The sequence below is a fragment of the Micromonospora sp. MP36 genome, from assembly GCF_008119785.1.
GTDB lineage: Bacteria > Actinomycetota > Actinomycetes > Mycobacteriales > Micromonosporaceae > Micromonospora.
The window spans coordinates 224,122-279,295 of sequence record NZ_VSFA01000003.1 but is presented as its reverse complement, the minus strand read 5'-3'; the positions used below and the strand labels follow the sequence as shown (position 1 = coordinate 279,295).

At 73.6% G+C, this 55,174-nt stretch carries 56 protein-coding genes (1 of these 56 cut by a window edge); 21 read left to right on the top strand and 35 right to left on the bottom strand.

What is annotated here, in order from left to right:
- Positions 1 to 870 precede the first annotated feature (870 nt).
- Both FXF52_RS42410 and FXF52_RS06335 read left to right on the top strand, forming a co-directional pair.
- Entirely contained in the window at positions 871 to 1,395 is a 525-nt protein-coding gene (locus FXF52_RS42410) for a GDSL-type esterase/lipase family protein (protein WP_222870432.1), read from the top strand.
- A 274-nt stretch (positions 1,396 to 1,669) separates the two neighbouring features.
- Positions 1,670 to 3,310, top strand: a complete 1,641-nt coding sequence (locus FXF52_RS06335; protein ID WP_148794318.1) for a tetratricopeptide repeat protein — start codon at positions 1,670 to 1,672, stop codon at positions 3,308 to 3,310.
- 45 nt (positions 3,311 to 3,355) lie between these two features.
- Here the strand turns inward: FXF52_RS06335 and FXF52_RS43985 are convergent, their stop codons facing one another.
- A complete protein-coding gene (locus FXF52_RS43985) occupies positions 3,356 to 4,009 on the bottom strand; it encodes a carboxymuconolactone decarboxylase family protein (protein WP_319993783.1) in 654 nt (217 codons plus the stop codon).
- 147 nt (positions 4,010 to 4,156) lie between these two features.
- Positions 4,157 to 4,498, bottom strand: a complete 342-nt coding sequence (locus tag FXF52_RS06325) for a DoxX family protein (RefSeq protein WP_222870431.1) — start codon at positions 4,496 to 4,498, stop codon at positions 4,157 to 4,159.
- Between the two features lie 36 nt (positions 4,499 to 4,534).
- On the opposite strand from FXF52_RS06325, the gene FXF52_RS06320 reads away from it, so the two are divergent.
- Both FXF52_RS06320 and FXF52_RS06315 read left to right on the top strand, forming a co-directional pair.
- Positions 4,535 to 5,359 carry a LysR family transcriptional regulator gene (locus tag FXF52_RS06320; protein ID WP_148794316.1) on the top strand — a complete coding sequence of 275 codons (825 nt, stop codon included), beginning with the start codon at positions 4,535 to 4,537 and terminating at the stop codon, positions 5,357 to 5,359.
- Positions 5,360 to 5,476: 117 nt separating this feature from the next.
- Positions 5,477 to 7,312: an ABC transporter ATP-binding protein gene (locus tag FXF52_RS06315; RefSeq protein WP_148794314.1), complete on the top strand. Its 1,836-nt coding sequence runs from the start codon at positions 5,477 to 5,479 to the stop codon at positions 7,310 to 7,312.
- Here FXF52_RS06315 and FXF52_RS06310 read toward each other — a convergent pair.
- A complete protein-coding gene (locus FXF52_RS06310; RefSeq protein WP_148794312.1) occupies positions 7,276 to 10,272 on the bottom strand; it encodes a BTAD domain-containing putative transcriptional regulator in 2,997 nt (998 codons plus the stop codon). The two genes, FXF52_RS06315 and FXF52_RS06310, sit on opposite strands and share 37 nt — an antisense overlap.
- A 163-nt stretch (positions 10,273 to 10,435) precedes the next feature.
- Between FXF52_RS06310 and FXF52_RS06305 the strand changes: the two genes are divergently transcribed.
- Together FXF52_RS06305 and FXF52_RS06300 are read left to right on the top strand one after the other, a co-directional pair.
- Positions 10,436 to 10,621 (top strand): hypothetical protein, encoded by a 186-nt coding sequence (locus tag FXF52_RS06305; protein ID WP_148794309.1) that lies wholly within the window; start codon positions 10,436 to 10,438, stop codon positions 10,619 to 10,621.
- Between the two features lie 83 nt (positions 10,622 to 10,704).
- Positions 10,705 to 11,292, top strand: coding sequence for a peroxiredoxin (locus tag FXF52_RS06300; protein WP_148794307.1), 588 nt, complete (start codon positions 10,705 to 10,707; stop codon positions 11,290 to 11,292).
- Here FXF52_RS06300 and FXF52_RS06295 read toward each other — a convergent pair.
- Complete coding sequence (locus FXF52_RS06295) at positions 11,245 to 11,697, bottom strand: S26 family signal peptidase (protein WP_255471766.1); 453 nt, start codon at positions 11,695 to 11,697, stop codon at positions 11,245 to 11,247. The two genes, FXF52_RS06300 and FXF52_RS06295, sit on opposite strands and share 48 nt — an antisense overlap.
- A 123-nt stretch (positions 11,698 to 11,820) precedes the next feature.
- Here FXF52_RS06295 and FXF52_RS06290 point away from each other — a divergent pair, with 123 nt between their 5' ends.
- Complete coding sequence (locus tag FXF52_RS06290) at positions 11,821 to 12,477, top strand: MauE/DoxX family redox-associated membrane protein (RefSeq protein WP_148794305.1); 657 nt, start codon at positions 11,821 to 11,823, stop codon at positions 12,475 to 12,477.
- Here the strand turns inward: FXF52_RS06290 and FXF52_RS06285 are convergent.
- Entirely contained in the window at positions 12,445 to 13,785 is a 1,341-nt protein-coding gene (locus FXF52_RS06285) for an ROK family transcriptional regulator (protein ID WP_148794303.1), read from the bottom strand. The two genes, FXF52_RS06290 and FXF52_RS06285, sit on opposite strands and share 33 nt — an antisense overlap.
- Positions 13,786 to 13,943: 158 nt before the next feature.
- Here FXF52_RS06285 and FXF52_RS06280 point away from each other — a divergent pair, with 158 nt between their 5' ends.
- From FXF52_RS06280 to FXF52_RS06265, 4 genes are all read left to right on the top strand, one after another.
- A complete protein-coding gene (locus FXF52_RS06280; protein ID WP_187413347.1) occupies positions 13,944 to 14,552 on the top strand; it encodes a helix-turn-helix domain-containing protein in 609 nt (202 codons plus the stop codon).
- Between the two features lies 1 nt (position 14,553).
- Positions 14,554 to 15,012 (top strand): DUF6069 family protein, encoded by a 459-nt coding sequence (locus FXF52_RS06275; protein ID WP_148794301.1) that lies wholly within the window; start codon positions 14,554 to 14,556, stop codon positions 15,010 to 15,012.
- 100 nt (positions 15,013 to 15,112) lie between these two features.
- Positions 15,113 to 15,871, top strand: coding sequence for an SRPBCC domain-containing protein (locus FXF52_RS06270; protein WP_148794299.1), 759 nt, complete (start codon positions 15,113 to 15,115; stop codon positions 15,869 to 15,871).
- A 182-nt stretch (positions 15,872 to 16,053) separates the two neighbouring features.
- Positions 16,054 to 16,812: a peptidylprolyl isomerase gene (locus FXF52_RS06265; protein ID WP_148794297.1), complete on the top strand. Its 759-nt coding sequence runs from the start codon at positions 16,054 to 16,056 to the stop codon at positions 16,810 to 16,812.
- 76 nt (positions 16,813 to 16,888) lie between these two features.
- On the opposite strand, the gene FXF52_RS06260 is transcribed toward FXF52_RS06265, so the two are convergent.
- The 6 genes from FXF52_RS06260 to FXF52_RS06235 form a co-directional block, all read right to left on the bottom strand.
- Positions 16,889 to 18,202, bottom strand: a complete 1,314-nt coding sequence (locus FXF52_RS06260; RefSeq protein ID WP_148794295.1) for an MFS transporter — start codon at positions 18,200 to 18,202, stop codon at positions 16,889 to 16,891.
- A complete protein-coding gene (locus tag FXF52_RS06255) occupies positions 18,199 to 18,795 on the bottom strand; it encodes a helix-turn-helix transcriptional regulator (protein WP_148794293.1) in 597 nt (198 codons plus the stop codon). Before FXF52_RS06255 ends, FXF52_RS06260 begins: the two co-directional genes overlap by 4 nt.
- Before the next feature lie 70 nt (positions 18,796 to 18,865).
- Positions 18,866 to 19,756 carry a DMT family transporter gene (locus FXF52_RS06250; protein ID WP_148794291.1) on the bottom strand — a complete coding sequence of 297 codons (891 nt, stop codon included), beginning with the start codon at positions 19,754 to 19,756 and terminating at the stop codon, positions 18,866 to 18,868.
- 141 nt (positions 19,757 to 19,897) lie between these two features.
- Positions 19,898 to 20,209, bottom strand: a complete 312-nt coding sequence (locus FXF52_RS06245) for an STAS domain-containing protein (RefSeq protein ID WP_148794288.1) — start codon at positions 20,207 to 20,209, stop codon at positions 19,898 to 19,900.
- Between the two features lie 130 nt (positions 20,210 to 20,339).
- Positions 20,340 to 20,990, bottom strand: a complete 651-nt coding sequence (locus FXF52_RS06240) for a hypothetical protein (protein ID WP_148794286.1) — start codon at positions 20,988 to 20,990, stop codon at positions 20,340 to 20,342.
- 313 nt (positions 20,991 to 21,303) lie between these two features.
- The gene (locus FXF52_RS06235) at positions 21,304 to 22,275 is read right to left on the bottom strand and encodes a hypothetical protein (protein WP_148794284.1); all 972 of its coding nucleotides are present in this window, start codon (positions 22,273 to 22,275) and stop codon (positions 21,304 to 21,306) included.
- A gap of 213 nt (positions 22,276 to 22,488) precedes the next feature.
- Between FXF52_RS06235 and FXF52_RS06230 the strand changes: the two genes are divergently transcribed.
- Positions 22,489 to 22,926, top strand: a complete 438-nt coding sequence (locus tag FXF52_RS06230) for a phage holin family protein (protein WP_148794282.1) — start codon at positions 22,489 to 22,491, stop codon at positions 22,924 to 22,926.
- Positions 22,927 to 22,990: 64 nt separating this feature from the next.
- A complete protein-coding gene (locus FXF52_RS06225; RefSeq protein WP_255471765.1) occupies positions 22,991 to 23,425 on the top strand; it encodes a ChaB family protein in 435 nt (144 codons plus the stop codon).
- 25 nt (positions 23,426 to 23,450) lie between these two features.
- Here FXF52_RS06225 and FXF52_RS06220 read toward each other — a convergent pair whose 3' ends face one another.
- Positions 23,451 to 24,197, bottom strand: a complete 747-nt coding sequence (locus FXF52_RS06220; RefSeq protein WP_148794281.1) for an ABC transporter ATP-binding protein — start codon at positions 24,195 to 24,197, stop codon at positions 23,451 to 23,453.
- Positions 24,198 to 24,199: 2 nt separating this feature from the next.
- Entirely contained in the window at positions 24,200 to 27,025 is a 2,826-nt protein-coding gene (locus FXF52_RS06215; protein WP_148794280.1) for an FtsX-like permease family protein, read from the bottom strand.
- Positions 27,026 to 27,124: 99 nt separating this feature from the next.
- Between FXF52_RS06215 and FXF52_RS06210 the strand changes: the two genes are divergently transcribed.
- Positions 27,125 to 27,745, top strand: a complete 621-nt coding sequence (locus FXF52_RS06210) for a PadR family transcriptional regulator (RefSeq protein ID WP_187413346.1) — start codon at positions 27,125 to 27,127, stop codon at positions 27,743 to 27,745.
- A 130-nt stretch (positions 27,746 to 27,875) separates the two neighbouring features.
- Here the strand turns inward: FXF52_RS06210 and FXF52_RS06205 are convergent, their stop codons facing one another.
- From FXF52_RS06205 to FXF52_RS06170, 8 genes are all read right to left on the bottom strand, one after another.
- Complete coding sequence (locus FXF52_RS06205) at positions 27,876 to 28,562, bottom strand: hypothetical protein (protein ID WP_148794278.1); 687 nt, start codon at positions 28,560 to 28,562, stop codon at positions 27,876 to 27,878.
- 105 nt (positions 28,563 to 28,667) lie between these two features.
- A complete protein-coding gene (locus FXF52_RS06200; RefSeq protein WP_148794277.1) occupies positions 28,668 to 30,197 on the bottom strand; it encodes an FGGY-family carbohydrate kinase in 1,530 nt (509 codons plus the stop codon).
- Positions 30,194 to 31,855, bottom strand: a complete 1,662-nt coding sequence (locus tag FXF52_RS06195; protein ID WP_148794276.1) for a glycerol-3-phosphate dehydrogenase/oxidase — start codon at positions 31,853 to 31,855, stop codon at positions 30,194 to 30,196. The genes FXF52_RS06200 and FXF52_RS06195 overlap by 4 nt, the downstream gene beginning before the upstream one ends.
- A gap of 57 nt (positions 31,856 to 31,912) precedes the next feature.
- The gene (gene lsrF / locus FXF52_RS06190) at positions 31,913 to 32,797 is read right to left on the bottom strand and encodes a 3-hydroxy-5-phosphonooxypentane-2,4-dione thiolase (protein WP_148794275.1); all 885 of its coding nucleotides are present in this window, start codon (positions 32,795 to 32,797) and stop codon (positions 31,913 to 31,915) included.
- Positions 32,790 to 33,809 carry an ABC transporter permease gene (locus FXF52_RS06185; protein ID WP_148794274.1) on the bottom strand — a complete coding sequence of 340 codons (1,020 nt, stop codon included), beginning with the start codon at positions 33,807 to 33,809 and terminating at the stop codon, positions 32,790 to 32,792. Before FXF52_RS06185 ends, lsrF begins: the two co-directional genes overlap by 8 nt.
- Positions 33,806 to 34,765, bottom strand: a complete 960-nt coding sequence (locus FXF52_RS06180) for an ABC transporter permease (protein ID WP_148794273.1) — start codon at positions 34,763 to 34,765, stop codon at positions 33,806 to 33,808. Before FXF52_RS06180 ends, FXF52_RS06185 begins: the two co-directional genes overlap by 4 nt.
- A complete protein-coding gene (locus tag FXF52_RS06175) occupies positions 34,762 to 36,297 on the bottom strand; it encodes a sugar ABC transporter ATP-binding protein (protein WP_148794272.1) in 1,536 nt (511 codons plus the stop codon). Before FXF52_RS06175 ends, FXF52_RS06180 begins: the two co-directional genes overlap by 4 nt.
- Positions 36,298 to 36,322: 25 nt before the next feature.
- Positions 36,323 to 37,423: an ABC transporter substrate-binding protein gene (locus FXF52_RS06170; protein WP_148794271.1), complete on the bottom strand. Its 1,101-nt coding sequence runs from the start codon at positions 37,421 to 37,423 to the stop codon at positions 36,323 to 36,325.
- Positions 37,424 to 37,699: 276 nt separating this feature from the next.
- Between FXF52_RS06170 and FXF52_RS06165 the strand changes: the two genes are divergently transcribed.
- Entirely contained in the window at positions 37,700 to 38,443 is a 744-nt protein-coding gene (locus FXF52_RS06165; protein WP_148794270.1) for a GntR family transcriptional regulator, read from the top strand.
- A gap of 94 nt (positions 38,444 to 38,537) precedes the next feature.
- Here FXF52_RS06165 and FXF52_RS06160 read toward each other — a convergent pair whose 3' ends face one another.
- Positions 38,538 to 39,197: a 4'-phosphopantetheinyl transferase gene (locus FXF52_RS06160; protein WP_148794269.1), complete on the bottom strand. Its 660-nt coding sequence runs from the start codon at positions 39,195 to 39,197 to the stop codon at positions 38,538 to 38,540.
- The gene (locus FXF52_RS06155) at positions 39,194 to 40,027 is read right to left on the bottom strand and encodes a metallophosphoesterase (RefSeq protein ID WP_148794375.1); all 834 of its coding nucleotides are present in this window, start codon (positions 40,025 to 40,027) and stop codon (positions 39,194 to 39,196) included. Before FXF52_RS06155 ends, FXF52_RS06160 begins: the two co-directional genes overlap by 4 nt.
- 154 nt (positions 40,028 to 40,181) lie before the next feature.
- Between FXF52_RS06155 and FXF52_RS06150 the strand changes: the two genes are divergently transcribed.
- Entirely contained in the window at positions 40,182 to 40,955 is a 774-nt protein-coding gene (locus FXF52_RS06150) for a hypothetical protein (protein WP_148794268.1), read from the top strand.
- Between the two features lie 18 nt (positions 40,956 to 40,973).
- Here FXF52_RS06150 and pip read toward each other — a convergent pair whose 3' ends face one another.
- From pip to FXF52_RS06120, 6 genes are all read right to left on the bottom strand, one after another.
- Positions 40,974 to 41,939, bottom strand: coding sequence for a prolyl aminopeptidase (gene pip, locus FXF52_RS06145; protein ID WP_148794267.1), 966 nt, complete (start codon positions 41,937 to 41,939; stop codon positions 40,974 to 40,976).
- A gap of 49 nt (positions 41,940 to 41,988) precedes the next feature.
- Positions 41,989 to 42,363 (bottom strand): SH3 domain-containing protein, encoded by a 375-nt coding sequence (locus FXF52_RS06140; protein WP_148794266.1) that lies wholly within the window; start codon positions 42,361 to 42,363, stop codon positions 41,989 to 41,991.
- Positions 42,364 to 42,514: 151 nt separating this feature from the next.
- Positions 42,515 to 44,005 carry a DivIVA domain-containing protein gene (locus FXF52_RS06135; protein WP_148794265.1) on the bottom strand — a complete coding sequence of 497 codons (1,491 nt, stop codon included), beginning with the start codon at positions 44,003 to 44,005 and terminating at the stop codon, positions 42,515 to 42,517.
- A gap of 233 nt (positions 44,006 to 44,238) precedes the next feature.
- Positions 44,239 to 44,715, bottom strand: a complete 477-nt coding sequence (locus FXF52_RS06130) for an SRPBCC family protein (protein ID WP_148794264.1) — start codon at positions 44,713 to 44,715, stop codon at positions 44,239 to 44,241.
- Positions 44,712 to 45,032, bottom strand: a complete 321-nt coding sequence (locus FXF52_RS06125) for a helix-turn-helix transcriptional regulator (protein ID WP_187413344.1) — start codon at positions 45,030 to 45,032, stop codon at positions 44,712 to 44,714. Before FXF52_RS06125 ends, FXF52_RS06130 begins: the two co-directional genes overlap by 4 nt.
- A gap of 32 nt (positions 45,033 to 45,064) precedes the next feature.
- Entirely contained in the window at positions 45,065 to 46,165 is a 1,101-nt protein-coding gene (locus FXF52_RS06120; RefSeq protein ID WP_148794263.1) for a hypothetical protein, read from the bottom strand.
- 225 nt (positions 46,166 to 46,390) lie between these two features.
- Between FXF52_RS06120 and FXF52_RS06115 the strand changes: the two genes are divergently transcribed.
- Positions 46,391 to 46,849 (top strand): GNAT family N-acetyltransferase, encoded by a 459-nt coding sequence (locus tag FXF52_RS06115; RefSeq protein WP_255471764.1) that lies wholly within the window; start codon positions 46,391 to 46,393, stop codon positions 46,847 to 46,849.
- A 3-nt stretch (positions 46,850 to 46,852) separates the two neighbouring features.
- Here FXF52_RS06115 and FXF52_RS06110 read toward each other — a convergent pair whose 3' ends face one another.
- The gene (locus FXF52_RS06110; RefSeq protein ID WP_148794262.1) at positions 46,853 to 47,368 is read right to left on the bottom strand and encodes a 2'-5' RNA ligase family protein; all 516 of its coding nucleotides are present in this window, start codon (positions 47,366 to 47,368) and stop codon (positions 46,853 to 46,855) included.
- Between the two features lie 83 nt (positions 47,369 to 47,451).
- Here FXF52_RS06110 and FXF52_RS06105 point away from each other — a divergent pair, with 83 nt between their 5' ends.
- From FXF52_RS06105 to FXF52_RS06095, 3 genes are all read left to right on the top strand, one after another.
- Positions 47,452 to 47,961, top strand: a complete 510-nt coding sequence (locus FXF52_RS06105) for a DinB family protein (RefSeq protein WP_148794261.1) — start codon at positions 47,452 to 47,454, stop codon at positions 47,959 to 47,961.
- 142 nt (positions 47,962 to 48,103) lie between these two features.
- Positions 48,104 to 48,478, top strand: a complete 375-nt coding sequence (locus tag FXF52_RS06100; protein ID WP_148794260.1) for an SCP2 sterol-binding domain-containing protein — start codon at positions 48,104 to 48,106, stop codon at positions 48,476 to 48,478.
- Positions 48,475 to 50,577 (top strand): glycogen debranching N-terminal domain-containing protein, encoded by a 2,103-nt coding sequence (locus FXF52_RS06095; protein ID WP_148794259.1) that lies wholly within the window; start codon positions 48,475 to 48,477, stop codon positions 50,575 to 50,577. The genes FXF52_RS06100 and FXF52_RS06095 overlap by 4 nt, the downstream gene beginning before the upstream one ends.
- Positions 50,578 to 50,629: 52 nt before the next feature.
- On the opposite strand, the gene FXF52_RS06090 is transcribed toward FXF52_RS06095, so the two are convergent.
- From FXF52_RS06090 to FXF52_RS06080, 3 genes are all read right to left on the bottom strand, one after another.
- The gene (locus FXF52_RS06090; protein WP_148794258.1) at positions 50,630 to 51,325 is read right to left on the bottom strand and encodes a Pr6Pr family membrane protein; all 696 of its coding nucleotides are present in this window, start codon (positions 51,323 to 51,325) and stop codon (positions 50,630 to 50,632) included.
- Positions 51,326 to 51,462: 137 nt separating this feature from the next.
- Positions 51,463 to 52,266: a hypothetical protein gene (locus tag FXF52_RS06085; RefSeq protein ID WP_148794257.1), complete on the bottom strand. Its 804-nt coding sequence runs from the start codon at positions 52,264 to 52,266 to the stop codon at positions 51,463 to 51,465.
- Positions 52,267 to 52,362: 96 nt separating this feature from the next.
- Complete coding sequence (locus FXF52_RS06080; RefSeq protein ID WP_148794256.1) at positions 52,363 to 52,869, bottom strand: DinB family protein; 507 nt, start codon at positions 52,867 to 52,869, stop codon at positions 52,363 to 52,365.
- A gap of 118 nt (positions 52,870 to 52,987) precedes the next feature.
- Here FXF52_RS06080 and FXF52_RS06075 point away from each other — a divergent pair, with 118 nt between their 5' ends.
- Complete coding sequence (locus tag FXF52_RS06075; RefSeq protein WP_148794255.1) at positions 52,988 to 53,887, top strand: DUF72 domain-containing protein; 900 nt, start codon at positions 52,988 to 52,990, stop codon at positions 53,885 to 53,887.
- Positions 53,888 to 53,970: 83 nt separating this feature from the next.
- Here the strand turns inward: FXF52_RS06075 and FXF52_RS06070 are convergent, their stop codons facing one another.
- Together FXF52_RS06070 and FXF52_RS06065 are read right to left on the bottom strand one after the other, a co-directional pair.
- Positions 53,971 to 54,363, bottom strand: a complete 393-nt coding sequence (locus FXF52_RS06070) for a hypothetical protein (RefSeq protein ID WP_148794254.1) — start codon at positions 54,361 to 54,363, stop codon at positions 53,971 to 53,973.
- 130 nt (positions 54,364 to 54,493) lie between these two features.
- A protein-coding gene (locus FXF52_RS06065; RefSeq protein WP_255471763.1) for a hypothetical protein crosses the window boundary here: on the bottom strand, positions 54,494 to 55,174 show its 3' portion. Its footprint extends 81 nt past the window's final position; only the last 681 of its 762 coding nucleotides appear in the window; its start codon lies off the right edge, out of view; its stop codon occupies positions 54,494 to 54,496.

Here is a 55,174-nt window from a genome sequence, read left to right as displayed (position 1 = left end):
GAGCCCCCAATGCCGCACCCAGCCGAGCCCCCACACGCGAGCTGACAACCACAGGGCCGGCTCGGCGGCGACGAGCGCCCACGACAGGCCCCTTTTCGACCGCTCGCACGGGTCGCCGCACAGCCCGCCGGCCACCGGGATTCCATACCGCTGCTGCACCCTTGTCAGCCTCCGTCAGGGCCGACAGCGCCGCCGACCTGGACTTGCCCTCGGTTCTCTGGAGACCAACTGCTGGCCCACCCGTCGGGTCAGGTCCTGTCAGGTCGTGTCAGGTCCTGTGAGGTCCTGTGAGGTCCTGTGAGGTCCGGTCAGATTCTGTCAGACAGCGGGCTTGCGGACAGCAGCGCCCGTTCTGCCTCACAGACACGGCGCAGCCTGACCGGAATCGCGGACCGTGGTCCTGTCAGGCGGAGTCCCGGTCTGACAGGTCCCGCGTGAGCTGGTCGGGGTGTGGTGGCATCGGCGCGCAGGAGCTGCACGAGCGCGGAAGCGGTGGCGGCGGACAGGTGGTGCCCGTCAGCGCGTAGCCGTCGGGCGAGGGCCTCGCGGTGGTGTCCGTGAGCGGTCAAGGCGTGGGCGGCGGTCCGGTCGGCCGGGACCAGAGCGACGATCTGCAGGCCTCGGTCCCGGACCAGTGTGGGTCGCCCGCCCGCCGGTCCGGGACCGCCGAACGCCGTCCGGGACCGCCGAGCGCTGGTCCGCCGAGGCGGGACCGCGACGGTGGCATCCCGGACCGCGGGCAGGCCTGCGCGGACCGGCAGAGGCGGTCCGGGACCGGTCCGCCAGAGTCCAAGACCGACTGTCAACGATGAACGCCGTGTCCCGGGTAGGCCGAGCCGTAGCTCTGCTTGCCGGCCCCGCAGGCGGTCCTTGCCGTCGCATACCGGCGACGATCTCGGGCAGGTTGTCGGCCGCCTCGACGCAGTTGCCACCATTGCCGCCGCTGCGGGCACCATTACCGACGGCACCGGCTCCACCCCCGCCGCCGACCGCCGTTGGCCCGACCGGCTCGCCGCCCGGATGCTGGCCGGCCCGCCCGAGGAACGGTTCGGCGTGCTCAACGCCGGCATCGGCGGAACCCGGCTGCTGCTCGACGCCGGCAGCCCGGGACAGGGCGTGAACGCGCTGGCTCGTCTGGAGCGCGACGTGCTGGCCCGGACCGGGGTGCGCACCGTCGTGGTGCTCGAAGGAATCAACGACATCCAGCAGGACCCCTCGCAGTACGACCCGGCGCAGCTGATCGCCGCGTACCGGCAGATCGCGCTGAGGGCCCACGACCGCGGGCTGCGGATCGTCAGCGGCACGATCCTTCCGTTTCAGGGCTGGCACAAGTGGACGCCCGAGCGGGAGGCCGTCCGGGCTGCGGTCAACGAGTGGATCCGTGGCACGGACTAGTTCGACGGCGTCGTCGACTTCGGCCCGCAAACCCGCGACCCCGGTCAGCCGCTGCGGCTCCTCCCCGCGTACGACTCGGGCGACCACCTGCACCCGAGCGGCGCCGGCTACCAGGCGATGGCTGACGCGGTGCACCTGAAACTCTTCCGTCCCGCGCTCTCCTTCCCCGGATAGTCGGCCCGGTCGACGCCGGATCCGGAGACGATGGCCGGGGCGCCCGGTCCACCCACAAGGGCCTCAGCCACCGACGGGAACACTCGCTTAGGGTGGGCCGATGACGAGGCACGCGGCGTCCGATGCCGGTGTGGCGCGAGCCAGCACGCTGCTGGAGGTCGGCCGGATCGAGGCGGCACGGCGGGAGATCACGGCCGTGTTGGCCGGCGATCCGGACAACGTCGAGGCGCTGTACATGTTGGCCCGCTCGTACCAGGCGGAGGACGAGTTCGCCGCGATGCGGGACGTGGCGGCGCGGGCCGTCGCGGTCGCGCCCGGGCAGCACGAGGGCCACCTGCTGCTCGCGTTCGCCCAGATCGGTGTGGAAGATCCGACGGCGGCGCGAGCCAGCGCGCTGGAGACCGTCCGTCTCGCGCCCGAGGACTGGCGCGGGTACGCCGCGCTGGCGCTCGCCTCGCTCAACCTCGGGCAGCCGCGCCACGCGTTCCGGACGATCAAGCGGGCGGTGGGTCTGGCCCCGGAGTCGGCCGGCCCGCACTACATCCGGGCACTCATGTTCCACTCGATCGGCTGGAACCTGTTCGCCAGCCGGTCGTACCGCCGGGCGCTGGCGCTCGACCCGGAGCACAAGGCGGCGCTCACCGGGCTCGGTCGCGTCGCGGCCACTCGAGGGCGGCTGGCGGCCGCCGCCGGGCATGTCAGCGCGGTACTGGCCGCGGAACCGACCAACCATGCCGCCCGTACCGAACTGGATCGGGTGGTCATCGGCGGCCTCGCTGGTTGGGCGATGATGTCGGTCTGGACGGCCGGCTTCATGGGCATGTTCGCCGTGCTTCCGTGGATGTGGCCGTTGGCGGTGCTGCCGCCCGCGCTGTGGTTGCTGTGGGCCGCCCGAACCTGGCGCGCCCTCTCTCCCGGCGCGCGGGCGTACGCCGAACACGTGATCCGCACGGACATCCGGGCCCGCGTGCGGCTGTTCGGGCTGGCCCTGTGCGCGCTCACCGCGGCCGGGCTGATCGTCACCGCGCTGCGCCAGGATCCGGACCGGCCGCCTTCGGCCGCCATCGTGGTTCCGATGGCGGCACACTTCCTGGCGCTGATCGTCAGCGGGGCGGCGGCCGTCACCGCCGACCGCAAGGTCGCCGGCCCGCCGCCCCTCGCGCCCGGATCCTCTGCTGGTCCGGGCACCTCTCCGGCGGGCACTTCGCCGGCGGGCGTTCGGCCGGCGGGCGCCTCGGGGCCGGCCCGGGGCACGTTCGGGCAACCGCGGGCCACCGACCTGCTCGCCGAGCAGCGCGAGGCGTCCTATGCGGGCCGGTGGGTGATGCGGCTGGTCCGCGCCGGAGCGCTGTTCGCGGTGGTGCCGCTGGTGATGAGCGCCGATCCGCCGGCGCCGTGGCCGGGCCGGGCGGTCGTCGGCACCGTCGCGCTGGCCGGCTTCCTCGGTTACGGCGCGTGGTCGCGGCGCCGGCTCATCCTCCGCCCCGGCCGGCAGAACGCCGCGCTCGGGATGCTGCTCGTCCCGCTGACCCTGGCCGCGTTGGTGGAGCTGGTCGCCATCGCGTTGGCTGCGGCCCTACCGTCCTCCGCGATGCCGCTGCCGGAGATTGTCGCCGTGCCGGCGTTCCTGGTCACGGGTGCGGGCCTGGTGGCCGGGCTGGCTTGGTTGCTCTACGCCGGGGCCCGTGGCCTCGGCCGCCTCACCCGCACCTCGCGCCAGGATTCCGCACCTCACCTTTAGGCGGAGTCGGAGGCGGGTGCTGGGGTGGTGCCTCCGCACCGTCCACTATCGCCAGTCGATGGCCGCCGCCTGCTTGCGGCCGACGGCCATCCGCATCGCGATCACGGTGTACGCGCAGAGCACGGCTAGCCCAGCCGACCAAGGGAGCTGCTCGCCCAGCTCATCGACAACGGATCGGTCCTCTGGGAGGAACGGGTCGAGCTCCGCCAGGCCGCGGCTGGCGGAGCTTGATGCCCGGCTCGGGTCAGCCCAGGCGCCGGCGATCTGCCTGGTGGTGGCGTTGAGCCGGTTGAACAGGTTCGTCACGCCGATCATGAGAACGATCGCGGCGAGGGCCTTCTCGTCGAAGTGCTTGGCGGCGGCGTTCCAGACGTCGTCGGACACGGCGTTCGGGCGGTCGGCCAGCCGGGTGGCGGCCTCGGCCAGGGCGAGCGCGGCGCGTTCGGCGTCGGTGAAGTATGGCGCCTCCCGCCAGGCAGCGACCGTGGCGAGGCGCTCGTCGCTGACGCCGGCCTTGCGGGCGGTCTTGGCGCCGGCGTCGACACAGGCGCTGCACCCGTTGATCTGGCTGATCCGCAGGTGGACCAGTTCCAGCGTCTCGGCCTCGACGCCACCGGCGTGGACCGCCTTGAAGACCGCCTGGATTGGCTGCATCGCGTCGGGCAGGACGACGGCGGGGTTCTTCATCCGTGGCTGCACGGGTACTCCTTCTCGTTGTGCGTGTATTCGGTTCCGGCGGGTTGACCGGCGGGCCGGGGCGGGTGTGACCGCCTCGGGGGGTAGAAATGCTTTTCCGCGGGGTGCCGGTAACCAGGCTGTGCCGGGTTCTGGCTGTGGGCTCGCCGGTTATCGACTGGCCGCCGCCACCCGTGCCGGCTGGGACGAGGCGGCGGTCGGACCGTCGGGACCTGCTGTCGGACGCAGCAGGTGCTTCCAGTCGGCGGGCCAGTTGGCCAGCGCGATCACTGCGGCGATCAGCAGGTGTGACGGTGCGGCCAGGCTCTGGGTGATCGGGTCGTGGTTGACGATGTGGGTGGTGACCGCACCGTCCAGCACGAGCACCAGGCCGGCCGCGCCGATGAACCGGAACCGCCGGTTGGGGATGAGCAGCATGACCGCACAGACCAGCTCGATCGTGCCGACCACGAACCGGAACCACGACGGGTAGCCCCAGTTCGTGAACTTCACGGCGTAGTCGGAACCGAGTGGCCATACCGGGCGCGGGTGAGTCAGTCGATCAAGAAGCAGGAGCGGCGAATCGGCGCGCGACTGTTCGATCGCACCAGCCGCACGGTCCGGCTGACGCCGTTGGGCGAGCAGCTCTACACGGATCTGAGGGCCGCCTACGGCCAGATCCGGACCGCTATCGACGCCGCGACCGCGGCCGCCCGCGGCCACACCGCAACCCTCACGCTCGGGGTCTTCGGCCCCCACGCCTATGAGCTCGCCGCGGTCATCGACCGCTTCCGTGCCCGCAACCCGCACTGCGAGATCCTGTTCCGTGAAGTGCACTTCAGCGACCCGTTCGGGCCGCTGCGGGCCGGGAAGGTGGACCTGCAGACCTGCTGGCTTCTGATACGCGAGCCAGACCTCACCGTCGGGCCGACTGTCCTCACCGACACGCTGATGCTCATGGTCGCCGCCGCACACCCACTCGCCACGCGCGAATCGGTATCCCTGGAAGACCTCGCCGACTGCGTCCTGCCACAGGTGACGCCGGCCGTCCCCGCGTACTGGGAAGCAGCGCTGATCCCCGCGCACACGCCCAGCGGCCGTCCGATCCCTCGCGGGCCGAGGGTCGCCACCTTCCAGGAGGCGCAGGCGGTCGTGGCCGCCAACCAGGCTGTCTGCGTCGTCTTCGCCGAGGCCAGCCGCTACTACCAGCGACCAGGCACCGTCTACCTGCCCATCCGCGGCGCCCCGCTGGGCCGCTGGGCGCTCATCTGGCGCAGCGCGAACGACAACCCACTCGTTCGAGCATTCGCCCAGACCGCCGCGGCGGCGCGATCCGACCGCGCCGCAACGGCCGGCGCAGCGGGTATCGGGTGACCGCGATACCCCTACCGGCGTTGCTCGGCAGGGGACGGGCCGCGGCAGAGCTTTGGATCCCGCCACCTGTACCGGCGCTGTAGCTGCTCCTGGAGGTGGCATCCGTACCCTCTCGCCATGATCAGCATTGCCCGGACCGCGCGGGCCGTCGCGGTGGTCTGGCGGGCCGGGCGAGCCGACCTGGCGGCGTACGTCGTGCTCGCGCCGATCGCGGGCGCGCTTCCGGTGCTGGCGGCCTGGCTTACCAAACTGGTCCTCGACCGGGTCGCGAACGCGTCCGGCGGCGCGATCCTCGGGGTGGCGACCGCGCTGGCGGTGGTCTCCGTCGGCCTCGCCGTTGTGCCGCACCTGACGAACTATCTGCGGGCGGACCTCGCGCGCTCGGCCGCCGTCGTCGCGCTCGACCAGCTGTACGCGGCGACCGACCGCCTCGCCGGGCTGCGCCGACTGGAGGAGCCGGCGTTCCAGAACACGCTCCGGCTGGCCGAGCAGGCCGGGCGGGACGGGCCCAGCCGCTGCGTCGACGGCCTGCTCGGCCTGGTGCAGGGTGCGGTGCTGCTGGCCGGCTTCCTCGGCACCCTCGTGGTGATCAGCCCGGTGATGGCCGTGCTGGTGGCGGCCGGCAGCGTACCCGCGCTGATCGCCGAGCTCCGGCTGAGCCGGCGACGGGCCGACATGCTTTGGGAGATCGGGCCGGGGGAGCGGCGCGAGATGTTCTACGCCAGCCTGCTGACCAGCTTGTCCGCGGCCAAGGAGGTACGTCTGCTGCGGCTGGGTGGGCTGTTCCGCCGCCGGATGCTCGCCGAGTTGGGCGCCGCGAGTGCCGCCCGTCGGGCCCACGAGCGCCGGGAGGTGCGCGTCCAGGCACTGCTCGCGGTGCTGAGCGCGGCGCTGTCCGGGACTGGCCTGGTGTGGGCCGTCGCCACCGCCCGATCCGGCGGGCTCACGGTGGGCGACGTGGCCGTCTTCATCGCCGCCGTCGCCGGGGTGCAGAGCAGCCTGGCCACCCTGATCGAGCACCTCGCCGGCATCCACCAGGCGATGCTGCTGCTCGGGCACTACGAGCAGATTGTCACCTGCCCGCCGGACCTGCCGGAGCCGGCCCGACCACTGCCGGTCCCCCCGCTGCGGCGGGGCATCGAGTTCCGCGACGTCTGGTTCCGCTACGGTCCGGACCACCCATGGGTGCTGCGGGGCGTGGACCTGTTCATCCCGCATGGACAGACGGTGGCCCTGGTCGGCCACAACGGCGCCGGCAAGAGCACCCTGGTCAAGCTGCTGTGCCGGTTCTACGACCCGACCCGGGGCGCGATCCGGTGGGACGGCGTCGACCTTCGCGAGCTAACCGTGGACGACCTGCGGGCCCGGATCGGCGCGGTGTTCCAGGACTACATGACGTACGACCTCACGGCCGCGGAGAACATCTGGCTCGGCGATGTCGACCCGGCCGGCCCGGACCACGTACGCGCCGAGGACGCCGCCCGGATCGCCGACGCCGCCCGCCGGGCCGGCATCCACGAGACCATCGAGGGCCTGCCCCGGGGGTACGAGACGATGCTGTCCCGGGTGTTCGAACTGGACGGCGATCGGGCGGACGCCGGCGTACTGCTCTCCGGCGGGCAGTGGCAGCGGGTGGCGATCGCCCGATCCGTGCTGCCCGCGGCGCGGGACCTGCTCATCCTCGACGAGCCGAGCGCCGGCCTGGACGCCGAGGCCGAGCGCGACATCCAGCTCCGTTTGCGCCAATACCGGGCCGGCCGAACCAGCGTCCTGATCTCCCACCGGCTGGGTACGCTGCGGGACGCCGACCTGATCGTGGCGCTCTCCGGCGGGCGGGTCGTCGAGGCGGGCCGGCACGAGGACCTGCTGGCGGCCAACGGCACCTACGCCACACTGTTCCGGATGCAGGCGGCGGGCTACGCCCCGGCCGAGGCGGGAACGCCGGCCGGCTGATCCGCGCGGGCAAGGAACGTTTCGAGCACGCCGTCCCGCCGGCCGGGCAGGTCGGCGAAGATCCGGTTGGCCCGCCGCGCGTACCCGTCCGCCGCCGCGCGCTCGCCACGGCGTTCCCGCACCCGGCCGAGCTGCCGGAGCGCGGCCGCCTCGCCGTACCGGTCGCCGGCCGCGCGGGCCAGGGTCAGCGCCTCCTCGCCGTCCCGGTCGGCCAGCGCCACGTCACCGATCCGAAGGTGCACCTCCGAGCGGCTGAGCAGCGCCTCCCACTCGTCCTCCCGGTTGCCGGTCCGCCGGCACAGCCGCAGGCCGGCGGTGAGTGCCGTCAGCCCGTCCAGGTGCCGCCCGAGTTGGCTCTGCGTCCGGCCGAGAGCGACCAGCGTCATCGCCTCGCCGACCGCATCATTGTGTTCGCGCCGCATCGCCAGGCAGCGGGTGAGGTGTTCGCCGGCGGCCGGGAAGTTACCCAGCTCGAACTCGATCTCGGCCAGGTTGTGCAAGGCCATCGCGAGCCATACCGGGTTCGCGCCGGCGAGGAGCCCGACCGCCGCCCGGACGAGGTCTGCCGCCCGCCGCGGGGACCCCGTACGGTGATGGAACCAGCCGAGGTTCTGCAGCGCCCGCCCCTCGCCTTCGCGATCACCCAGCCGGCGCCACAGCTCCAGCGCCGACTCCAACGCGCCACATGCCGCCTCCGGGGAGCCGGTACGCCAGTGCAGCGTCGCCCGCAGCGCGAGCACCTTGGCCCGGGCGGCATCGTCGTCGGCGAGCGTCGCCGCCTGCTCACAGACGGCGACCAGGGCATCGGCCTCCGCCCACCGGTTGCGCTTCTGCAGCCACACGGCCACGGACGGAATCGCCTCCACACACAGCCGGCTCAGATGCGGGGCCGCGTCGCAGGCCTGACGGGCGGCCGCGATGATCCCGGCCAACTCGCCGTCGACCCAGCGTACGGCGTCGTCGAGCGTGCCCAGCTCGACGACGGTGGGTCCGGTGGCGAGTTCGGCCGCCCGCTGCGGGCGCAACAGCTGGCCCGCGCGCAGCACCGTGGTCAGGTACGCGGTGAGCCCGCGGCGTACCGCGCGCTGGCGCTCGGCGGCCGGGTCCGTCTCCTCGGCCAGCTCCGCGCCGTAGAGCCGGAGCAGGTCGTGGAACCGGAACCGGGTCGGCCCGATCCCGTCCAGCAGGTGCGTCTCGGTGAGCCGGTCCAGCAGCGCCAGTGCGCGCCGTTCCGGAACACCGATCGTGACCGCGGCGAGCGGCGCCGGTATCTCCGGCACCCGCAGCAGGGACAGCGACCGGAAGACGGCCGCCGCCGTGCGGTCGTCCGGATCCGCGCTGTCGAGCAACTGGCGGTAGGTGTTCCAGAAGCTGGATCGGATGGCGAGGTCGTCCGCGCGCAGTTCGTCGAGGCGTTCCCGCTCGTCGTCCAGCCGATCCGCGAGTACCGAGACGGACCAGTCGGGGCGGGCCGCGAGCCGGGCTCCGGCGATCCGCAGCGCCAGCGGGTGCCCGTCGCACAGCCTCGCCAGGCGGTCCGCCGCGTCGGGGTCGGCCGCCCCCCGCCCGTCGCCGCAGAGGGTGTCAAGGAGCTGGCGCGCTTCGGCGTCGCTGAGCCGGTCCAGCCGGAGCCGGAGCGCGTCGAGGGTGCCCGCCGGTCGGCGGCTGGTGATGAGGACGGCGCAGTCCTGGCCAGCCGGGAGCAGGGGCCGGACCTGCTGCGCGCCGGCCGCGCCGTCCAGGACGATGAGCAGCCGCCGGCCGGCGGTCTCCGACCGGAACCGCGCGGCCGCCTCGGCCAGATCGAGCGGCACGTCCCTGGCCGGTACGCCGAGCGCGCGCAGTAGCTGACCGAGCGCCGGCAACGGTTCGACGCTGGGCATGCCGGGGGCTCCGCCCTGCAGTTCGAGGTACAGCTGTCCGTCGGGATAGTGGCTCGCGAGTCGGTGCGCGGCGCGTACCGCCAGGGTGGTCTTGCCCATCCCGCCCGGGCCGTGCAGCACGACCACCGACGGACCGGGCCGTGGCCGGTTCGCGGCCGTGCAGGCCCGCTCGATGGTCCGCAGTTCATCGACCCGGCCGACGAACGCCGCCGGGTCCGGCGGCAGCTGACGCGGCGGTTCGGCTGGGCTGGGCGGGTTACCGGGCCCGGGGGCCGGTTGCGGGTCGGCGGGCTCCTCGGCCGCGTCGGGGGTGGACAGTTCCGGGGCCCGCCGCAGGATGGCCTGGTGCAGCCGGGACAGTTCCGTTCCGGGTTCGAGGCCGAGCTGGTCGGCGAAGACCGCGCGGGTCTCCGCGTACGCCGAGAGGGCCGCCGGCGCGTCGCCGGACCGGTACAGCGCCAGCATGAGCTGGTGACGCAGCCGCTCCCGGTACGGGTGGGCGGTGATCAGCAGCCGCAGGTTGCCGGTCACCGAGGTGTGCTCGCCGAGCGCGAGGCGCGCCTGGATCAGGTCCTCGGCCAGCGACAGGTGCTGCTCCTCGAGCAGCGTGATCCGGGCAGCGAGTTCCGGCCCCGGGCGTACGTCCTCGGCCGGTCGGCCCCGCCACAGGTCCAGCGCTTCCCGGAACCGGGCGGTGGCGACGGCGTGGTCACCGTGGGCGAGGGCCGCGCGGCCCAGCTCGATCGCGGTCTGGAAGCGGTGCAGGTCCAGCTCTTCCGGGTCGACCCGCAGCTGATATCCGGCGGCGCTGGCGACCAACCGGTCGCCGCCGGCGTTCCCGCCGTCCAGCTCGGTCAGCAACCGGCGCAGCCCACTGGCGTAGGTGCGCAGGTTCGCCACGGCCGAGCGGGGCGGCTGGTCCCACAGCTCACCGATGAGGCGGTCCAGAGACACCCGCTCGTTGGCCGACAGCAGGAGAGCGGCCAGCATCGCCCGCTGCTTCTGCGGCCCGACGGGGACCGCCCGGCCGGCGGCGGTGATCCGAAGTGGGCCGAGCAGCTGGTATCGCAGGCTCAAGGCACCTCGGTTCTGGTTCGGTCCACCACGGCCAGCACCCTAGGAACGACGTACGACGATCCGCAACACGTCACGGGTAACGGTTGTATCGATGCTGTAGGTCGCCGTGTAGCCGGTCCGCCTACCGTCCGCGATCAGTCTAGATCCAGATTGGAGGTACACGATGACCCGTCACGTCGGCGCACTGGCGGACCGGTTCCTGGCGCTGATGCTGCCCAAGACCACCGCCTCGGCCGTCTGCCAGCCGTCCTGCACCAACACACCGATGTGCTGCCGGTACACCACCACCCGGTTCAAGTGGCGCACCTGCAACAGCTCGTGCCAGTGCTGGTGGGGTACGGACTGCTGAGCAACGCCCCGTGAAGGCGTCGCGGCCGGACACCCCCCCCCGGCCGCGACGCGCACGTGCCCATTCCCGTCAGGAGCAAACCGATGCCCATTGTCGTCGCCGTACTCGTCGTACTCACCACACTCACGCTGCTGAACCTGCTGCTCACGTTCGGCGTCATCCGGAAGCTGCGCGAGCACACGCAGGAGTTGGCCGCCGGCCGCCCGCCGGTGACCCTCTCGGTCGGCGCGCAGGTGCCGGACTTCACCGCCTCGACCGACGACGGGGACGTGGTGTCCATCGCCTCGCTGCGTGCGTCGGGTGGCCTGGTGGCGTTTCTCGCCCCCGACTGTTCGGGGTGCCAGGAGCAGCTGCCCTCGGTACGGTCGGCGCTCGCCGAAGCGCTCGACACCCCGGCGGCGGTGCTCATCGTGCTCACCCGGCTGCAGCCGGCGCCGGACCGTGAGGACCGCGAGCGCGCCGAGCTGGTGGCGGCGTTGGGCGTGCTCGACAGTCGGGCGACCATCGTCCACGAGCCGCTCGACGGGGCGGTCCAGTCGGCCTTCCAGGTCGCCGCGTTCCCCGCGTTCTACCTGGTCGACACCGATGGCCGGGTGGCCGGCGTCAGCAACAACGCCAGCCAACTACCCAACCTGTCCCCGGGGCGCGACGTCGTGCCCGCCGGGCGATGACCGCAGGGCGGCCCGCAGCCGTCGGATGACCACGCCCCGCACGAGCTCCGGCGGTAGCGCGCCGAAGGCCCGCGAGTCGAGGCTGTGCCGAGGCGCGTCCCCGAGGACGTAGACCTGTCCTGCCGGCAGCGCCGCCACCCGCTTGACCATCAACTGGGTGGCGGCGTCGGCGTCGCCCGCGGTGATCCTGATGCCGGGTGGCGGCAGACAGACGACGACGGCGCCGACCCGCAGCCGGCGCCGGAATCCCCGCCGGAGCACGAGGAGCTGGTCGCCATCCTGGTACGTCGGGGTCATGCTGTCGCCGTTGACCCCGACCACCTGGAGCAGGGCGCGGGCAACCAGCACGGCGATCCCGATCACCACGAACGAGCCGACCGTGATCAGCAGAGTGGGTCGATCCACCGCACCACGGTAGCGGAGCGGCAGCAGGGGAACAGCCGGGCTCGTTGTCGCCGACGGCGAGCGAATCAGCCAAGCCTGCTCACCGCCTCGCAGAGGCGAGCAACGACAAGGAAGCAGGAGAGCATGTCGTACCTGTTTGTGTTCAGCCGGTGCCTGCTCGCGCTGGTCTTCCTGGCGTCGGCCGCCAGCAAGCTACGCGGGCGGCCGGCGTTCCGGGCGTTCGCCGACTCGCTGCGGACCATGAACGTGCTGCCGGCGCAGCTGGTCGTCCCGGTCGCGGGCGCGGTGGCGGCGGCCGAGGCGACGGTGCCCCTGCTGCTGGTGCCGCTGCCCGGCGCCGCGGTGGCCACGGTCGGGTTCACGGTGGCGGCGGCGCTGTTGGCGGCGTTCACGGTGGCGATCGCGGTGGTTCTCCATCGTGGTGTGCCGGTGTCCTGCCGGTGCTTCGGTGAAGCCGCGGCGGCTCCGTTCGGCCGGCACCACCTCGCCCGCAACGTCGTGCTGACCGTGGTCGCCGGGCTCGGCGCGTACGCCTCACTCGGCGATCCCGGGGTGCCGATCCGGGCCGCGGTGCTGGCCGTACCGCTGGGCGCGGTGGGCGCGCTCATCGTCGTCCGCCTCGACGATCTCGCGGCCCTGTTCTTGCCGGCCACCGCGTCGGGGAGGCGCGGCCCATCGGGGTGGCGACCTCCGGGGCGGCCGGTCGGGCGGCTGACTCCACCGCTCCGACGCCGACCGGCGGGAGTGTCAAGGACCTGCCGGCGGGGTCATCCGAGCTGACCTGCCGGGTGCGCCGGGCGGACGGTCCGGCGACGGTACGGGTTGGCGTTGCCGCGGGCTCCCACCGGCCGCCGGTTGGGCCGTCGTGGCGGCGAGCGTACCCAGTGGATCGGCCAGCAGGGCCGAGAAGCCGAGTTCGGCGGCGCCGACCAGGGTGGCGTCGTCGCCGAGCGCCGAGGTGTGCAGCCGTACGCGCTCCCTGGCGACCGGCAGCACGTTGGCCGCGATACGGGCGCGGACCTGGCCGGCCGCGCCTGGGTACACGTCGCGCAGCATCCCTCCGAAGATCACAATGCCTGGGTTGAACAGGTTGATCAGGTTCGCCACCCCGATGCCGAGCCAGTCGCCGATGCGGTGCAGGGCGTCGCGGGCCACCGGATCACCGCGGCCGGCGTCGTCGACCACGGCGCGCAGGGCGTCGCGGCCGAACAGTTCGGCGGGCCGTCCGGCGGCGTCGAGCAGGGCCCGCTCGCCGACCTCCGCCTCCAGGCAGCCGCGGGAGCCGCATCCGCAGGGTCGCCCGTCGTACGGGTTCACCACCATGTGCCCGAGCTCGCAGGCGTATCCGCCCTCACCGTCCAGCAGCTTGCCGCCGACGATGATCCCGCCGCCCACGCCGACGTCGCCGTGCAGGTAGATCAGGTTCTGGAAGCCGACACCCGCCCCGCGTTGCTGCTCGGCCACGGCCCCGAGGTGGGCCTCGTTGCCCACCGACACGGGCAGGCCGAGCCCGAGCCGGCGGCTGAGTTCGGCGCCGAACGCCTGGTCCACCCAGCCCATGTCGGGTCCGAAGCGGACCATGCCGTCGCCCGGACGGATCATCCCGCAGTACGAGGCGCTGGCTCCGACGCAGACCGAGTCGGGCGCGGCCACCTCGTGCAGTTGCCGACCGAACCAGGCGAGGACCTCGACCACCCGTTCGAGGTCGGCCCCGGCGCGCGGTCGGGGCGCCCGCCGGCGGTCCAGGACGACCCCGCCCAGCCCGACCCGGGCGGCGACGAGCCAGTCCACGGCGACGTCGAACGCCAGCACGTACACCTGGTGGGACTCGGGGCGGACCAGCAGCGACGGTCGACCCGCTCGCCCGGTGTCGGTCGGCGCCTCCTCACGGACCAGACCGGCGGCGCTGAGTTCCGCGGTCAGCCCCATGATCGTGCTGCGGTTCAGACCCATCCGCCCGGCGAGGACGGCGCGGGAGGCCGAACCGCCCAGGTGGACGTGGCGCAGCAGGGTGCCGAGATTGCGTCGGCGGATCTCGTCCTGGACCAATCCGACCTCCGGCGGTGCGGCGGCGTCGCGGGGTCCCATTATTCCGGCGTCGGGCGGCGCGGGCGTACCTCCGGTGCCGGGTGACCGGTGGCAGTGCGGTGGAGCGCGGTGTTCCGCGAGCCGGCGGGGTGATGCGGGCGCACACCGAAAACCAGATCTGTCTTGACAAAAAAATTTGTCGGTGGGAAGGTGGGGTCATGTTCGACATCGCAGTGATCGAGGACCCGGCGGCGGCCGAGGCGTCGCTGGACCCGATGCGGGCCCGGCTGCTGGCCGCGCTCGCGGAACCGGCCTCGGCGACGATGCTCGCCGCCCGGGTCGGCCTGCCTCGGCAGAAGGTCAACTACCATCTCCGCGCGCTCGAGCAGCACGGCCTGATCGAGCTGGTGGAGGAGCGCCGCAAGGGCAACGTCACCGAACGGGTCATGCGGGCCACCGCGGCGTCGTACGTGATCTCGCCGGCGGCCCTCGCGGCCGTGCGGCCCAACCCGTCCGACGCGCCGGACCGGCTGTCCGCGCGGTGGCTGCTCGCGGTCGCCGCCCGGCTCGTGCACGACGTCGGCGCGCTCATCACCGGCGCGGACCGGGCGAAGAAGCGGGTGGCCACGTTCGCCATCGACGCCACCGTCCGGTTCGCCTCCGCCCGCGACCGGGCCGCGTTCGCCGAGGAACTGGCGTCCACGGTCAGCGCCCTGGTCAGCAGGTACCACGACGAGAACACCCCCGGCGGCCGCGAGCACCGGGTGGTGCTCGCCCTGCACCCCAGCGTCAACCCCACGTCCGGCAACGAATCCGAGGAGTCCTGACATGACCACCACGACCAGCCCGATCATCGCCGCGGCCCGCCCGACCGCCCGTACCGTCAGCGCCGCATCCCGCCGCCGTCGCCGGCGCGCGCTCGGAGTCGCCGCCGCGGTGGGCGCGAACAGCCTGCTCTACCTGGTCGCCCGCGCCGCCGGCGTGGACTTCACGCTCACCGACCCCGGGTCCACCCAGGCGCACCCGCTGATCCTGCCGGAGATCGCCGTGTTCAGCCTGGTCTTCGGGCTGCTCGGGTGGGGCGCCCTGGCGCTGCTCGAACGCGTCACCCGGCACGCCCGGCCGATCTGGGGCGGGCTCGCCGGGACCGTGCTGGCGGCCTCCTTCGTCCCGATCTTCATCGAGCGGGCCACCGTGGACACCCGGCTGATGCTCTGCGTGCTGCACGTCGTGGTGGCGGCCGCGCTGCTGCCGATGCTCCGCCCGGCCGGCACGGCCGCCCGCTGACCCGACCGCGACCTCCCGGCCACCGCCGGCCCGCCGGCGCCGGCCACCGCCACTTCACCCGATTCTCGACGACACCGATCACCGGAAAGGACGCCACATCATGGGACACCACTTCGAGCTGCAGAAGGACATCGAGCTGGCCGCCACCCCCGAGCAGGTGTGGGAGGCGATCGCCACCGGACCGGGTATCGACTCCTGGTTCATGGGCCGCAGCGAGGTGGAGCCGCGCGAGGGCGGCCGCAGCAGCCTCACCATGGCCGGCCACACCGACGAGGCGACCGTCACCGCCTGGGAGCCGGGCAAGCGGTTCGCCATCCGCTCTGAGTTCGGGCAGGAGGGCGGCTTCAACGCCATCGAATACCTGATCGAGGGCCGTGACCAGGGCGCCACGGTGCTGCGGCTGGTCCAGAGCGGCGTCCTGGGCGACAACTGGGAGACCGAGTACGAGGCGATGCAGGCCGGCTGGGACATGTACCTGAGGACCCTCGCCTCGTACCTCGCCCACTTCGCCGGCCGGACCGGTGCCCCGGTCGCCGCGTTCCGCCCCGGGGCCGGGACCCCGGAGCAGGTCTTCGCGGCGGTGGCCGGCGCGTTCGGCATCACCGGCCCGATCTCCGAGGGGCAGCGGGCCCGGCTCACCGTCGACGGCCTGCCGCCGATCGACGGGGTCGTCGACATCGCCGGTCTGCCCACCTACTTCGGCGTTCGCACCGACGACGCGCTCTACCGCTTCCTGCACTCCGGCACCGAACGCGGCAACGCGTTGGTCCTCGGCCACCACATCTTCGCGCCGGACCAGGACCCGGCCCGGGCCGAGCAGGCCTGGCAGCAGTGGGTGAACGCCCTCCCCATCGGCTGACCGGCCGGCGGAACCCCGCCGACAGCGACGATCAGCAGCGGCCGCTTCCCGGACAAACCGGAGAGCGGCCGCTTCCGTCGCCGGCCGCCGGGAAGCCCGTCAAAGCCGACGGTTCATCGACATCGGGTCACCGGCTCCATAGACTCCGGTCTCTCTGCTACCACAAGTCCAGGGAGGACCACGTGTCGAGGAAAACCCGACCGCACGCCATCCCGCAGCTGCTGCCCCGCCTCGCGGGCGTGGCGGCGGTGTCCGCCGCGCTGGTCGCCGCCGGTGGCGCCGCGGCGACCGCGGCGCCGGCCGCCGCGCCCGCACCCACGAAGGGCCCGTGCGCGTACACGCCGACGCCGGACGAGCCGGCGGCCCGGCCGGTACAGCTGCCGCCGGACCCCCGGCACACACCCGACCACGGCACCGTGCGGGTCACCCTGCGGACCAGCCAGGGCCCGATCGGGCTGACGCTCGACCGGGAACAGGCCCCGTGCACCGTGCAGAGCTTCCTGCACCTGGCCCGCCACAAGTTCTACGACCGGACGCCCTGCCACCGGCTCACCGCGTACCCAACTCTGAAGGTGCTGCAGTGCGGCGACCCGTCCGGCACCGGCGAGGGCGGGCCCGGCTACCGGTACGCCGACGAACTGCCCACCGACCTGCCGCCGGCGCCGACCGACCCGACCGGGGTCCGTCGCCTCTACGCCCGGGGCACCCTGGCCATGGCCAACGCCGGCCCGGACACCAACGGCAGCCAGTTCTTCCTGGTGCAGTCCGACTCGGCGCTGCGCCCCAACTACACCGTCTTCGGCACGGTCGACGAGGCCGGGCTGGCCACCCTGGACCGGATCGCGGCCGGCGGGATCGCCGCCACGCCCGAGGACCCGGCGCCGGTCGACGGTGCGCCGGCCCTGCCGGTGGAGATCTCCCTGGCCACTCGGGGGCGCTGACGCCCGACCCGGCGGGGCGGATCCCCGCCCCGCCGGCGAGGTCCCGGGGGCTTCGTCGCCTGCCGCCATGGTGGCGTCACCCCGCCGGCGCAGCTTCCGGCAGGGTGCGGCCGTCGGGACTCTCGGCGGCCGCCGCGGCAGCTTCGTCGTCGAGCGTGGTGATGCGTCGTACCGGTGACAGGATCAGCCACAGGGCGGCGGAGGCGCCGGCGACGCCGGCGAGGACGAGGGTGGGACGCAGTCCGATGGCCGTGCCCAGCCAGCCGCCGATCAGCGCGCCCAACGGCCGGATCCCGTAGTTGACGGTGCTGTACGCGCCGGCTGTGCGTCCCCGGGCGCCGTCGGGCGTGACCTTGGCGATCAGGGCGTTGAGGTTGATGTCCATGAGCATGACGCCGACCGAGGAGACGAACTCCACGCCGGCGAGCAGCGCGATCTTCGCCCCGGTCGGGCCGCTGCCCAGCGCCAGCAGCGCCAGCGGCGCCGGGAAGAGCGCGGTGCCGATGACAGCGGTGCGGCCAACGCCGATCGCCCGGGCCACGCGTGGGGCCAACGCCGCACCGGCCACGCCGCCGAGGGCACCGGCGCCCATGCCGAGTCCGATAGCGCCCGCCGACAGGCCCAGGTCGCGGCTGGCGTAGAGGACCAGCAGCGCCGTCGCGATGAACGTGAAGAAGTTGACGGTGGTGGTGGCGCCGAGGGCGGCGCGCAGCACGCGGTGCCGCAGCAGCAGCGCCAGCCCGTCCCGGATCCGCGTGCGGGCCGACGACCGGGTCGGCGCCGGTGGCACCCCGTCGGTCGGGATGCGCCCGATCAGCAGCGCGGATCCCAGGAACGACAGGGCATCGGCCGCGAGCGCGACGGGCGCGGTCAGGAGCTGCACGAGCGCCCCGCCGAGCGCGGGACCGGCGACGAACGACCCGGCTCGACTCAGGCTGAGTTTGCTGTTGGCGTCGATGTAGGCCGTGCTCGGCACGAGCGTGACGAAGAACGACGGGTACGCCATGGCGAACAGCACCGCGCCGGCACCGGTGAGCACCGCGACGACGAACAGCTGGGCCAGGCTGACCACGTCGAGCAGGTAGGCGACGGGCAGGCTGACCAGCACGGCCGCGCGGATCAGGTCGGCGACGACCAGCAGCCGCCGCTTGTGCGTACGCTGGTCGACCCAGGCGCCGACGAACACGCCGAACAGGTACGGCAGCCAGATCAGGGCGGTGAGCACGCCGACCTGGCCGGGTGTCGCGGCCAGCATGGTGACCGCGATGAGCGGAAGGGCGAGTTCGGTGATGCGGTCGCCGAACTGCGAGATCGCCTGGGCCAGCCAGAACGTGCGGAAGTGCCGGCTGGTGCCGACCGTACCGGGCGGGGCGGCGGTGACCGCGCTCATCCCTCGCTCCGCTCGTCGCCGCCGGGTTCCGGCAGGACGTACTGCAGCAGCCGTACGCCCCGCGCCCCGGCCGGCGCCTCGGCCTCCGGGCGCTGCACGTATCTGGCGATCAGGGCTTCGACGTCGTCGTTGAGCTGCTGCATCTCCTCGGCGGTGAGCATGATCCGGGTGTTGGCCAGGCCGGCGGCTCGCCGCCACTCGGTGTCCAGCCGCGGCTCGTCGTGCAGCAGCCACTGCTGCGGCAGTTCGGCGCTCTGGGCGAACATCTCGCCCTGGAGCTGGCGTGCCGCGTTCTGCCCGTCGGCGTCGTCGGGCAGGTTGAAGCGGAACCCCTTGGCCGCCGCCTGCCACCAGCGCTCGCGCCGGCTGGTCGCCCCGTCCCAGTCGGTCACCAGCCCGAACGAGGCCAGGTGACGCAGATGCCAGCTGACCACCGAGGGGGTGGCACCCACGTGCGGCGACAACTGGGTCGCGGTGGCCGGGCCGTGGCGTTGGAGATGGCCGAGGACGGCCAGCCGCACCGGATGCGCCAGGGCACGCAGCGCCTGCGGGTCGGTGATCTCGAAATCCCCGTACGGATTCTTGAGAGACATGTTTCGAAAGTAGTCTCTCACGTCCTCCTTGGCAACGGTCGAGCTCCCTGCGCCGTCTGTCGGATCCCGGCTACGAGCCGTTCTCGCCGCGCTTCTTCGCCGGCTGTTGGTGGTGGTGGCCGACGATGTGCGGCGAGGCGGCCAGCAGATACACCGCCAGCGTCATCACGATCAGGCCCATGGCCTCGACGGTGAGCGCTCCCGGGGCCAGCCGCAGCGTCCCGCCGAGCACGCCGATGCCGACCGCGATGCCGGCGAGCGGCTCGGCCGCGGCCAGCGGCGGGTAGGCGACGGACAGCGGGGCGAGGTCGTACGCGCTCTGCGCGAGCAGCGTGCCCAGCAACCCGATCAGCACCACGGCGTACGGCTGCCAGCTGGTCAGCAGCGCCAGCAGCCCCTCGGTGAACAGTCGGTGCGAGGCCGACTGGGTCAGCGCCGACTGGAGTCCGAACAGCATTCCCGCCCCGATCGACAGCATCGGCGCTTCCTGATTGGGGCGCAGCCGGCGCGCGGCACGGACGAGCATCCAGGTCAGCGCGCCGATGGCGGCCGCGGCCACGGCCCACTCCCAGGCCGCTACGCCCTCCGGGTTTCCTGGTCCGGGCTGACCCGCCACCAGGAAGGCGACCATGCCGACGGTGACGGCCGTGGCCACCGCCCAGTCGCGGCGCCTGAGGGGGCGCCGGGTCCAGAGCGCCGCGACCGACAGGGCGAACAGCAGGCGCAGCACCAGGACCGGCTGCACCAGCACGACCGAGCCTTGACCGAGGGCGAGGCCACTGAGCCCGCCACCCAGCAGGGTCGCCGCGAGTCCCAGCAGCCACAGCCGCTGCCGGGCGAGATGCCACAGCAGCCCTACATGCAGCGCCAGGCCGTCCGGGGCCTGGAAGGCGACCCGCTGCTGGATGACCGAACCGGTCCCGAGCAGCAGGGCGGCGCCGAGTGCAAGGATGAAGACCACCGAAGGTGGTACCCCTTCCGCACCCTCCGAAGCACCGCTCCCGGCCGGAGCTGCGCGGAACGACTGGCGTGCGGAGTGATCTCACCCATCACGCGTGTGAAGAAGCCGACGAGGCGTCGTGCGGGTGCCGCACTGACGGGATCAGGTGAGGATGTCGTAGATGCCGGCCACCCGCAGCTGCTGCTGCACGAAAGCGCTGAGCTCGCGTACGACCAGCGTCGTGCCGAGCTGCTGGGCGGCCCGGTGGGCGGAGAGCAGGGTCGTCAGGCCGGTGGAGTCGAGGAACGTCACATGCAGCATGTCCACCACCAGCTTCGGCGGACGACGTCGGGTGACCTCGTTCACGACAGCGGACAGCAGTTCGGCGGAGGTGGAGACATCGATCTCGCCACGGACATGGAGCAGCGTGGTGCCGTCCGCCGCGAATGACGTACTGATGGTGAAGTTACTCACGAGTCCCGTGTGCTTTCATCTGTCGACTGCCCCCACTGCTAGCCGTTGTCCCAGCACCCTATGCGCCTGACTGGCCGCTGAGAGATTGTCATCCGGCAACTAGCGCCCCGACCGCGGGACGCCGCGCCGCCTAGGCCGCCGAGGCGGCCCGGTACGGGCAGACCGCCGGGGTGAGCGAGCGGTGGCCGACCCGCCACCGTCCCGGTCTGCGCCACATCGGGTAGGCAGTGGTGCCGTCGGGGAGCGGAAACGGCTGGTCTGCGACGTAGCCGTGCCGCGCGTACAGGTCTCGCTCCGCGACGGTGGTCGCCTCCGTGTAGGCAGGGAGCAGGGCTTGGCCCATGCGGGCGTTGCTCATCGCCAACAGCGTGGCGGCGCGCCTGATCCGGTGGGGATTCGGCGCGACCGTGAAGAACGCCAGATGGTTGTGCGGGTCGGCGGGCCGGTGCGTGTCCAGCACGTCGTCGAGGTGGAGGAAACGGTCCAGGTAGTCGCCGCAGGCGACGGCGAGCCGCTCGCCATACTCGGTCGGGGCTGGCACGAGACCATACCGGTGCAGCCAGACCGCGGCGGCGGACTGGTCCTGCAGGAGATATGCCTCGCCGCAGAGGAGGGCGTGCTCGATCCAGACGCGGATGACGGCGGTGAGCACGTGACGCCGGTGGCGTTCGTCCGGTACGAGCCAGGCGCCGACGGCGCTGCCGGCGAAGGGGCCGACGACGAGGTCGACGATGTCGGGGATGTCCTGCCACCGGGCGCGGCGGACGGGCGGTGTGTGCACGAAGTTCTCCTGGTTGCTGATGGTCGGCGGCGTTCGGGTGCTGGGCGTGGCCGTCATCGCGGCCCGGAGCACCGGGGGGATGCCTGACTTTCGGGGCCCGTCGGCGAGGCCGTCCGGCTCGCCGCCGTGATGGGACGAACGCTCCCGAAGGCGACCGGGACGGGCGTGGCCGACCGATGCGGGGCCTCGGGCGGCGATGGCTGGTCCGCCGGTGCGGTAACTGGTGCTCGCGGCGGCGATCAGCGAGCGGATGCGTACCCGCGCCCAAGCGAGTTCACGCCCGGTCCCGCTCCGCCGGCGGTGACCCGGGTGTTCAGGCGGGTCTGGGGTCCGGTTGCTGCGCGCGCTCCGCGAGCGCGTCGCACCCACCGACGCACAGTTCGAGTGGGTGCAGGTCCGGGGCACTGACGGACGGGTAGGCGTCAGCCGGGGCGCCGGGGCCTGCGGGGGCGGAGCCGCTGGCGGCGGTGCGGGCCGGACCGGCGGGCGCCACGCCGGGGCCGTGGCCCGGCTCGCCCGGCCACCACGCCTGCGCCGCCGCATTCCCTGCCGGCTCGCCGCGACCCGCTGACGGCGATCTCCGTTCCGGCGACGGGGGCACCGGGTAGCCGGCGACCACGGGCGCCTCCGGGCGGGCGATCGTGGCGGGCGCGGTGACCGGCGGCGCGCCGGCGGACGCGGTCGGCGGCGTGGTCGCGACCGGATCGCCGGGCGGCGGCGTGGGTGCGGCGGGTGCGCCGATGATCGGCCGGGTCAGGTCGAGCATCGGGTCCAGGGCGGGAGGCAGGACGTCCACGATCGGCTCGGCCACCGGCCCGACGACACTGCGGACCGGGTCCAGCAGCCCGGTCCCGGAGATCGCCGCGACGACGGGCGAGGCGAGGTCCACGACCGGACCCGTCACCGGCGCGGCCGCCGCGACGACCGGGTCCACGGCCGGACGGACCGTGGCCTGGGGCGCGCGGCGTACCGGCGGCACCGCCGGCCGGTCACGCACCGGCGCCTGCCGGGCTGCCGGCCGCTGGTGCCTGCTCGGGACGGGCGCGTCGGACCGGCCGCGCCACTTAGCCAGGTGGGCGGCCCTCGGGTCGCTCGCGCCGCCGACGCGGGCCGCCTCACCCTCTGGGCGTGAGTCGGGCGGCGCGGGTGGCGTGCCGACCGGGAAGATGCTGAGGATGCGATCCGCGTCGTCGAGCAGGTCGCCGAGGAGGCACGGCCGAGCCGGCGCGGCAGCCTGAGCCGGATCGTCCGCGACCGTGTCGCCCAGGCCCCACGCGGCCAGCACGCCACCGAGCAAGAGGATGCCGCGCAGCGTCCACCGGGTCAGTCGACCTCGACACCGCGACAAAGGGCACCTCCGGAGGGAGCAGCTCTGCTCACGCCAAGGCCCGATTGTGCCTGGCGTGACCGTCCGGACACCGTCCGACACACGGCATGGCTGATTGCCATGGCTGTTTCCGGGTACGCAGGCGGGTCTTGACGAGTCGAGGGAGGCCCGATGAGTGACACCGGCGGAGGCCGTGCGGGCGGACGGGGCGCACCGGCCGAACGCCTGGCGGCGGACGTTACCGAGGTGGTCCGCGAGGAGGTGCGGGCGGTCCGGGCACAACTGGCGGACGCCGCGCGCCCGGCGGGTGTCGGTTTCCTGCTGCTGGCCGCCGCCGGTGGGTGCGTGGTGCTGGGGATCGGGGCGGCCTCGACCACCACGCTGCGCATGCTGGAGGCGCTGCTGCCGCGCAGGTTGGCGGCGGCGGGACTGACGGCCGGCTACCTCGCGGCGGCCGCGTTCCTCGGCAGCCTCGGCCTGCAGCGGCTGCGGGCGGCCGGCGGCAGCTCCGCCCGGCTGGCCGATCAGGTCGGGAATGCCGTGTCGAGCACCGCCGGTCGGGTGATGCCCGCCGGGACCGCCGCCGTCCGGGAGGGTTGGGAGCGGTGAGACGTGCGACGCCGTGAACGCCGGGAGCGGCCGTCGATTGGCTGACGCAGGGGAGGGAGCTGGCATGGGGGATAAGCACGAGCAGGCGGAACAGATGCGGCCCGAGGTGCCGTCGACCGTCGCCCGCTCCGACGACAAGGCGGTGCGGACGTACAAGAAGACGCTGGAGTCCGCCGAGGAGACCTACGGCGACGGGGAGCGGGCGCACCGGACCGCGTTCGCGTCGTTGAAGCACACCCACGAAAAGGTCGGTGACCACTGGGAACCGAAGGAACACAAGGGGCCGTCGGACCCGCAGGCGGCGCTGGGCACGCCGGTGTCCGCCGAACGGCGGCGACCCACCGCGCAGGGCGTGGACGTCAACGCCAGCAAGGGCCACCTCGACGAGGTGGCCCGGAAGGTCGGCATCGAGGACCCGGAGAACCTGAACAAGGACGACCTGGTCCGGGCGATCGAGAAGGCGAACGCCCGCGCCACCGCCCGGGCCCGCAAGCGCTGAGCCGTGCGGCGGGAGGCCGGCCGGGCTACAGCCGCAACCGGGTGGCGCGGTCGTACGTGTCGGCCGGGTCCTCGCCCTCGGTGAGGTCGAGGTCCTCGACGACCCGTCCGTCGTTGAGGCGGATCAGCCGGTCGCAGCGGGCGGCGATGGCCCGTTCGTGGGTGGCCAGCAGGATCGTCATGCCGTGCCGGTCGCGCAGGTCGAGCAGCAGGTCGAGGATCTGGCCGCCGGTCGTCGAGTCGAGGTTTCCGGTCGGCTCGTCGGCCAGCAGCAGCCGGGGCGCGCCCATCAGCGCGCGGGCGATGGCCACCCGCTGCTGCTGGCCGCCGGAGAGTTGGGCGGGCAGGGCCCGCTCCCGGCCGGCCAGTCCCACCGCGTCCAGGAGTTCCCGGGCTCGCGCGGCGTGATCGCCCCGCCCTCGCAGGGGAAGCACCGGCGCGATCACGTTGTCCAGCACGGTGAGCGCCGGCAGCAGGTGGTAGCGCTGGAAGACGAAGCCGACCCGCTGCCGGTAGCGGGCCAGGGCGGCGCGGCGCAACGCGGTGACCTCGACGTCGTCCACCGTCACGGTGCCCTGGTCGGCCTGCTCGATCGCGCCGATCATGTGCAGCAGGGTGGACTTGCCGGAGCCGCTCGGCCCGGTCAGCGCCACGACCGAGCCCGGTGCGATCTCCAGCGACACGTCGTCGATCGCGGTGAGCCGCTCGGTGCCGGTGCGGAACTGCCGGACCAGCCCGGACGTCCGGACCGCGCTGCCGGTGGTCGCGTCCATGGTCACTCCTCTGCGAGTAGTCGTGCGGTGGGGAGGCGGTGCAGCAGCGCTGCCGGGACGAGCGCGGCGAGGCAGGTGACCAGCATCCCGGCCAGCGCCACGGCGGCCGTCACCAGCGCCAGCGACGAGGGCAGCTCGCCGACCAGCCAGGCCGCCCCGCCCAGGCCCAGGCCCGCGCCGGCGAGCGCGCCGAGCGCGCCGAGCAGCAGCCCCTCGTACCCGATCAGGCGGCGCAGCGCCGCGTCGGTCCAGCCGGTGGCGCGCAGCGTGGCCAGTTCGGCGGCGCGGTCGCGGATGTTCAGGTAGAGCACGTCGGCGACCGCGGCCGCCCCGAGCAGCACCGTCGCGACCGCCGCCATGGCGTCCGCGCCACGCACGCTCAGCGACACGGTGTCGCCGAGCAGGCTGCCGACGATGGCGCCGCGGAAGGCGTACGCGGCGGCGGCGACCACGGTCAGCGCGGCCACCCCGATGGCCAGCGCGCCCGCGCCGAGCAGGGTGCGCCCGGGCGTGCGCACCAGGTTCACCAGGGCCAGGCCGGGCAGCGAGCGCGGGCGGCGTACCCAGCGGGCGGTGGCCACCGGCGGGCGCAGCGCGGCGGCCGGGTGGGCGCGTGCGGCCCGCAGCGCCGGCGCCAGGCCCGCGACCAGCGCCAGCAGCAGGGCTACCGGTACGGCGAGCAGCGCCCGCCGCCAGTCGACGACGATGTCCAGCGCGGCACCGAGCGGGAACGCCAGGCCGACCGCGAGCAGCCCGGCGGCCAGCCCCAGCGCGGTGACCTCACCGAGGATCAGCGCCCCGATCCGGCGGGCCGGCCAGCCGAGGCAGGCGAGCACCGCCAGCTCGGGTCGGCGGTCCCGGACCGCGGCGGAGACCGCGTTGCCGAGGAAGAGCACGCAGACCACCAGCACCAGCAGGAAGAGCGCGGCGCTCTTGCGGTCGACGGCCTTGACGATGACGGAGGCCACCCCGAGCGCGGACCAGTTCTCGGTCAGCCGCAGCTCCGGCCGGCCGAACGCGCCGGCGGGCAGCTCGACGGCCTGCGGGGCGGGCGACGAACCGAGGGTGATGTCGACGTCCAACCCGGTGGCCTGGGCGATGCGCTCGGCGATCAGGCGGACCCGCTCGGCCGAGCGTTCGCTGTAGCCGTGCACGTCGGCGACCCGGACCCGGATGGCGCTGATCGGTGCCTGGAGCTGCGGGCTGGTGCCGCCCTTGAGCAGCTCCGGCACGCTGGCCAAGTTGGTGAGCAGCAGGGGCGGGGCCGAGAGGTAGCCGGCCGGGTTGCCGCTCGGCTCCAGCGGCTGCCCGCCGAGCGTCGTACGGCTGCGCGCGTCGGCGCCCTCGGCCACCGGCGGCTCGTACGTCTCCAGGGGCACCTTGCCCAGATCGCTGAACCCGGTCAGCTTCTCCGGATCGAACGCCCCCACCGCCCGCCAGAGCCGGAACGCGTTCGGATCCTTCGGCAGCGCCAGTGGTCGTCCGGCGCGCGAGCCGCGGTCGTCGGCCAACCAGGGGCGGGCCAGCGGGTTGCCCGTGAACCGTGCCCCGTACAGGTCCGGCGCGACGGGCGGTTGCGCGGCGGCGCGCAGGGTGCCATCGGGCGACCGTTCGTACCGCACCTCACCGGACTGCAGCAGGTTCTGCAGTTGGCCGACGCAGCATCCGGTCCTGCTGAGCCCCGCGGCGAGCGTGGCACGGTGCCCGTCCGCCACGGTGGATCGGCCGTCGCCGGTGGGAATGCCAGCACTGCCGGCCAGCGTCTTCTCCAGGTCCAGCGCCGGCACGCCAGCGGGACTGACGCCCGGCAGCCGGGTGAGGCGGGCGGTCAGGGCCTCGTCGATGAAGGGCCTGGCGGTGAGCAGGACCGGCAGTTCCCGGTTGACTCCGGCGCCAGCTCTGGTCTCGGTGATCGTGTCGTCGGTGCGGATGGCGCGGCCCGCGGTCACCGCGTCGGAGAGGCCGACGAGGCGTTGCTCGGCGGCGGGGTCCACAGCGGCCAGCAGGAACGGCACGGTCAGGTCGTACGCCATGACGAGCCGGTCCGAGGTAGTCGTGGTGCCGTCGCCGTCGGTCGTGAGGACGCCGCGGGAAGCCTCGAACCGGCCGTCGGGCAGCAGCCGGACGACGTCGACCCACCAGTCCGCGCGTTCCGAGTAGGTCCCTGGTTCCCCGATCAGCGCCCATCTCGGGTCGCACACTGGCAGTGACCGCCCGTCCGGCAGCACCTCCCGCGGAACGGGTCCGCACGCCTCGTCGTAGGGATAGGACCGACCGTCCGAGTACGGTGCCGACCGGCTGTCGAATTCCACGGTGAGGCGGGGGTAGATGAGCGGGTTCTTCGTGACGTACACGTAGCGGGGCTTGCCCGGCGCGGCGGAGAGGCCACGTTCGGCGACGAAGGTCGGGTCGACCCGGATCACCTGGCGCGCGAGCGACCGGTCCACCGCGTCGGTCAGGTCGATCGGGGTCGGCACGGCAGTGGTGGAGTATCCGAGCATGGCGATGGGTGCCGCCACGTCGACCCCGGCGACCGCCTTGACCTGGTCGTACTGGGCGGTGGTGATGCCGCCGTAGAGCCCGGAGAGGTAGTTGGGGCGGACCAGCCCGCGTTCGGCCTCCAGGGGCGTGCGGGTCCCCTTCGGACGGACCAGGATGTCGTACGCGGCCCGGGTGCTCCGCTCCACCGTGCCGGTGACGTTCAGCCGGGAGGTGGTGGTGGCGCCGGTCAGGACGACGAAGCCGGTGGTGGCCACCAGCACGCCGACCAGCAGCGCCACCGACCGTCCCGCACGGTCGCGCAGCTGTCTCCAGACGAAGTTGAGCATGTCGCGCCTCCCCGTGTGCTGCTCCACACTCTGCGCGATACATTGTGACAATGCAAGACCCGACGGGCCGGACACGTCCGGACCGGATTGGAGGCAACGGTGGCGATCCAGCACGCCGTCCTGGCCCTGCTCGCCCGAGGCCCCAGCTACGGCTACGAGCTGAAGGGCGCCTTCGAGGCGGCGGTCGGCCCACAGTGGGGGCCACTCAACATCGGCCACCTCTACCAGATCCTCGACCGGCTCTCCCGCGACGGCCTCGTGGTCGCCGAGCGGCAGCCCCAGCCGGTCAAACCCGACCGGGTCGTCTACGAGATCACCCCGGCCGGCCGCACCGAACTGGACCGGTGGCTCACCGAGCCCAGCCCCCGCAGCGGCGGGTTCCGCGACGACTTCTTCCTCAAGGTCACCGCCGCGGCCCGCTCGGGTGACGCGGGGACCGTCCGGACCGTGCTCGGCAACCAGCGCGGCCACCTCATGCGGGAGCTGCGCAACCTGGACGGGCTGCGCCGCAAGACCGACGACCCGGTGGTCCGGCTGCTCCTCTCGGCCGCCACCCGGCACGTCGAGGCCGACCTCGCCTTCGTCGACGACGCCGAGTCGGCCCTGCTCGGCGACGGCGGGGCACTGCTCGCCACGCTGGCCGCCGAACCCGTCCCGACGCCCGCGGCCGGGACCGGGACGCGGGCGCACGGCGCCGGCGAGTCCCGCGCCGCCGGCTGAGCTCGACCGTCAGCGGATCACCACGGACCACCGTTGCGTGCCGTCCGCCCACAATGGTGTCGAGAGGTGGACATCTGCCGGCACATGGCCTTCGACGAGCTGGAGTCCACCCGATAGGAACGGCCGACCGTCAGGCGAGGCGTTCGATGGTGGCGGGGATCAGGCCGTGGCCGCGTGCCACCCCGATGAGTTGGCGGAGCACCCAGGGCAGCCCGTCGCCGCCGGCCGGCTCGGCGGTCACGTCGAGACACCAGGCGATGCCGCCGCCGACGCGCCGCAGGTCCCAGCGGACGTTCGTGTCGTTGACCCGGAGCCGCCCGGTGCCGACCACGCCGGGTCGCGCCCCGTCCGGGTCGTCCAGCCGGAGCAGCGCGCCCAGCCGGGCCAGCCGGCGGTCGTCCAGCTCGCCGGCGAAGAGGATCCGGTGCACGTCCGGGCCGGCGCTCAGTCGCAGCGGCGCGCCGGTGGCCAGCGGAACGTCGTCACGGAACCGGTCGCGCAGCTCGTCCTCGTCGGGCAGGTTGCCGCCGCCGAGCCGGCGGTAGGTCGCCTCGGCGGTGGCCCGGTCGACCGCCGCCAGCCGGGCGCGCAGCCGCGGATCGGTGCGGACCGCCCGGGCGTACGCGGCCGAACTCCACCAGCCGCCGTCGGCCGGTGTCCAGCCGGCGCTGCGCAGCCGTGCCGCGGAGAGGTCGTCGGCCAGGACGAACTCCTCGACTAGCAGCCCCGTCGCCTCGACCTCATCCGCCTCGGCCTGCAGCAGGTAGTAGTCGAGCGTGGCGCTGCCGGGGTGCCGGAGGGCGGTTTCAGCGGTCATTTCGGGACCGTATCCGCTGCGGCCGCCGATCGCGGGCAGGACACGACGGCACAGCGGCAGCCCGTCCCCGCGACGCGTCGCCGCCGGGGACGGGCTGCCGGTGGGTCAGGAGTTCTCGCTGGCGGTGCGGTAGCGCTCGACCTCGGACCACACCGACGACATGCCGGCCAGGCAGCGGTCGAACACCCGGGCGTGCTCCAGGTAGGCGGCCCGGTCGGGCCCCGGGTGCACGCACAGGTCGTCCTCGTCGTTGACCGTCCACGGCGGCACGTCGTGGCCGAGGGCGCCCGGCAGCAGCGAGGCGACGCCACGGGCGCCGAGTTCGCTGGTGAGCTGCCGCCGGACCGGACGGCCGAGCACGTCCGCGAAGATCTGCGCCCACACCGTGGAGCGCGCGCCGCCACCGGCCAGCCGCCACGGCCGGTCACCGACGTCCGCGCCGCTGGCCAGCACCCGGTCGAGCTGCACCCGGTGGTACTGCGCGACCCCCTCGATCACCGCGCGGGTTAGGTGCCCACGGCGGTGGTTGCTGGAGATGCCGAGGCAGGTGCCGGACGCCGACGGATGCTCGGGCGAGCCGTTGACGAACGGCAGGAACAGCAGGCCGTCCGCGCCCGGCGGCACCGCGGCCGCCTCCTGCAGCAGCTCCGCCGCGGCGACGCCGCCGGTCTGCTGGTGCGGGACCCCGGCGCAGGCCAGCCACTCGAGGTTCGCCGCCGACGTCGGGGCCACCTCCATGGCCAGCATCGTGGCCGGGTCCGGCATGAACGCGCTGAGCGTCACCTCCGGGGCGGGCGTGCCCGCGGGCACGACCACCCCGTTGATCGCCCAGGTGCCGACGATGATCGTCCCGTCGCCGAGTTCCCGGCCCCCCGCGCCGAGGGTGGCCGCCACGCAGTCCATGCACCCGGCGATCACCGGTAGGCCCTCGGGCAGCCCGGTGCGGGCGGCGGTCGCCGCGCTCAGTCCCGCGACCACCTCGTCGGACCGGCGCAGCGGCGGGAACCGGTCGAGGTCGGTGGCGGGCAGGCCGACCAGTTCGAGCGCGGTCGGCGTGTAGGCGCGGGTGTCGAGCGCGACCATGCCGAACGCGCTGGCGTCGCTGTAGTCCGCGCTGGCCACTCCGGTGAGCTGCGCGGTGACCCAGTCTTTGCAGGACAGCACCCACCGGGTGGCCGTGTAGCTGGCCGGCTCGGCGTCCCGCAGCCAGCGCAGCAGGACGGCGGGCTGGGCGGCCCACGGGATCGAGCCGGTCTCCCGGGCCAGCCGGCGGGCCCCCTCCGCCGGGATCGCCTGGACGATGTGCTGTGCCCGGCTGTCCGACGAGGCGATGGCCGGCCCGATCGGGCGCAGGGACCCGTCGACCGGGTAGATGCCGTTGCCGTGCGCGGCCACGCCGATGCCCGCCGGGGCGTACCCGTCGGCGGCCAGCTTGCCGCCGACCTCGGCGAGCAGCGCCAGCACCGTGTCCGCCAGCGCGGTCATGTCGACCTCGTGGCGGTGGGCGGTCACGCTGGTGCGCGGGGTGCGGGCGTGTACGACGGCCAGCTCGTTCCCGACGACGTCGAAGGCGGCCACCTTGGTGGCGGTGAGACCGACGTCGACCCCGAGGTAGCAGGTGTGCGGAATCGTCACGACGTCCTCCTGTCGCTCGTTCCGGTCGCCGGGGCGAGGTCCAATCCGCGGGGGCGGAAGCGCCGCAGCTCCGCCCGGTAGGCGGCCACCTCCGCGTCGGCCCGCTCGCGGTCCCAGCCGAGGTGCCGTACGGCGACGTCCGCGCAGGTCAGGGCCGTCGACACCGCCATGTCGGGGCCGAGGCCGACCAGCGTACGGCGCAGCAGCACGTCGGCCAAGGTCACCGCCCGTTCCTCGCGGAAGGCCATGACCACCTCGGCGGCCACCGCCCCGGTCCGCTCGTCCACGACCTCGGCCAGGGCCGGGTCGGCGACGGCGAGTTCGAGCACCCGACGGGCCCGGACTCCGTAGATGTCCAGCAGCCGGGCCGACTGGGCCGGGGTGAACGGGGTGGCCGACCGCGGGAAGTCCGCACGGAAGGCGTACCAGTCGGGGGTGTCGGCACCGGGCAGCGGCCGGGTCCGGGTGGTGCACCGCTGCCGAGGCCGGCCGAGCACCTTCATCGCCTCGTCGGTGGCGTCCTCGGCGAGGGCGCGGTGGGTGGTCAGCTTGCCGCCGATGATCGTCAGCAGCCCCTGGTACGCGGGCGCGTGGTTGAGCACGGTGTGCCCGCGGCTGATCTTGGCGTTGTCCGACACGCCGGCCGTGTAGGGCAGCGGCCGGATCCCGGCGACGCTGTAGAGCACGTCGTCCGGGGTGAGGCCGGCCTGGGGGAACAGCCGGTTGGCCTCGGTGAGCAGGTAGTCGATCTCGGCGTCGCTGGCGACCACCTCGTCCAGGTCCCCGTCGTACGTGAGGTCGGTGCTGCCGAGGACGTACCGGCCCTCCCACGGGAAGATGAAGATCGGTCGCTGGTCCGCCGCGGCCTCGAAGAAGATGCAGGTGTCCGGGGCGCCCGGGAACGGGTCGATGATGATGTGGCTGCCCTTGGTGCCGCCGTTGAGGCGCCGGCTCTCGACCTGGCCGTCGAGGATCCGGTCGATCCACGGCCCCGCCGCGTTGATGGTGAGCCGGCCGCGGATCTCCCCCTCATGCCCGGACCGGTCGTCCCGGATACGCACCCCGTGCACCCGCCGGTCCTCGACGATCAGCCCGGTCACCGTGGTGTAGGTCAGCACCCGCGCGCCCAGCCGCTCGGCGTCCAGCAGCAGCTCGACGCAGAGGCGCTCGGCCCACGGCACCTGGGCGTCGTTGAACAGCACGCCGCCGCGCAGACCGGTGCGGGACAGGTGGGGCCAGCGCCGGCTGATCGCCCGGGCGGACAGGCCCCGGCTGCGCCCGCGCCCCCGACCCACGGCCAGCACGTCGAACGCGGCCAGGCCGAGGCGGATCAGCGGTCCCGGTCGGCTGTCCCCGGCGTAGAACGGGATGAGCATGGGGTAGTCGTGCACCAGGTGCGGCGCGGTGCGGAACAGCAGGTGACGTTCGCGGATGGACTCGTGCACCAGGGTGAAGTCGTAGCGTTCGAGGTACTTGAGGCCGCCGTGGATGAGCCGGCTGGAGGTGGCCGTGGTGCCGGCGCCGATGTCCCCGCGGTCGACCACGACGACGCTCAGGCCCCGGCTGGCGGCGTCTCGGGCGATGGCGAGGCCGTTGACGCCGGCGCCGATGATCACGAGATCGACGATGTCACCGGCGTCGGTCTGGGGGTGTGACATGAGGAGCTCCCGGAGATGCGGGGTGCGGGCCCCGGGGACCCGCACCCCTGGCGATGATCAGGACGCGGAACCGGCCGACCGCTCCCGGAACAGCTCGTAGGCGTCCTCGGGCTTGGCGTCGTCGTGCACCACGGCGCGGATCGCGGCCAGCATGGCGGCCGGGTGCTCGCTCTGGAAGATGTTGCGGCCCATGTCGACGCCCGCGGCGCCCTCCTGCATCGACCGGTACGCCATGGTCAGCGCGTCGAGCTCGGGCAGCTTCTTGCCGCCGGCCACGATGATCGGCACCGGGCAGCTGGCGGTCACCGACTCGAAGCCCTCGTTGACGTAGTACGTCTTGACGATGTGGGCGCCCATCTCCGCGCTGATCCGGGTGGCGAGCCGGAAGTAGCGGGCGTCGCGGACCATGTCCTTGCCCACGGCGGTGACGCCCAGCACCGCGATCCCGTGCCGCTGCCCGGCGTCCACCAGCGCGGCCAGGTTCGCCACGGACCGGGACTCGTGCTCCCCGCCGATGAACACCTGGATCGCCAGCGCCGCCGCGTTGAGCCGCACCGCGTCCTCGATGTCCAGGGCGATGTGCTCGTCCGAGAGGTCCTTCAGCACGCTCGGGCCGCCGCTGGCCCGCAGCACGATGCCGGCGCTGCTGTGCGACGGGATGCTGGTACGCAGCGCGCCGCGGGTCATCATGATCGCGTCGGCGTCCGGCACGAGCGGGGCGATGTTGGTGTCGATCCGCTCCAGGCCGGCCATCGGCCCGAGGAAGTAGCCGTGGTCGAAGGCCAGCATCACGGTACGGCCGTTGTCGGGTCGGAAGATCCGGGACAGCCGGTTCTGCAGGCCCCAGTCCTGCGCGTGGGCTCCCTTGACGTGGAAGCCGGTGGCCGTGGGGGCGGTCCCGCCGAAGTCGCGGGCGTCGAGCAGACCGTCGGTGTCAGCCATTGCTGTTCTCTCCTGTGCTAGTTCCAGCGGTGGTCGCGGCCGCGGGTCGCAGCCGTCGACGGGATCGGGTGGTCGCGCCGGGGTTGCGGAGCGTTCCGCCCCCGGCGAGGAAGAGGACGAAGAGCACCAGGCCGCCCTTGAGCAGGTTCTGCGCGGCCGTGTTCCAGCCCACGAGGTTGACCAGACCGTCGAGCAGGATGAAGAAGAGCGCGCTGCCCCAGATGCCGACCGGCACCGCCCGGCCGCCCGAGATGAGCGTGCCGCCGATGACCACGACGGCCACCGAGTCGAGCAGGTAGCGCGTGCCCAGGTCGGGCGAGGGCGCGATGTAGGCGGCGAGCAGCGCGCCGGCCAGCCCGGCGAGCGCGCCGCTGGCCAGGTAGGTGATGGCGATGACCCGGGCGACCGGGACGCCAGCGCGTTCCGCGGCCGGCCGGCTCTGGCCGACCGCGAGCAGCGAGCGCCCGTACGTGGTGCGCCGGAGCAGCGCCACCACCAGCGCGGTCAGCGCGGCCACCGCGACGGCCAGCACGGGTACGCCGGCCGGGCGCAGGTTGAGCAGCCGGCGCAGCCCGTCGTCGGGCACCGCGGTGAAGCCGTCGGCCAGCGACAGGGTCAGCGACGAGGCGATCAGCCCGGCGGCCAGGGTGGCGATGATCGGCGGGACGGACAGTCCGAGGATCGCCACCACGCTGACCACCGCGACCGCCAGCCCGGTCCCGATGCCGGCCAGGATGCCGACCGGCACCGATCCGGTCGTCGCGGTCACCTGGACCGCGACGAACCCGGCGAGCGAGATGATCGGCGCCACCGACACGTCGATGTTGCCCGGCCCGGCGGTGATCACCAGCATCTGGCCGAGGCCGACGATGACCAGGTACGGGGCCAGGGACAGGGCGAGCGAGACGGTCTGCCCGCCGCCCTGGTTGGAGATGGCCAGGATCAGGACCCAGACCAGCGCGGCGGCGGCGAAGCCCCAGATCCAGGGGCGGGCGAGCGTACGGAGGGTCATCGGAGCACCTTTCCGACCACGACGCGGCCGGCGAGCACGGCCAGCACGATCACGCCCTGCACGGCCGACTGCATGTTCGACGGCACGTCGAGCAGGCTGAGGACGACACTGACCAGGCCGAGGGTGATGCCGCCGATGGCGACGCCCCATGGCACGGCGGTGCCGCCGGCGAAGGAGCCGCCGCCGAGGATCACCGCGGCGACCGTGATCAGCGTGTAGCTGCTGGCGGACGAGACGTCCCCACCGCCGGTCTGCGAGGCGAGCACCAGCCCGGAGAGCACGCCGAGCCCCCCGGCCACGGCGTACGCGACGACCCGCGCGGCCAGCGGTCGCAGGCCGGCCCGTTGCAGCGCGACCGGGTTGCTGCCCAGCGCGCGGACCCGCACCCCGACGGAGCTGCGGGCGGACAGCAGCCAGACCAGCGCGGCGACGGCGAGGATCGGCAGCAGCGGGGCGGGGAACCCGGCCGGCTGCCAGGAGCCGAAGCTGGCCAACCACTCCGGGGTGCTCCCGCCCGGGGTGGGCAGGAGGAACAGCCCCAGCCCCAGCCAGACGAACGAGGCGCCGAGGGTGGCGATCAGCGACGGCACCCGGCGCAGGTGGATCAGCGCGCCGAGCACCGCGTACGCGGCGACGAGGCCGAGCAGCAGCAGCGCGCCGGTGCCGGGGGAGGAGACCAGCTTCGTGGCGGTGATGACGGTGACCAGGCCGACGAAGTTGCCGATGCCGAGGTCGATGTCACCGACCGCCATCAGCACCATCTGGGCCTGGGCCGCGATGACCAGGGGAACGGTGGTCGAGAGGACCAGCGCGAGACCAGGGACGGTCAGCACCTCGGACTGCAGCGACGAGCAGACCGCGATCATGGCCACCATGGCGACCGCGCTGACCATGGCCGGTCCGGTGCGGCGCCACCCGGCCCGCGAGGGCAGTGCGCTCGCGACGAGGTTCGTCATCGCTGTGCTCCTGTGGACTCGGATTCGGCGAAGGAGACGGCGATGATCCGTTCCTCGGAGATCTCCGCGCCGGTCAGCTCGGCGACGACCCGGCCGGCGCGCAGCACGTACACCCGGTCGCAGTGCGCCATCTCGGCGTTCTCGCTCGAGTACCAGACCACGCTGCGGCCACCGGCCGCCTCCTGCCGGATGAGCGTGTAGAGGTCGGTCTTGGTGTGCACGTCGACCCCGCGGAACGGGTCGTCGAGCAGGACCAGGTCAGCCGTGGAGGCGAACGCCCGGGCCACGATGACCTTCTGCTGGTTGCCGCCGCTGAGCTCGGTCATGCCCGCGTCGGCGCCGCCGCGGATGGCCAGCCGGTCCACCCAGTCGCGGACCGCGACGTCCTCGGCGCCGGTGCGGCGTACGCCGTACCGGGCCAGGCCGCGCATCGCGGTGACGATGAGGTTCTCCGCCACGGACCACAGCGGCAGGACGCCGGAGCGCTGCCGGTCACCGGGCACGTACGCGCGGGTGCCCGCGACCGTGGTGTCCCGCCGCACGGGGCGCCACAGCCGTTCCAGCACCTGCTGCTGGCCCTGGCCGGCGAGCCCGGCCAGGCCGACGACCTCGCCCCGGCCCACCGTGATCGACACGTCGTGCAGGCCGTGGCCGGTGGCGCCGCGCAGGGTGGCGACGACCGGCCGCTCGCCGGCGGCCCGGGCGGGCGCGGGTGTGGCGGTGGGTTCCACCACCTCGGCGCCCATCAGGGCGAGCACGTCCTGCTCGCCGAGGCCGGCCGCCGGGCGCTCGGCGACGACCGCGCCGTCGCGCATCACCGCGACCCGGTCGGCGACCGAGAGCACCTCCCGGATCCGGTGCGAGATGAGCAGGACGGCCGTGCCCTGGGCGGTGAGCCGGCGGACGTACGCGTAGAGCGACCGCGCGGCGTCCGGGCCGAGCGACTCGGTCGGCTCGTCCAGGATCAGCAGCTCGAGCCGGTCGACCAGGCTCGCCCGGACGATCTCCACCATCTGCCGCTGGGCGAGCGAGAGGTCCTCGATCCGGTCCCGCGGCGCCACCCGGTGGCTCGGGAACATCTCGTCGAGCCGGCGGGCGACGGCCCTGCTGGCCGCCCGCCGCCAGCCCAGGCGGGGCAGGCAGTGCCGGGAGGAGACCCAGATGTTCTCGGCGACGGTGAGGTCCGGGCAGAGCGACGTCTCCTGGTAGGCCATCCGCACGGCGCGAAACGGGCCGGTGCCCGGCGCCACGTCCCGCGACGCCTCCTGCCCGCCCACGGTGACCGTGCCCTCGTCGCAGGCTTCGAGGCCGGCGAGGACGCGCATCAGCGTGCTCTTGCCGGCGCCGTTGTGGCCGACGAGGCCGAGCACCTCACCGGCGCGGACGTCGAGGTCCACGCCGGTGAGGGCCCGGGTGCGCCCGTACGTCCTGGTCACCCGCCGTGCGGTGACGACCGGGGGTGCCGGGGACGGCGTCCGGTCGCCCTGCGGCGGGGCCGCGTGCGACCCCACCGGCAGGTTGTCGACGTGCATGATGCGCTCCTTGGTCGCGGTCGGGTCAGCCGGCGGCCGTCGGGATCGGCGGCTGCACCGGGGCCGCGCCGCTCTTCACGGCCTCGACCTGCTGACGGAACAGCTCCTGCGTCCACGGCCAGGCGGCGTACTCGTCGGGCTTCAGCACGCCGGCCCACGCGGCGACGTCCTTCTGCTCCACCAGCACGATCGGGAAGGTCATTTCCTTCGGGACGTCCTTGCCGTCGAGCAGGTCGATCGCCTCCCACAGCGCGGCGACCGACTGGCCCGGGTCGGACATGACCGCGACCGAGCCGTTGTCGAGCTTGCTGTCCTGCCAGTACTTCAGCGCGCGGCCGTTGGTCTCGAAGGTGACGGCCGGGACCGGCTTGCCGGCGGTGGGGAAGGCCTGGGCGACGCCGTAACCGTCACCGCAGCCGATGACCCCGTCGACTTTCGGCACGCTCGACAGCACCCCGAGCACGGCCTTCTGCGCCTTGGCGCCGTCGCACATCCCGTTGACGGTCGCGGCGACCTTGACGTCCGGGTTCTTGGCCAGGATGTCCTGCGTGGTCTGGTACATCTCCGCCTCGGGCTGGGAGCCGACCACGCCTCGGCTGACGATGACCGTGCCCTTGCCGCCGATGCCCTTGACCAGCGGCTCGGCCGCGGCCGTCGCCCAGTCCTTGAAGCTGTTGAGCAGCACGTGGGCGCAGGGGGCGTCGATCGCCGAGTCGAAGACGACGACCTTGATGCCGGCGTCGCAGGCCTGCTGGATGACGGGCTTGAGCGCGGTCGGCGACGCCGGGTCGATCAGCAGCGCGTCCGGCTTCTGCAGCAGCAGGCTCTTGATCTGCGCGACCTGCTCGGTGGCGGAGTTCTCGCCGGGGGCGTTGACGACCTTGAACTTGCTGATCAGCCCGTCGTTCTGGGCCTTGGTGGCGGCGGCCTCGAACTTGGCGATCATCGTCTGCCGCCAGCCGTTGCCGATGAATCCGTTGCTCAGCGCGATGAACGGCTTGTCGCCGCTCTTGGCGTTGCCGCCGCTCGCGCCGGAGCCGCAGCCGGTCGCGGTGACCGCGACGGCCGCGACGAGCGCGGCCGCGACGGCGGTGCGCCGTCGCCGGGACGGGGGATGGGTACGCATGGTGGGGGCCTCCAGAGAGAGCGAAAACCCGCCGGGGCGGGAGTGGACGTGCTCAGTCAGCCGACCGCGGCGGGGGGCTGCGGTGAGGTGCAGTCATTACAGACCTGTAGTGACAGGCGCGCTAGAGCTTGATGACAAACGTGTTCCAAGTCACAGTGATGGCGGTTACGTTCCCGTATCGATCCGGCGCTCGGCGTGGCAACTCGGCCCGAAGCCTGTCATGACAGGGCCGGATGGTCGTGGCATGCTGTATCCGGTCGATGGGGAAGGAAGTCCATGACGATGACCTACCGGCGGCTCACCCGGGACGGGAGCGAGCCGCTCTGGATGCAGCTGATGCGGGAGCTGCGCGGCCAGATCGAGGCCGGCGAGATCGCGCCGGACCAGCCGTTGCCGTCCGAGGCCGAACTGACCGACCTTTACGGCGTCTCCCGCACGGTCGTCCGGGAGGCGCTGCGCGAACTCGTCCAGCAACGGATGATCTACAAGGTCAAGGGGCGGGGCGCCTTCGTCGCCCCCCGCAAGACCGAGCTGCGCTTCGTCGGCTCCGTGTCCGGCTCCGCCGACGACCTGCGGGAGTCGGGCCGCCGGGTCACCACCCACACCATCGGCCAGAGCCTCGGCGCGGCCGACCAGCGCGAGGCCGACCTCCTGCAGATCCCGGCGGGCGAGCCGGTCGTGCGGATGCGCCGACTCCGGCGCGTCGACGGCCAGCCCTGGCTGCTCGTCGACACCGCGCTGCCGGCCCGGCTGGTGCCCGGCCTGGAGCGCGCCGTGCTGGAGAACCAGTCGCTGTACGACGTGCTGCGCCGCCGGTACGGGTTGGAGCCCGTCGGTGCCGACCGCTGGATCGAAGCCGTCTTCCCCGAGCCCGAGGATGCCTCGCTGCTCGAAGTCACCACCTCGACGCCCCTGCTCGGCATCGAGTCCGTGGCCTGGCTGCGGGACGGCACCCGGTTCGAGGCCTACTACGCGCTGCACCGCAGCGACCAGACCCGCTTCTTCGTGGGCATCCGCTGAGCCTCCGGCGTGCTCGGAGCTCTCCGCCGGGTCGGCGATGTGGTGGTGTTGGCGGCGGACCGACACCGCCACATCGGCGAACCGGGTATCAGGGTCAGCGGGCCACCGCGACGGCGGTGACGACCAGGCCGCGGGCGACCAGATACCGTCCGCGCAATTCGGTCAGCGGTCGCCCACCGTCGGTACGCGTGCCGTCGACCAGCAGCCGCGCGGTGAAGGTGCCGGTGGCAGGTTCGACGGACAGTTCGGCGTCCTCGAAGCCGAGCCAGCGCCCGGTCAACGGGTACCACGCCTTGTAGACCGACTCCTTGGCGCTGAACAGCAACCGGTCCCAGTGCACGCCCGGGTCGGCGTCGCCGAGGCGGCGCAGCAGTTCCGGCTCACTCGCGACGGTCACCACCGCGGCCACGCCGTCCGGCAGGGGAGCGTGCGGTTCCGCGTCGATGCCGAGGCTGGCCAGCTCGGTGTCCCGGCCGACCGCCGCGGCCCGGTAGCCGGCGCAGTGGGTGATGCTGCCGACCACGCCCGCCGGCCACACCGGTTCCCGCCGCGGGCCGGAGCGGATCGGGGCCGGAGCGTGCCCGAGGCGGGCGAGGGCCTCGCGGGCGCACCGGCGAGCGGTGACGAATTCCCGACGGCGGGTCTCCACCGCCCTCGCGACAAGGTCCTCCTCGCCCGGGAATGGGGCCTCGTCGGCGAGGTCGGAGAACGCCTCGACGGGTACGGCCACCGGCGGCAGCAGCGCCTCGATCACGCCGCACCGCCCAGGATCCGCCGCATCGGCCGCGGCTCACCAGCGCGCCGGGACCACTCGCGCGGGTAGCCCAGCGACACCTCCTCGAAGCGCACCCCGTCGTAGTGGGTGGTGCGCGGGATGTGCAGGTGCCCGTAGACCGCCACGGCGGCCCGGTGGCGGACGTGCCAATCGGCGGTCCGGTCGGTGCCGCACCACTGCGCGAACTCCGGATACCACAGGACCTCGGTGGGTTCGCGGACCAGCGGCCAGTGGCTGACCAGCACCGTCGGCAACGCCGGGTCGACCGCGGCCAGCCGCCGCTCGGTCTCGGCGAGCCGGGCCCAGCACCAGGACTCGCGGTCCGGGTACGGGTCGGGGTGCAGCAGCATCTCGTCGGTGCAGACCACCCCGGCGTCGTACGCCCGCCGCAGCGACTCCTCCTTTGACGTCGTGCCGGGCGCCCGGAACGAGTAGTCGTACAACAGGAACAGCGGCGCGACGGTGACCGGCCCGCCCTCGCCGCGCCACACCGGATAGTCGTCCTCGGGGGTCAGCACGCCCAGGTCGCGGCACATCCGGACCAGCGCGTCATAGCGGTCCCGGCCGCGCAGCTGCACCGGGTCGGACGGGTGCGTCCAGAGCTCGTGGTTGCCCGGCGCCCAGATCACCCGGGCGAACCGGTCGCGCAGCTGGCGCAACGTCCGCTCCACGTGCCCGAACAGCTCGGCGACGTCGCCGGCCACGATCAGCCAGTCGTCCGCCGACTCCGGTCGCAGGCCGTCCACGATCCGGCGGTTCTCGGCGTACGACACATGGAGGTCACTGACCGCGAACAGCGCACCCGTCACCCGATCGATCTTGCCACCGCCGATCGTGACTGGATAGCCGCGCTTGTGCCGGATCGGCCGGGGAACGATGATGAGCCGCATCGGTGTCGCGACTCCGGCGGCGAGCAGGGCCGCACGGGCTGAAACGTCGACTCTTCACGGAAGGGACGACGGCATGCACCCGATGCTGCGTCGACTCGACGACCTCGCCGCCCACCTCGCTACCCGGCCGGACACCGTGGCGCTGCTCGGCCTCGGCTCGGCTGGCGCCGAGCACGACTGCCTGGACGCCCACTCCGACCTGGACTTCTTCCTCGTCGTCGCGGACGACGCCGCAGTGCCCCGCTACGTCGAGTCGGTCGACTGGCTGGCCGCGCCCTGCCCGGTGGCGTACAGCTTCGCCAACGAGCGCAACGGCCGCAAGGCGCTGTACGCGGACGGCATCTTCGTCGAGTACGCGGTCTTCACCGTGGACGAGTTGCGGCGCCTGCCGTTCACCGGCGCCCGGATGGTGTGGCAGCGACCCGACGCGCCCGCCGGGCTGGCCGAGTGTGGACCACCGGCGCGCCCCGCCACGCCGTACGACACCGTGGAGTTCCACCTCAACGAGGCGCTCACCAACCTCTACGTCGGACTGCACCGCGAGCTGCGCGGGGAACGGCTCACCGCGGCGCGGTTCATCCAGTCGTACGCGGTGGACCGGGTGCTCGCCCTGCTGCGGCTCACTGCCCCGGCGGCGGCGCACCGGCGGGACCCGTTCGACCCGAGCCGCCGGGTGGAGCGGGCGTACCCGCCGGAGGTGCTGCCGCTGGCCGAGATGGTGCCCGGCTACCGGGGCAACCGGGACGCGGCCCGGGTGACGCTGGGCTGGCTGGCGGCGCGCTTCCCGGTCGACCCGGTGATCGCCACCGCCATCCGGGCGCTGCTGGCCGCCGAGCCGGAAGGTTGACGGTCTTCCGGGCGCGGCTCAGGCGAGCAGGTCGGCGAAGTGGTCGGTGGCGCGGAGCAGTTCCCGGGCGATCGCCGGTTCCGCCGCGGAATGGCCGGCGTCGGGCACGATCCGCAGTTCGGCCTCCGGCCAGCGCCGCGCCAGGTCGTACGCCGACACCGGCGGGCAGCAGAGGTCGTAGCGGCCGTTGATGATGACGGCGGGGAGGTGGCGGATCCGGTCTACCCCGTCGAGCAGTTGCGTCTGGCTGGTGAAGAATCCGCCGTGCAGCGCGTAGTGGGAGAGGATCCGCGCGATCGGCAGCGCGTGCTCGTCGGCGGTGAAGTGCGCAAGCAGGCCGGGGTCGGGGCGCAGCGAGGAGTTCACCGCCTCCCACCGCCCCCATGCCGCCGCGCACGCCCGGGCCTCGGCGTCGTCGGGCCCGTGCAACCGCCGGTGGTACGCGGCCAGCAGGTCGTCCCGCTCCGCTTCGGGGATCGGGGCGATGAACCGGTCCCACTCGTCCGGCTGGAGGTGGCGCAGCCCGCCCTGGTAGAACCAGTCCCGCTCGCTGCGGCGCAGCAGCAGGACGCCGCGCAGGATCAGGCCGGTGACCCGGTCCGGGTGGGTCTGCGCGTACGCGAGGCCGAGGGTGACGCCCCACGAGCCGCCGAACACCAGCCAGGAGTCGATGCCGAGCCGCTCGCGGATCACCTCCAGGTCGGCGACCAGGTGCCAGGTGGTGTTGGCGCTCAGCTCGCCCAGCGGGGTGCTCCGGCCCGCGCCCCGCTGGTCGAACAGCACGGCCCGGTAGCGGTCCGGGTCGAAGAACCGCCGGGCCGCCGGGACGAGGCCGCCGCCGGGCCCGCCGTGCAGGAACACCACGGGTACGCCGTCCGGCCGGCCCGCCTCCTCCACGTACAGCTCGTGGCCGTCGCCGACGGCGATCCGGTGGGTGGCGTACGGCTCGATCGGGGGGTAGAGGCGGGGCTCCGGGGTGCTCATGCCGACCCATCCTGCCCGCCCGCGGCGGGCCGGTGGGGGCGGGCGGCGGTCAGCAGGCGTAGTTGCTGCCGAGGTTGTCCAGGAGGGCGTCCGCCACCCAGCCGGACACGCCGGTCGTGCTGTCCTTCAGGTAGGTCCACGTGTAGGTGGTGTGCCCGTTCGCGGTGACCTTGTCGCCGTTGGTGAAGCACCAGAAGTCGACGTTGTGGGTGTACTGCCCGTACCCCAGCGAGGCGCAGCTGGTGTGCGGGCCGGAGCGGATGTTGACGTTGCTGGCGTTGAAGAGCTGGCCGCCCGCGACGTCCACGTTGGCGCGGTAGTGGCTGCAGGACGCGCTGGCCGGTGCGGCCGCGCTGACGACGGCGACACCGGTGCAGGCGGCCGTCAGCGTGACGGCCGCCGCGAGGGAGGTAACCTTCCGCACGTTGATCAACCCTTCGAAGTCGGAGGGGCACGCAAAGTGATCAGAATATTTGCATGCTTCAAGATGCGGATCAAGGGGTCCCCGGCCGCAGTTTCCGCGGCCGGCTCCTGGCCGGCGCCACGGCGGGACGCCGGCCAGGAGTGGCCGGTGCTCAGGCGTTGGCCGGGATCCCGGCGTCCGGGTCCGTCGCCGGGTGCTCGGCGGTCCGCTCCGCGGCCTCCGCCTCCGGGGCGGTGCGTTGCGCCGGCGTCCGCACGGCGAACGCGTCGAACGGCTGTCCGTCCAACGACGCCCGCTCGGCGAACGCCTCCGCGGCGGGCCGTTCCGGACCCTCGGTACGCGCCGGCGCCGGCGCCGGCCGGTCGGCCGCGTCGGGGCCGGTGCCGGCGCTGACGGGGCGGGGGGAGACCTGCGGATACTCGGCCGTTGCCGTGCCCCCCGCGGCCGCCGCCATGACCGCCGCGGCGGCCAGATCGGCCACCCGCTTCGCCTCGCGCTGCACCCGCGCGCGGGTCTCCTTCGCGTGCTGCTCGGCGAGGTCCGCCGCCCGTCGGGCCTCGTCGAGCCGCTTGGTCTCGGCGGCCAGGTCCCGGCGCACCTCGACCAGGCGCTCCTCCAGCGCGGCGCCCTCCTGCTCGACCGTGGCGATCTCCTGGCGGCTCCGCTCCAGCTGCTGGCCGACGGTCCCCAGCTCGGCCTGGAGCTGCGCGAGGGCCTCCTGCCGCTGCTGGATCTCCTGCTGCACCGTGGAGAGCTGCTCCTGGTACGCCGCCGTCTCCTCGTCGGCCCGCTCGCGGACCTCCGTGGCGTACTGCTGGGCCTCGGCGACCAGCGCGGCGATGTCCCGTTCCGCGGCGCTGGCCCGGTCGGCCAGCTCCTGCTCGGCGGCGGCCCGCCGCTCGTCCAGCTCGCGGGCCATGGTGGTCTGCCACTGGGCCAGCTCCTGCTGGGCCTTGCTCCGGTTGGCCTGGACCTCCTGCTGGATCTGGGTACGGGCCGCCTTCACCAGCGCCTCGGACGCGGAGCGGGCCTGGTCGACCTGCTGCGCGCTCTGCTCGGCGATCCGCTTCGCCTCCTGCTGCGCCCGGTCGTGAGCGGCCTGGCCCTCGACGCGCAGCTTCTCGGCCGTCTCCCGGATCGCGGTGAGCTCCGCCTGTGCGGCGGCGCGCCGCTCCTCGTGCGCCTTCTCCTGCTCGGCGCGGCGCGCCGACAGCTCGTCCTCCAGCTCCCGCAGCTGGCGGACGGCCTCCTCCTGCGCCAGGGCCAGCGCCTTCTCCGCCTGGGTCTGCAGGTCGGTGGCGTGCTTGGTCGCGGTCTCGGTGATCTGCGCGGCCTGCCGCTCGGCCAGGTCGAGGATCTGCTCGACCATCGGACCGAGGTCCCGGAAGGACGCGCGGTCCACCTCGGCCGGTCGCTGCCGCAGTTCCGCCGCCTCGGCCTGGGTCCGCTGCACCTGCGTGGTCAGCTCCCGCACCTGCGCGTACGCCCGGTCCCGAGCGGCCGTCAATGCGGACAGTTCGGCGTCCACCTGCTCGACGTACCGGTCCACCTGGCGTTTGTCGTAGCCGCGCAGCGCCGGGTCGAACCTCGGCCGTGCGGACACGTCGTCGTGGGATGCGAACGGATCCTCGCCGTTGGACATTGCGCCATCCTCCGTCAGGTTCGCCGGCATCGGGCCGGCGGACGACCGCCCCGCAAGGGCATGATGAGGCGCAACGGTACCGCCGTCGGCGGGCGGGCCCCGCCCCACCCCGGCCCTCGGCCGCGCGGTGGGCGAGGGCCGGGCCGCAGGAGCCGGTCGGGCGCGATCACCACGGCCGACGGTGCGGCTCTGCGGGCCCCGGCCCGGCGTGCTGACCGGGCCGGGGCACGAGGTCAGACGGTTTTGGCGTATTCGCGCAGCAGGCCCGGCCAGCCGCCGTCGCTGCCCACCCCGTCGCGGACCTTCTCCCAGCCGGCGCCGTGTGCGTCCAGCCGGTCGTGCACCAGGTCGACCCGGGTGCCGTCCGCGACGGGGGTGAAGGTGACGGTGACCCGGCTGCCGGCCGCGTCGGGGTCGGGCACCTGCCAGTCCGAGCCGATCAACCAGGCGAAGACGAAGGTGCCCGGCGGGTCCCAGGTGAGCACCCGACCCCAGGTGCAGGTCTGGCCGGTCACGCTCTCCTCCCGGATGGCCCCGCCGGCCCGTGGCTCGACGGTGACCCGCTTCAGGTCGTCGGGGAGCAGGTGGTGCGAGCGGATCCACCAGCGGTCCAGGCCGGCGGTGAAGACGTCGAAGGCGTGCTCGGGGCTGGCACCGACCACCACGCTGGTGCGTACGGCGGTGCCCGGGTCGGTCTCTGCGCTGGTCATGGCTTCTCCTCGGGCGGGTTCTCGACGGCGTCCTTGAACGCCGCCAGGGACTGCTGCCAGAACGTGTCGAAGTAGTCGCGCACGGCCGCGAGGGCCCGCGGGTCCAGCGCGTAGACGCGACGGGTGCCGACGGCCGTCGAGGAGACCAGGGCGGCGTCCTTGAGCACCTTGAGGTGCTGGGACACCGCCGGCCGGCTGACCGGGAGGTCGGCCGCGATCTCGGCGACGGAGCGTGGCCCGGCGGCGAGAAGCTCGAAGACCGCGCGTCGGGTCGGGTCGCCCAACGCGTCGAGCATCCGTCCTTGGTAAGTGGCCACGAACGGTAAGTCTAGACTTTCCAAGTCGCCTGTCAACCGTTCTGGAGGTCCCGCCACGCCGTCGCCTCCGGCGACGGGTAGGCCAACTGGAACTCGGCCCAGTTGTTCCAGTACGCGACCGCGTCCACGTATGCCTGCTGGCGGAGCCAGGTGACGTGGTCCTTCATCGCCTGCGCCCGGCCCGTCCCCGTCTTGTCGGCGGTGGTCCGGACCAGCCCGTACTCCGGCACCAGCAGCCGGACCCCCGGGTAGGCCGCCCGCACCTTGCCGAACGCCGTGCCGAAGATCCGCGACGCCGGCCAGTACGTCGCGGTGTCCCGCGAGTAGCAGTCCACCCCGTAGTGGGTCATCCCCGGATAACCCCAGTCGGTCGGGTTGCCGCCGCCCTCGTCCAGCCAGTAGCGAGTGACGATCGGTCCGTGCCCGAGCACCCACTTCCGGTTCGGATGGGCGGCGACGATCTGCGACAGCCGGGTCCCCGTGGTCCGGTACGTCGCCGGGGTCACGTCGCCCATCGGCTCGTGGTACCAGGTCAGGTAGACCGGCCGGGCCAACCCGTTCAGCCAGGTGCTGAGCTGCTCGACGCTGTCCTTCCAGGACACGTGCATGATCGCCGAGGGCGCGTCGACGAACTTGCCGGCGTTCAGCGGGGGCAGTTCCGGCAGCTTGTCCCCGTCGGTGTCCACGCCGTAGTCGCGCATGTAGCGCAGGTTGGGGTAGTTGGCCACGATCTGTTGGGTCGGCGCACCCTTCTCGGTGCTCATCCCCACCAGCAGCGGCACGGTCACCGTGGTGGCGGCGGTCGCGGTCCGGCCGGCCGGGTCCCGGACCGTGGCGGTCAGGGTGACCGCGCCCCGGCCGGACAGCACAGTCACCGTGAACCGGCTGGGGTCGGTGGCGTTCGGCGTGACGGTCACCCCGGGCGCGGCGGTGGTCAGCTGAATGGTCAGCGGCACCGCCAGCTCGATGCGGACGGAGCTGTCGAAGACGCCGCCGGTGGGGTCACCGACCCGGCCGGAGAAGGCCAGCACTCGGGAGTCGGGATGGTAGGCGTCCACCACCACGGTGGCGGACTTCCCGGGGAGCAGGACGGCGGGGTTGGCGGTCACGGAACGGATGACGGGAGCGGCCATGGATGCCTCCGGGGTGTGCTCCAGGGCCCCGGGTCGCCCGTCGCTGGGCACCCAGGACGGCCCTGACCTGCGTAAATACCAGATTGCGTCGGCGCGACGGCATCGCCACCGGCGGCGGCAGATGGCGAAAGACCCGAGTTCTGCCCGCGTTTCGCGCCGCCGGCCCGACGGGCCGATCCGGAAACCGGCTGGCCGGAGCCGCCCGCGGCCCGCATCCTGGCTGGCGTGACGACCGACGTACGCGAGCTGACCGCTGCCGACTGGCCGCAGCTGTGGCCGATGCTGCGCGACATGGGCGTCGGCGACGAGCCCGCCGAGACCCACCGGGAGCGCTTCCTGCGCCTGCTCGCCGACCCGCGCTGGGCGCTGCTCGGCGCGGTGGACGCCGCCGGGCTGACCGGGTACGCCGCCGCCCAGGACCACGGGCCGCACCTGCGCTCCGGCGACGCGCACCGGACCGCCCGCCTGCACGACCTCTACGTACGCCCGGACGTGCGCCGGCACGGGGTGGGGCGGGCGCTGCTCGCGGCGGTGACGCGGTGGGCGGCCGGGCGGGTTCGCTACCTGGAGTGGCAGGCGCACCGGGAGCGGGCGGCGCCCTTCTACGAGCGGCTCGGCCACCGCGGCGAGCCCTGCCCGCAGCCCGAGTACCCGACCTTCATCGTCGACCTCGGCGGGCGCTGAGCCTCACGGGAGCGGGTGGGAGATTCCCCGGGCGTGGTCGGTGATGGCCGCGCCGACCACGGTGGCGGCCAGCGGCAGCACCTCCAGGCAGCGGCGCACCGCCGCGCCCATCAGCGGGTTCGGCACCCGCATGGAGAGCGTGCAGTGCGGCACCCAGCGCCCCGGCTGATAGTGCTCGACCAGGCCGATCCCGGCCCGGGCCAACCGGTGGTGCACCTGGGCGTGGTGGGCCAGCAGCTCTGCGGTCGGGGCCGGCCCGAGCCACAGCACCCGGCCGACGAACTGGCCCGCGTGCTGGAACTCCAGCCGCAACGGGGCGGCCACCACCATCCCGGCGAGCGCCTCGGCCACCCGCTCCGGGTCGAACCGGGGCGCCACCGCGAGCGAGACGTGGGGCCGGTGCCGCTGCTCCAGCAACGACCGCATGCTCTGCACGCCCTCGGACTCCAGCGCATCCCAGAGCACCCGGATCCGCCGGGTGGCGTCGGTGTCGAGATACAGCTCCAGCGCCGCGACCACGCGATCACCCTAGAGGTGAGGTTTGTCCGCCCCCGTGGGCGGTACTGCCTCCGGTGGCGGCACCAGCGGAGGAGGGTGGACGAGTGGACGTGAGCGACCTGCTGACCGAGGCGTACGACCGGCTGCCCGAGCTGGTGCGGTCGGCGGTCGACGGGCTGAGCCCGGAGCAGCTGCGCCAAGCCCCGGCGCCCGGAGCGAACACGGTGGGCTGGCTGATCTGGCACCTCACCCGGATCCAGGACCACGGCGTCGCCGACCTGCTGGGGGAGGAGCAGGTCTGGGTCACCGGCGACTGGGCGCGGCCCTGCGGGATGACCGCCGACCCGTACGACACCGGCTTCGGCCACGGCCCCGAGCAGGTCGCCGCGGTGAGGCCGGAGAACGGCCAGGTGCTCCTCGACTACCACGCGACGGTGATCGAGCGGACCCGGCGGTACCTGCGCGGGTTGCGCCCGGCCGACCTGGACCGGGTGGTCGACCCGAGCTGGGACCCGCCGGTCACCCTCGGGGTGCGGCTGGTGAGTCTGCTGGCCGACGACCTCCAGCACGCCGGTCAGGCCGCGTACGTGCGCGGGCTCATCCAGCGGGCCTGACCGTGGCTCGGGCCCGGCCCAGCGCGGCGTGGGCGAACAGGAGCGCCCCGTCGTCCGGCGCACCGCTCACCCGGATCGGGTGAGTTGGACTCACCTTCTCGTCGGGGATCCTGCGGGGACGACCCGCAGACGGGAGGGACCGATGGGCAGCTCGGCAGTGGAGCACCTGGAACGGCGGGTGGCGGGCCGGCACCCTGACCTGCCGGAGAACACGGCCGGCAGCCTCCGGCTCGACCTGCGCGACGGCGGGCGCACGGAGCACTGGTATCTGACCATCGACCAGCAGGACGTCCGGGTGTCCCGCTCCTCCGACAACGCCGAGCTGGTGGTCGGCGGCGACCGGGAGGTCTTCGACCGGCTCGCCGAGGGCGGCTTGAACCCGGCGGCGGCGGTGCTGCGCAACGACCTCACGGTGCAGGGCAACCTGCGGCTGCTGCTGACCCTGCGCCGCCTCTTCCCGGGCCCACCCGGGGCCCGGCACCCCCGCGAGGCCGCCTGCGGCGGGGGCGGTCGATGAAGCAGGAGCTGCTCCACGTCCTCGCCGGCAACTCCTTCGCCATGGGCGACGGGCAGGGCGACATGGAGGTCGACCCGTACGCGCCGATCGGCCTGTGGTCCTTCGACACCCGGTTCGTGTCCCGCTGGGTGCTCACCGTCGGTGGGCAGCGGCTGCACGCCCTATCCCGGGACGAACTGGCCTCCTTCGAGACCCGGTTCGTGCTCGTTCCCGGCACCGCCAGCCACTACGTGGACGCCGACGTGTCGGTGATCCGGCACCGGTCCCTCGATGACAGCTTCAACGAGCGGATCACCGTGCTCAACCATTCGGCCGAGCCGGCCGACCTCACCGTCCGCATGGAGATCGGCAGTGACTTCGCCGACACCGCCGAGATCCTCCGCCCCGCGCCGCGCCGGCCGGAAGTCACCGTCGACCCGGTCCGTCGGCAGCTGCGACTCTGCTACCAGCGGGAACGATTCACCCGGGAGACCCTCGTCACCAGCACCGAACCGGTGGAGATCGACCAGCACGGGATGACGTTCCGGATCCGGGTCGCGCCGAACGGCGAGTGGCAGAACGATCTGCACGTCGCCATGATCATCCGCGGTGCCAGCGGCCGGGACCTGCGGTCCAGCCTGGAATCCCACCGGCACCACGTCCGCACCGACATGCGCGAGGACCTCGCCCGGTGGTTCGACCACGCCCCGCAGCTCGTCGCCCACCGCGATTCCCTGGAGTCGGCGTACACACAGGCGCTGACCGACCTGGCCGCGCTGCGGTACATGCCGCTGTCGTACAGCGAACGGGTGCCGGTGGGTGGCCTCCCCTGGGCGATGTCGCTCTACGGCCGGGACGCCATGATCACCTGCCTGCAGACCCTGCCGTTCACCCCCGAGCTGACCCCGGCGACGCTGCACCTGCTCGCCCTGCTCCAAGGCGGCCAGCTCGACGACTACCACGACGAGGAACCCGGGAAGATCCTCTCCGAGCTGCGCTACGGCGAGGCGGCCGCGTTCGGCGAGCAGCCCACCGTGCTCTACTACGGCGCCGCCGACACCACCCCGCTCTTCGTGGTCCTGCTCGACGAGTACCAGCGCTGGACCGGCGACACCGACCTGGTCCGGGAGCTGCGCCACCCGGCCCGGATGGCGCTGGACTGGATCGACGCCTACGGCGACCTGTGCGGCGACGGCTACCTGCGCTACCAGTCGCGCAACAGCGTCAACGGGGTGGCCAACCAGACCTGGCGGAACTCGCCGGACGCCGTCGTGGACCGGCACGGCCGCGAGCCCGCGTTCCCGCGGGCCACCTGCGAACTCCAGGGGTACGCGTACGACGCGAAGCTCCGGGGCGCCCGGCTGGCCCGGGAGATCTGGGGCGACCCGGCGTACGCCGACCGCCTGGAGGCCGAGGCGGCGCGACTGCGCGAGCGGTTCAACCGCGACTTCTGGCTGCCGGACCGCGGCTACTACGCGTTCGCCCTGACCCCGGACGGGGAACCCGTCGACGCGCTCACCTCGAACCTCGGCCATCTCCTCTTCACTGGCATCGTCGAGCCGGAGCGGGCGGACGCTCTCGCGGCGCACCTGTGCGGGCCGGAGCTCTTCTCCGGCTGGGGAGTGCGCACGTACGCCGCCGGACAGCGGCCCTACAACCCGGTCGGCGCGCACCTGGGTGCGGTCTGGCCGTGGGACAACGCCATCATCGCGGCGGGCCTGCGCCGCTACGGCCACGACACCGAGGCGGCCCGGATCGCCGCCGGTATCTTCGCCGTGGCGGAGACGCTCGGCGGCTCGGTGCCCGAGGTGGTCGCGGGCTACTCCCGCGAGGTGACCAAGTACCCCGTCCAACTCCCGGCTGCCGGGCGGCCACAGTCGTGGGCCTCCGGGGCGCTGCTCATGCTGCTCGCGACCATGCTCGGGCTGCGCCCGTGCGACGACAACCTGCTGGTGGATCCGCAGATCCCCGAGGGCTACGGCCGGATCGAGCTACTGGACGTGCCGGGCCGCTGGGGCCGCGCCGACTGCTACGGCCGGGAGCGACCCGCCGACCGACGCCGTTCCCGGCGGACGGCCCGGGGCGCGGAGCCGTACCAGCGCAGCGGGACCGCCCGGTAGGCGGCCGACCCCGCCACGGCCAGCCCGGTGACGGCCGCCGCAGGGCCGTCGCTCACCGTGGCCCGGCCGTGGTGTCCGCGGGCTCGGCGGTGCCGCCGGCGGTGGGGGCCGGGACGGATCGGGTACGCCGGGTCAGTCCCCTGTCGACGCCGACGAACAGCAGCCCGAGCAGCCAGAACGCGAACGCGAAGCCGAGCGAGCTGAGCCCGACACCGTCGTAGCCGAGCTGCCCGGCGTCGACGAACGGGTACGGGTAACGATGCACGATCAGGCCGCGCACCAGGGCGAACCCTAGGTACGCCAGGGGGAACGCCAGCCACCAGGCCGCGTACCGGAGGCGCAGCCGGCCGCGCTGGTCGAACAGCACCCAGTCCGTGACCGCGAGCAGCGGCACGACGGTGTGCAGGAACTGGTTGCCCAGCGCCTCGCCGAGCGCCCGGTCGGGCTGGGCCATCGCGAACGGGCTGGCCGGGTTCGCCAGCACCAGGTGGTAGACCACTCCGGTGATGGTGATGTAGAGGGTCACCGCACCCTTGACCACGGACCGCGGCTCCGGGTGGCCCTGTCCGCAGCGCCATGCGGCGTACCCGGCGAGGACGCCGACCGCCACGTTGCTCTGGATGGTGAAGTAGGGCAGCAGCCCGGTCACCGTGGCCGGGCCGAGGGCGGTGAGCACGATGCCGGCCACCACGCTGAGCACGGTGGCCAGGCGAAGGAGGATCGCCAGTCGGCGACGCCGCGGGGTCACCGGGGCAAGCTACCAGCCCGCCCGGCGCAGGTCACCGAGCCGGGACCGGCGGCGGCGCCGGGCCGCACGGCCCGTGCCGGGGCGTGCTCAGTGCACGGTCGGACCCGCGGACGGCCCGTGCTGGGGCCGGGGCGTGCTCAGCGCACGGCCGTGCCGGCCGCGCCGGGCAGGCGCACCGACGGCACGGCCGGACGGATCGTCGATGGCACCGTTGCGGCCGGAGTGGCGGCAGTCGCCGGGCCACCGGCCGGCTGACGGTTGCCCCCTCCCGTGGGCGGTCTGCCGGGCTGCCCAGTAGCCCCGTTCTGGCGTTCTCGCTCGTCGAGCAGGCGCTCGCAGTAGCCGGCAACCTTGTCCCGGCCGCCGGCGATCGACACCAGGTCGGCGAAGCGCGGCGTCTCCAGCGCGCGCCGCCGGTTCTCGTCCGCCCTCGCCAGGTAGGCCGTGCAGAGCCCGGTGAGGAAGGACGGGCTGCTCGGCTGGCCGGTCGGACCGGCGGTCGGGCGGGGCGAGGCGCCCGGCGCGGTCCGGCCGGGGGAGGCGTCCGGGCCGGTGGTCGGCGAGGTCGGTCGCGCGGTGCCGGCGCTCGGCGTCGTGGTGTTGTCGCCGCCGTTGGTGAGGGGGTCCGGCAGCGTGCCCGTGGCGGCGGCCAGCGCCACGCCGCCGGTGGCGGTGGCCAGCAGCGCGGCGAGTGCGATCTTCGCGCCGAGCATGCTGGCGACGAACCGTCGTTCGGCCCGGGACGCCGCCGGGAGCAGTCCGGCGCGCGCCGCGCGGAACGCCTGCACGGCCGCCCCCTCGCCGGCGAGCTCGTGCGGCCGGGGGGCGGCCCGGACGGCGGCGAGGAGTCGGATGAGCACCTCGGGGCCGTCCTGCGCATTTACGACCGGACCGACGAGCAGTCGCTCGGCGGTCTCCTGGTCCATCCGGTGAATGGTCATCTCGTGTCCCTCAGCGCCGCCACCCGCCGTGACGTCACATGGGAAGGCCCAGCCGGGACCCGACCGGGTGGTGAGACCGCTCACCGCCGCGGATGGTCAGCCCATCGTCTTCGCCCCGTCGATCGACTCGCGGATGATGTCCGCGTGGCCGGCGTGCTGCGCGGTCTCGGCGATGACGTGCAGCAGGACCCGGCGCACCGACCAGCTCGCCCCCGGCTCGAACCAGGGCGCGGACGGCAGCGGGTGCGACCGGTCCAGGTCGAGCGTGGCAACCAGGGCGTCGGTCTCGGCGGCCACCCGGTCGAACTCGGCGAGCAACCCGGCCAGGGTCTCGCCGTCGGCCATCCGGAACTGCCCCACCCAGTCGATCGGCTCGCGCTCCATCGCCTCGGCCCCGCCGACGGCGAACCGCAGCCACCGCTCCTCGACGCACGCCACGTGCTTGATCAGCCCGCCGAGGCAGAGCTCGCTCACCGTGCTGCGCCGGGCCGCCTGCTCGTCGGTCAGACCCTGCACCGTCTGCCGAAGGAACCCGCGGTGCCCGCGCAGGCTGGCGAGCAGATCCGCCCGCTCACCGGTGATGACCTGGTCTGAGACGCTCATGCTGTCCGCCTTTCGCTTGATGACCGGCGACAGCGTACGACCGGCCCCGACAGTCTCCGGCCTCCACGCGGGACCGTCCCGGTTGCCGATTCGCCCGGTTGGCGGTGCACTGAATGACATGGGTGTCATTAGAGTGGGCACGTCCTCCTGGGCCGACCAGATGCTGGTGCGCTCCGGCTGGTATCCCCGCGCGGTCAACACCCCCGCCGGCCGCCTCGGCTTCTACGCCGACCGCTTCGGGCTGGTCGAGGTGGACACGTCGTACTACGCGATTCCGCTGCCGGAGACGGCGGCGGGCTGGGTGGCTGCCACCCCGCCCGGGTTCATCTTCGACGTCAAGGCGTTCCGCCTCTTCACCGGCCACCACACGCCGGTGGCGGCGCTGCCCCGGGAACTGCGGCCGGCGGGCGGTCCGAGCCGGATCCGCTGGCGCGACCTGCCCGCCGGGGCGTACGACGAGCTCTGGGACCGGTTCCAGGCGGCGCTGGCGCCGCTCGCGGCGGCCGACCGGCTCGGCGCCGTGCTGCTCCAGTTCCCGCCCTGGCTGGCCCGGGGCGACGCCGCCAAGCGGCGGATCCGGGAGGTGGCCCGGCGGTGCCGGCCCTGGCCGGTCTGCGTGGAGCTGCGGCACTCCTCGTGGTTCACCCAGGATGCCGTGGTGGACACGGTGACCTTCCTGCGCGAGAACGGCCTCGGGTATGTCTGCGTGGACATGCCGCAGGGCCACGCCTCGTCGGTGCCGCCGATCCTGATCGCCACCGCCGACCTCGCGATGGTCCGGTTCCACGGCCACAGCACCGCCTGGGAGAGCGACGACAAGCAGGACAAGCTCCGCTACGCCTATGGCGAGGAGGAGCTGCGGCACTGGTCCGAGCTGCTGCGCGAGCTGGCCGACCAGTGCGCCGAGCTGCACGTGCTGATGAACAACTGCTGCGGCGACCAGGCCCAACGGGACGCCGCCCGGCTCGCCGGCCTGCTCGGCGTCCAGACCCGGGCGCCGGCCGGCACGGGCTCCTGACCCGACGGTGACCGCGGCGGGCCGTCAGCCGCCGCCCCGCCGCCGCACTCCGGTCCGGCGGCGGGGAGATCGGTCCCGAGGCGTCAGCCGCGCCGTTGGACCCCCTCCGGGTGCATGCCGGTGGCCTCCTCCAGCGCGTTGTCCGGCAGGTCCCCGCCGGCCGTGTCGTCGGGAAAGGTCCGGGCGGAGGGCGCCGGATCCGGTGGCGCGCCCGGTCCGGCCTCGGCGGCCCGGGTCGGCTCCACCGAGCCGAAGCCGTGGCGTCCGGCGGCCGGGCCGCCCTTCGCCGCCCCGCGCGCCCGGCGCTCACCACGCCGGCCCTCCGGGACCGCGGGCTCCTCGCTGCCCTCGTCCATCGGCGAGTCCTGACCCGCGCCCCACGGCGGGTCGGCGTCGAAACCGTCCGTGGTGCCCCACGGCTTGCGCGACTCCGGCCCCCGCCCCTCGCCCTTCCCCGGTCGTTTCCTGCTGCTCATCGCCACCTCACCCTGGCTGGGTTCCCGTGCCCGCGCTGAATGCCCGCCACCGGCCCGGTCATGCCGGGCCGGTGGTTGGGTTGCCGAGCGGTCGGTGGCGCACCCCGTTGTGCGCCACGACCGCTGCGGGTCACCGGCCGGCCGTGACCAGGTGCCGCGTGGCGGCACCCATGGCGGCGACCTTGGCGATCTTCGGCCCGCCCATCACGGCAAGCTTGCCGACCTTCGGTGTGCCCATCACGGCGAACTTGCCGATCTTCGGCGCGCCCATCCCCACGGCCTTGCCGATCTTCGGCCCGCCCTTGCCGGCGGCCTTGCCGGCCAACTTCGACACGACCAGCAAGCTGCCGACCCGGCCGAGCATGCCGCGGAGCACCTGGCCCGGCTTCTGCTGCTCGCTCATGTACGCGGTCACCACCACCAGCGCGCCGGTCAGTGCCGGGACCGCCCACTGGAGCAGCTTCATCTGCCGCTGGCAGGCGGCGACACTCGCCGGCGTCTGGTAGCTCGGCTCGGTGGTCCCCTCGACCGGCGGCCCACCCGCCCGTTCCAGCTTCCGGCCGAGCATCCGGCTGTATCCGGTGACCGCCAGCGCGCCCACGGTCAGTGCCGTCTTCACCGCGCTGGCCTTGCCCACCCCGGCCTGCCTGGCCATCCGTGGGCTCTCGATGACCAGTTCGCCGACGGAGCCGGCCAGGTGGGCACCGATCGCCGCCGCGTTCACCGGGGTCCAGCGCGCCCAGCCCGCCGAGGCCACCGGCAGCCGCTGCGTCGAGTCGTCGACCCGAGCCGCCGCCCCGTTGACGCCGAG

What these genes read in the sequence shown, in the direction of transcription:
- FXF52_RS06300 (WP_148794307.1), top strand. Translation starts at nt 10,705, where the DNA reads ATGCCCATTGTCGTCGCCGTACTCGTCGTACTCACCACACTCACGCTG.
- FXF52_RS06280 (WP_187413347.1), top strand. Translation starts at nt 13,944, where the DNA reads ATGTTCGACATCGCAGTGATCGAGGACCCGGCGGCGGCCGAGGCGTCG.
- FXF52_RS06335 (WP_148794318.1), top strand. Translation starts at nt 1,670, where the DNA reads ATGACGAGGCACGCGGCGTCCGATGCCGGTGTGGCGCGAGCCAGCACG.
- FXF52_RS06095 (WP_148794259.1), top strand. Translation starts at nt 48,475, where the DNA reads ATGAAGCAGGAGCTGCTCCACGTCCTCGCCGGCAACTCCTTCGCCATG.
- FXF52_RS06120 (WP_148794263.1), bottom strand. Translation starts at nt 46,165, where the DNA reads ATGGCCGCTCCCGTCATCCGTTCCGTGACCGCCAACCCCGCCGTCCTG.
- FXF52_RS06195 (WP_148794276.1), bottom strand. Translation starts at nt 31,855, where the DNA reads ATGTCACACCCCCAGACCGACGCCGGTGACATCGTCGATCTCGTGATC.
- FXF52_RS06215 (WP_148794280.1), bottom strand. Translation starts at nt 27,025, where the DNA reads ATGCTCAACTTCGTCTGGAGACAGCTGCGCGACCGTGCGGGACGGTCG.
- FXF52_RS06075 (WP_148794255.1), top strand. Translation starts at nt 52,988, where the DNA reads ATGGGTGTCATTAGAGTGGGCACGTCCTCCTGGGCCGACCAGATGCTG.
- FXF52_RS06275 (WP_148794301.1), top strand. Translation starts at nt 14,554, where the DNA reads ATGACCACCACGACCAGCCCGATCATCGCCGCGGCCCGCCCGACCGCC.
- FXF52_RS06165 (WP_148794270.1), top strand. Translation starts at nt 37,700, where the DNA reads ATGACGATGACCTACCGGCGGCTCACCCGGGACGGGAGCGAGCCGCTC.
- FXF52_RS06260 (WP_148794295.1), bottom strand. Translation starts at nt 18,202, where the DNA reads ATGAGCGCGGTCACCGCCGCCCCGCCCGGTACGGTCGGCACCAGCCGG.
- FXF52_RS06290 (WP_148794305.1), top strand. Translation starts at nt 11,821, where the DNA reads ATGTCGTACCTGTTTGTGTTCAGCCGGTGCCTGCTCGCGCTGGTCTTC.
- FXF52_RS06135 (WP_148794265.1), bottom strand. Translation starts at nt 44,005, where the DNA reads ATGTCCAACGGCGAGGATCCGTTCGCATCCCACGACGACGTGTCCGCA.
- FXF52_RS06230 (WP_148794282.1), top strand. Translation starts at nt 22,489, where the DNA reads ATGAGTGACACCGGCGGAGGCCGTGCGGGCGGACGGGGCGCACCGGCC.
- FXF52_RS06100 (WP_148794260.1), top strand. Translation starts at nt 48,104, where the DNA reads ATGGGCAGCTCGGCAGTGGAGCACCTGGAACGGCGGGTGGCGGGCCGG.
- pip (WP_148794267.1), bottom strand. Translation starts at nt 41,939, where the DNA reads ATGAGCACCCCGGAGCCCCGCCTCTACCCCCCGATCGAGCCGTACGCC.
- FXF52_RS06185 (WP_148794274.1), bottom strand. Translation starts at nt 33,809, where the DNA reads ATGACCCTCCGTACGCTCGCCCGCCCCTGGATCTGGGGCTTCGCCGCC.
- FXF52_RS06285 (WP_148794303.1), bottom strand. Translation starts at nt 13,785, where the DNA reads ATGGGACCCCGCGACGCCGCCGCACCGCCGGAGGTCGGATTGGTCCAG.
- FXF52_RS06175 (WP_148794272.1), bottom strand. Translation starts at nt 36,297, where the DNA reads ATGCACGTCGACAACCTGCCGGTGGGGTCGCACGCGGCCCCGCCGCAG.
- FXF52_RS06305 (WP_148794309.1), top strand. Translation starts at nt 10,436, where the DNA reads ATGACCCGTCACGTCGGCGCACTGGCGGACCGGTTCCTGGCGCTGATG.
- FXF52_RS06220 (WP_148794281.1), bottom strand. Translation starts at nt 24,197, where the DNA reads ATGGACGCGACCACCGGCAGCGCGGTCCGGACGTCCGGGCTGGTCCGG.
- FXF52_RS06130 (WP_148794264.1), bottom strand. Translation starts at nt 44,715, where the DNA reads ATGACCAGCGCAGAGACCGACCCGGGCACCGCCGTACGCACCAGCGTG.
- FXF52_RS06255 (WP_148794293.1), bottom strand. Translation starts at nt 18,795, where the DNA reads ATGTCTCTCAAGAATCCGTACGGGGATTTCGAGATCACCGACCCGCAG.
- FXF52_RS06150 (WP_148794268.1), top strand. Translation starts at nt 40,182, where the DNA reads ATGCACCCGATGCTGCGTCGACTCGACGACCTCGCCGCCCACCTCGCT.
- FXF52_RS06170 (WP_148794271.1), bottom strand. Translation starts at nt 37,423, where the DNA reads ATGCGTACCCATCCCCCGTCCCGGCGACGGCGCACCGCCGTCGCGGCC.
- FXF52_RS06225 (WP_255471765.1), top strand. Translation starts at nt 22,991, where the DNA reads ATGGGGGATAAGCACGAGCAGGCGGAACAGATGCGGCCCGAGGTGCCG.
- FXF52_RS06315 (WP_148794314.1), top strand. Translation starts at nt 5,477, where the DNA reads ATGATCAGCATTGCCCGGACCGCGCGGGCCGTCGCGGTGGTCTGGCGG.
- FXF52_RS06205 (WP_148794278.1), bottom strand. Translation starts at nt 28,562, where the DNA reads ATGACCGCTGAAACCGCCCTCCGGCACCCCGGCAGCGCCACGCTCGAC.
- lsrF (WP_148794275.1), bottom strand. Translation starts at nt 32,797, where the DNA reads ATGGCTGACACCGACGGTCTGCTCGACGCCCGCGACTTCGGCGGGACC.
- FXF52_RS06070 (WP_148794254.1), bottom strand. Translation starts at nt 54,363, where the DNA reads ATGAGCAGCAGGAAACGACCGGGGAAGGGCGAGGGGCGGGGGCCGGAG.
- FXF52_RS06080 (WP_148794256.1), bottom strand. Translation starts at nt 52,869, where the DNA reads ATGAGCGTCTCAGACCAGGTCATCACCGGTGAGCGGGCGGATCTGCTC.
- FXF52_RS06180 (WP_148794273.1), bottom strand. Translation starts at nt 34,765, where the DNA reads ATGACGAACCTCGTCGCGAGCGCACTGCCCTCGCGGGCCGGGTGGCGC.
- FXF52_RS06270 (WP_148794299.1), top strand. Translation starts at nt 15,113, where the DNA reads ATGGGACACCACTTCGAGCTGCAGAAGGACATCGAGCTGGCCGCCACC.
- FXF52_RS06085 (WP_148794257.1), bottom strand. Translation starts at nt 52,266, where the DNA reads ATGACCATTCACCGGATGGACCAGGAGACCGCCGAGCGACTGCTCGTC.